Below are 57,671 nucleotides of genomic sequence, written 5' to 3'. Positions count from 1 at the left end.
AGGTTGCTGAAGGGAAGGCTGTTCAACAAAGTGATAAGCAAGCACCAAAGAAGAAGACGCCAATTAGGAAAGGGATTACGGTCAAACGTAATGACCCGTGTCCGTGTGGCAGTGGAAAGAAATATAAGCAATGTTGCGGATCGTGATTTACCTTTGAAAAATGAGAAGAGGAAGGGTAGTCCAGTACGAAAATGATCGTGCTGGACTATTACAGGTGACTATATGGAATTAGTAGAAGTGAAACAAGAATTAACGTTGATTGCAAAACGACTAACTGAATTTAGGGGGTCTCTTTGACCTCGAACAAAAACAAGAGCGAATTGCAGAGCTCGAGGATAAAATGGCTGATCCTAGTTTTTGGGATAATCAAGATACCGCACAAGGTGTCATTAATGAAAGCAATGGCTTGAAAGAACAGGTTAATACGTTTTTGGACCTTGAAAGTCAATATGAAGATTTAGAGGTTTCTTATGAACTAGTTAAGGAAGAAGCGGATGCTGAATTACAAAAGGAGCTTGAGCAAGGGGTTGAGTCGCTATCACAAGCTGTGAGTGACTATGAATTGCAGTTGCTTCTAAGTGAAGAGTATGATAAAAATAACGCTATTCTCGAGCTTCATCCGGGAGCTGGTGGAACAGAATCACAAGATTGGGCCTCTATGCTTCTTCGTATGTATACACGGTGGGCAGAGAAAAAAGGGTTTAAAGTTGAGACAATGGACTATTTACCAGGTGATGAAGCAGGAGTGAAAAGTGTAACGCTCTTAATAAAAGGCCATAATGCTTACGGTTATTTAAAAGCTGAAAAAGGTGTTCACCGTCTTGTACGTATTTCTCCGTTTGATTCTTCTGGTCGTAGACATACGTCGTTTGTCTCGTGCGAAGTAATGCCTGAGCTTGATGATAGTGTGGATATCGAGCTTTCAACAGAAGACTTAAAAATTGACACGTACCGAGCGAGCGGTGCAGGAGGTCAGCACATCAATACAACTGATTCAGCTGTTCGAATTACCCATCTACCGACAAATACGGTTGTGACTTGTCAGAGCGAGCGTTCACAAATCAAAAACCGTGAACAAGCGATGAAAATGATGAAGGCAAAGCTCTACCAGTTGAAAATTGAGGAACAGCAACGTGAATTAGCGGAAATACGTGGTGAGCAGAAGGAAATTGGTTGGGGAAGTCAAATACGATCATATGTGTTCCATCCATACAGTATGGTTAAGGATCATCGTACAAATTATGAAATCGGAAATACAAACGGTGTTATGGATGGTGAAATTGACGGATTTATCGATGCTATTTACGTCAAGCATTAGGTCACGAAATGAATGAAAATGTGTGATTGAAGCACTTTAAAGGGGAATGCTCCTTTAAAGTGTTTTTTTGGGATGTCAGTGAACTTCTCGCTTTAACGTTGCACCGTATCTACATTTACAAAAAAAACTACGGTGCTATACTACGCTAGAATTTTCTTTATATGAGGAGAAGAGTGCAATGAAGATAGGAAGAAATAGAGGCCCCCGTAACCAACTACATCAAACGATCATTAATTATACATATATTTTATTTGGAGCAGCAATTGTGGCGATTGCTTTTAACTTGTTTTTATTACCAAATAGAATTGCCTCTGGCGGGGTGAGTGGACTTAGTACGATTTTTGCTTATTCATTTGGATTCGAACCAGCTTTTACACAATGGGCGTTTAATATTCCGTTATTTATTTTAGGGATTGTGTTATTAGGTGGATTAAAATATGGGATAAAAACATTTGTTGGTACAGCGTTTCTACCGCTGGTTGTTTTTTTAACGAGAGATTGGTCAGTAGGGATTGAGGATGCCCTACTTGGAGCTTTATTTGGCGGAATCGGTGTTGGAATTGGGTTAGGACTAGTATTTCGTGCGTTTGCAAGTACAGGGGGGACTGATTTAGTTGCCCAAATCATCCATAAATATTCCGGGCTGTCATTAGGTGTTGCGGTGTTTATAATGGATGGCTTTATTGTTTTAACATCTGCAATTGTTTTTGATATTGAGTTAGCACTTTACGCTCTTATTAGTTTATATATAACAGGTAAAACAATTGACGTCGTTCAAATGGGAGTTGGCTATGCTAAGGTAGCTTATATTATTTCCGATCAACACGAAGCAGTACGTCAAAGTATCTTAACAGAAGTTGATCGCGGTGTTACAAGGTTACAAGGTTACGGTGGCTACACGGCACAAGAGCGAGATGTGTTAATGTGTGTTGTTCATCAAAATGAAGTCACGAAGCTGAAACATGTCGTACAACAAGTTGATCCAAAAGCTTTCGTCATTGTGTCAAATGCAACAGAAGTGCTTGGCGAGGGATTTAAGCAATAACTAGGAGGTTTACCTTATTACGTGATAGATCTTTCCGTATAAATCAAAACAATTAATGACTTTCTTATGAAAAAATTGTGACGTGTAATGAAAAGGGAAACGTTTAGGCTATACTACATACTGAAGGAAGGAGTGATAAAATGAAAAAGTTCTTAACAGCAATCGGCTTTATGCTCGTAGCAACGTTAGCAGCGTGCGGAGCTGGTGGCGATGAAGCACCTATTGAAGATGAGCCAATAGAAGAAGCACCAGCAGAGGAAACAGCCTCAGGGGATATTGATGCTGCAGCAGCGGAAGAAATTTATAATCGTAGTTGCATTGGCTGTCATGGGCAGAACCTGCAAGGAGGAGGGGGACCGAATTTAATCGATATCGATCTTTCTGTAGACGAGATTGTCCATGTTTTGGAGCATGGGCAAAATACGATGCCACCTCAAGGCTTAGAGCAAGACGAGGCAGAAAATTTAGCTAGATGGATTCTTGAACAATAATGTATAGAAGAATGAGTATTTTTGAACATTTATGTCAAAAGTACTCATTTTTTGTCGATATAAAAGAAAATGGTGCTCATGTAGGGTGTCAAAAGAACGTCAATTTAAAGGGGAGGGACTGGTTAATGATGGAAAATAAAAAATCTGAAATAAAAATGTAACATAAATTTAGACACTATTTTTGCTGATTGATGGTATAATTATTTCAGTATCCGACATAATCTGTGTTGGTCTATAATCATTCAACACCTTTTAACGTTAAAACAGGTGTTTTTCTACGGGTTTAGTATTTTCATAGAGAGATGTTAGCTGGTTCGAGAAGAGCACAGTCTAAACTCGTTACGCTAAATGTGAGAGACTTCAATTGTCGCGATATGGAAAAGAACTTAAACATACTGTGCTACTAAGAAAGACGCAAAGCGCCTTTCAAATAGACAAGCCAGACATAACAACAAGAGAAAGCTATTCAGAAACAAGGAAGTGATAAAGTGATCGAAATGAAAGACGTCTGGAAGTCTTACCCGAATAATGTCAGGGCTATTAATGGGATTAATTTACATATTAAAAAAGGTGAATTTGTTTATGTAGTTGGCCCAAGTGGTGCTGGTAAGTCAACGTTTATTAAGATGATTTATCGTGAGGAATCACCATCTAAAGGTGAAATTCTTATAGATGGTGTTAACATAAGTAAACTTAAACATAAGCAAATCCCACATCTAAGACGAAAGATAGGTGTCGTCTTTCAAGATTTTAAATTGTTACCATCATTAACTGTTTTTGAAAATGTTGCATTTGCACTAGAAGTGATAGAGGAAAGCCCCTCGGTAATAAAAAGGCGTGTAATGGATGTGCTAGATGTTGTTAAATTAAAAAACAATGCTAGGTTTCTTCCAGGCGAGCTTTCTGGAGGAGAACAGCAACGTGTAGCGATAGCACGAGCGATTGTAAACGATCCAGAAGTTCTTATTGCGGACGAGCCTACAGGGAACCTGGACCCAGATACTTCCTGGGGCATCATGGACACCTTAGATGAAATCAATCATAGTGGAACAACCGTTATTATGGCTACACATAATAAAGAGATCGTCAATACGATTAAAAAACGAGTAATCGCTATTGAAAATGGACGAGTTGTTCGTGATGAAGTGAGGGGGAACTACGGTTATGAAGGCTAGAACCGTTGGACGCCACTTACGTGAAGGCTCAAAAAGTCTCATTCGCAATGGCTGGATGACATTTGCTTCAATTAGTGCTGTTGCAATCATGCTTTTTATCGTCGGTGTGTTCCTTTTGCTTATTATGAACGTTAATCATATCGCGTCAGGTGTTGAAGATGATGTTGAAATTAGAGTATTTATTGAACTTACCGCATCTGAAGAGCAGCAAGAAGAATTGTTGGCAGACATTGAAGAAATTCGTGATATTGAAAGCGTCGTGTACGTTGACCGTGAGGAAGGCCTCGAGCAGTTTATTGATAGCCTTGATGAAGCAGGGAAAATTTTTGAATCGATGCGAGGCGATGAGAATCCATTAAATGATGTATTTATTGTACGTGCTGTTGAACCACATTTAACGGAACATGTTGCAAATCAAATTGATGAGCTTACGTACGTCGAGAATGTTGATTTTGGTAAGGAAACGGTCGATCGGTTATTTGCGATTACAAATTTAGTACGTACCGTTGGTATTGTGCTTGTACTCGGAATGATGTTTACGGCTATGTTTTTAATAGCTAATACGATTAAAATTACGATTGTTGCCCGTAAACGAGAAATCCAAATTATGAAGCTAGTAGGAGCAACAAATGGATTTATTCGCTGGCCTTTCTTTGTGGAAGGGGTCTTACTAGGAGTTATTGGAGCAATCATTCCAATTGCATTAATTGGAGTGGGTTATTACTACTTAGTTGAGCAATTTGGTGGACAAGTTGAATTGTTATTTTCTCTTTTGCCAGTTTTTCCGATTGTTTGGCAAATTGGGTTGTTACTCCTGTTGATCGGAGTGTTTATAGGAATTTGGGGTAGTATGATGTCAGTTCGAAAATTCTTAAAAGTTTAATTAGGAGGAGCAATTGGGATGAGGAGAAAATTAGGTTTTATTGGTTTAGCGATTTTAATTGCAGCAAGTTCAAATAGTTTTGGTTTTATATCTGAAAAAGCATTTGCTAATAGTGAATTGCGTGATCAAATTTCTGAAGTAGAAAAGGAACGTCAGGAAACTCAAAAAGAAGCTAAAAAGACTAAAGAAGAAATTGAACAAAATAGAAGAAGAAATGCAAGAATTAAATAGTGAGATTGAACGTATTGATCATGAAACGGCTGAAACGAATCAAAAAATTCGTGAAAAACGTGCAGAAATTGAAGACGTCCAAGAAGAAATTGAACGTCTTCAAGAAGAAATTGAAATATTAGAAGAACGGATTGCAGAAAGAGACGAGTTACTGCGCGAGCGTGCAAAAACGATGTACCAATCTGGTGGAAGCGTGAATTACTTAGAAGTTATTCTCGGCTCACAATCGTTTAGTGATTTTCTAAGCCGAGTCAATGCAGTAACATTAATTGCTCAACAAGACCGCAATATTCTCGACGCACATATTGCTGATCACGAACAGCTAGAAGAGGCCAAGGCTGAAGTAGAAGAACAACTTATGAAGCTAGAAGCTCATTTAGATGAATTAGAAACGTTAATGGCTCAATTAGAGGAACAGCGTGAAGAGAAAGATGCATTAATGAATCAACTTCAACAAAAAGAAGAGGAGCTACATACAGACCTTGGAGAATTAGAAAACGCCGATGAGATTTTAAAGGCACAGGAAGAAGCATTGAAGCAAGAACTAGCAGCTTATGAAGAACGTAAACGTCAAGAAGAAGAAGAGCGTAAGCGTCAAGAAGAGGAACGTAAGCGTCAAGAAGAAGCTGCTGCAGCGAGTTCAAACTCAAGTTCATCAGGTTCATCAAGCTCATCAGGATCTTCAAATTCATCTTCATCACAACCATCTAGAAGTGGTCAAACACATTCCACGCCAGAAGTTGTCGATTCAGGCTTTATGCGTCCTGCAACTGGAAGAATTACGTCAGGATATGGGTATCGAAGCTTTAACGGAGGTAGTTTCCACCATGGTATTGATATCGGTAAAAACGGGCGATCGGGTGATGTACCAATCGTAGCAGTAGAAGAGGGAACTGTTGTTGATTCATATTATTCTTCGAGCTATGGTAATGTCATTTTAATTGCTCACTATGTAAATGGTGATTTGATTACAACTTTATATGCTCACCTTGAAAATCGTGAGGTAAGTAAGGGAGATCGAGTTTCAAAAGGTCAGCAAATCGGCTTAATGGGTAATACAGGTCGTTCGTTTGGTGCACATTTACACTTTGAAGTTCACAAAGGCGGTTGGAACGGGTCGAAGTCAAATTCTGTTGATCCAATGAAATATATACCGAATTAAAGGTTTTCTTAAAACATTGAGGGCCACTGGAAGGGGAAATTCCCTTTTTCAGTGGTCTTTATCACTATTTTGTCTTAGGAACTACCTTTTGACTTTGACTCTTTGTTTGTCTACAATGACATTTAGTAAGGTGTGGAATCATATCTTGTCTACATAGGGCATAAATTATGTTCATATAACAAAGCGGAATGTCCGTATAGTAAATAAATGAAAAGTAAATTCTCTCTAGTTTTTTTACAATATCTTAGGAGTGGTTCATGAATGAATAAAAGGCAAATAATCTTGATTTTGGCTGTAGTTATCGGATTAGGGGTTTACATCGTTTTCCTTCAGCCTAATCAAACTTCTGTAAGTACACCTGATCTAGAAGAACAAGTAGAAGAGATTGCTTCTGGAAATCAAGAGTTTTTAGAAAAGTTCGAAGCCGCTCGCTTAATAATTGAAGAACATTATGTTGACGAAATCGACGAAGATGAGCTCATGCAAGGTGCTATTGCTGGTATGCTAGAAGCTTTAGATGATCCGTACTCTGTTTATATGGACGAAGAGGAAGCGAGTCAATTTTCAGAATCGCTAGGATCTCACTTTGAAGGGATTGGAGCAGAAGTGATGATGTCAGATGGCCATGTCACGATTGTAACACCGATGAGAGACTCTCCAGCGGAGCGAGCTGGTTTATTGCCTAACGACAAAATTTTAGAAATAGATGGGGAGTCGGTTGAGGGCTTATCATTGCAAGAAGCAGTTATGCAAATTCGTGGAGAAAAAGGAACAACTGTTGAATTAACAATTGAACGAGAAACAGCAAATGATCAAATAAAAATACCAGTTGTTCGTGATGAAATTCCAATTGAAAATGTTCGTCATGAAGTAATTGAAAGAGATGGTCAATCACTCGGGTTAATTGAAATTATCTCATTTTCAATTGATACAGCAGAACGCTTTGAAGAAGCACTTAATGATTTGGAAGCCGATTCAATCGATGGATTAATTATTGATGTTCGTGGAAATCCAGGAGGTTATTTAGACCAAGTTGAGGAGATAGGGAAACTAATTATTCCTCATCAGAAGCCAATCGTACAGACAGAAAGTCGTTCAGGTGAACGGATGCGCTTTTTATCGTCATTAGATGAACCAAAGCCATATCCAATTGTCGGAATCACAGATCGTGCCTCAGCTTCAGCTTCAGAAATCTTGGCAGCCGCTTTAATTGAAGCTGGAGAATATGATGTTGTTGGGGAAACGACGTTTGGTAAAGGGACGGTTCAACAAACGATTCCATTAGGAGATGGAAGTCAATTAAAGCTGTCAGTATTTAAATGGCTTACGTCTGCTGGAAACGACATTAATGGAAAAGGAGTAGAACCGACCATTGAGGTCATGCAGCCTGATTATTTCTATACAATACCAGTTTCGGTTGAAGAGGAACCATTAGCTGAAGATATGTTAAGTGAGCAAATTCGTAGTGCTCAATTGATGTTAGAAGGCCTTGGATATGAACCGGGCCGTGAAGATGGGTATTATAGTGCAGAGACAGTTGAAGCAGTACGGTCATTTCAGGCAGATTATGATTTAGACGTTACAGGTGAAATTGATCAAGAAACAGCGTCAATGCTTCACGAAGAGATAGTAGAATCAGTTCGAGAGCGAGAAAACGATCATCAGCTTAATAAAGCGATTGAAGTATTAATTGAACAAATTAATGAATAGAGGTAAGTAAACTCGTTAGTTGCTGAAAGAAAAAGGAATAGGGCTTACCGTTGTCGAATGTAGAAGGTAGTGGATGGGGGATGCCCTGTTTACTACCTCTTTTTATGCTTAATGTTGGAGGGAAATGATCTATCTCCACAAAACCTTAAATAGAATATCATCTTCCTTTAGTGATTTAGGGAGTAAGTATTACATACGTAAGCTGCTTCGGGGTAGGGTCGTGATGTACTATCAAACGATCATAACGTCTCCGCACGACGCTTTTCAGAAAGTGATGTAACGTTTTTTCTTATTTAACTTATTATTGAAGGAGTAAGTGCAAATGATTATTGACATCATACAAACAATTGGAATATTTCTAGCTTATTTCTTTGCCAATCCGCTATTATATATTGGTCTATTAATGATCCTTTTTATATCGTTCTTTCGTGTGAAAGCTGAACGACAATCGTTTCATACCCGTGTATATGGAAAACGCTGATTTGTTAATTCAGTTTTTTCCTGCACTATTGATGGGTCTGTACATATCAATTATAACTATTTTACTTGGAATTACATTTTCAAATAATTGGTTTTTACTCGTCAGTGCTCTATATTTCCTTTTTGTGTTAACTCTACGGACGCGATTTGTATCACCAACTTACGTGCTAGGTCTAGTCGTACTGCTTTATTTTATCGCCCCAATTTTAAGAGAATATGAATGGTTTAGCCTAGTGGATGTAGTTCTTCAACAAATGGATATTAGAGCGGTTTCGCTGTTACTCGCATTATCTTTAATTGTAGAAGGCTGTTTAATTCGTTTAAATGGTCCTGTTTATACGTCTCCACGATTAGAAAAGAGTAAACGGGGGAAATGGGTTGGGTATCATGAAGCAAATCGATTATGGATTTTGCCTGTAATAGCTTTTGTTCCTGCTGGAATTATTCCAACTTTTGAATACTGGCCTGTCTTTTCTGTAAATGAAATTTCCTTGCAGCCAGTTTTATTTCCATTATTAATCGGCTTCCAGCTCCAAGTACGGGGGAGCCATCCAACAAATGCAATACGTCGATATGGTCAATCTATTTTGCTGGTAGGTTTAGCTGCTATTCTTTTAGTCATTGCTATTTATTATGTTCCATGGCTTGCAATTATTTTAGCAATTGGCACTGTTATCGCACGTGAAGTCCTAACATTTATGCATAAAAAACGCGATGAAGTTCAATCTCCTTATTTTTCTTCCAGTCCAAAAGGCTGCGTAATTGTAGGAGTATTGCCGGGGAGTCCAGCAGAAAAGATGAAGCTTACTGTTGGAGAAACGATTCAAAAAGTAAATGGAATGCATGTATCAAATGAACATGAATTTTATGAACGACTGCAATTAAATAGTGCTTTTTGTAAATTAGAAGTGCTTGATTTTGATGGTGAAGTCCGCTTTGCACAAACGCCACTATACGATGGGCAACATCACCAAATAGGTATTTTGTTCGTAAAAGAAGAGCATGTGTGGCAAGATACCATTTAATTGTAAAGATCTAAACCATTGTGGAGAAGGAATTTCCTCCACAATGGTTTTTTTCAATTGCTGAATCAAGTGAATAGAGACTGTGCTGTATGAAATGTACTCATCTAGTAAACATTGATATAGAAGGGGGAATTTCATGGTACGTTCTATTAAGTGTACAATCGTCGCATTATTAATAGTACTTTCATTTGAACAGAGTCAAGCTGCTTCACACGTATCGTTTTTTGCTCATCGCGGTGCTTCTACGTTTGCACCAGAAAATACAATAGAAGCATTTCAACAGGCCCTTGAGCACGGCACTGACTATATTGAATTAGATGTTCAATTAACGAAAGACGAGCAGCTCGTAGTGATTCATGATGAAACAGTTGATCGGACGACAAATGGAGTTGGTAATGTAAACGACTATACTCTTGCAGAATTAAAGGAACTAGATGCAGGTTCATGGTTCAATGAACGTTATGCTAACGAGAAGATACCTGCACTTAAAGAAATCTTTGAATTGTTTGGCAGTCAAGTTCATTATTGTATTGAGATTAAAGGGGATGCCCATTCATTAGATACAGTAACAAATTTACATCAAATGATAAAGGATTATCAATTATCCGATTATGTAATGATTCAATCATTTGATGAAAATATTCTTCGTCTTTTTCATAATCAACGTGTTCAATACCCACTCATTCAAATTATTAGTAGACCAAAAAACGGAGTAGGCAGCAAAAAGCAACTTGACCAAATTCTCGAGTATGCTGATGGTGTTTGTTTAAACGGGCGATATACAACAAACTCTTTTGTGAAACAAGCAAGAAAAAGAGGGCTTATGGTACATATATATACGCTCAATGAAAAGCAAGAGATTGAAAGATGGATGAACGCAGGAGCTACTGGTATTATTACAGATAATCCGAGATTGATGTCATATTTTAAATGAAGGAATCCTTTTCCCTAGAGGTTTAATGAAGAAAGCTCTATAATAATAAAGGTGAAAGAAGTTAAAGAGAGAAAGAGGAGTAAACACTTTGGACGTTTTTCTAGCATTAGTTGTCCCATTAGTTGTAATGGTTATTGTGACACGTGTAACCTTTAGTTTAATTGGGGCATCAATTGTAACTGCTATGCTATTATTTGTAATGGGAACTCATGAGCAACCAGTTTGGATTATATTGCTTACTGTTAGTTCGTTTTATGCTGGTTTTCTTGTTGCCAAAAAAAAGTTAAAGCAAAAAGCAAGGGATGTAAAGAGTATCCACATAGTATGTAGGATACTCTTTTTTGTCAGATAAAAGTAATTCATTTTCTTTTGCATATGAAGAACGCCTGTTCTATAATGGTGAGGTATAGTAACTTAAAAATCGGTTCAATAAAGATAAAATGGAAAAGATGATTGTGATGCTCGGAAGGAGGAAGTTCGATATGAGTCAATCATTTGAATTAGTTTCACCTTATCAGCTGAAGGTGATCAGCCTCAGGCAATTGAGAAAATTGTCGCTGGAATTAAACGTAATGAAAAGCATCAAACATTATTAGGGGCAACGGGAACAGGAAAGACGTTTACGATGTCTAATGTTATTCAACAAGTAAATAAACCAACGTTGGTGATGGCACATAATAAAACGTTAGCTGGTCAGCTTTATAGTGAGTTTAAAGAGTTTTTCCCGAACAATGCAGTCGAGTATTTTGTAAGTTATTATGATTATTATCAACCTGAAGCATATGTTCCAAGCTCAGATACGTATATCGAAAAGGATGCGAGTATAAATGATGAAATTGATAAGCTAAGACACTCTGCAACTAGTGCCTTATTTGAGCGTAATGATGTCATTATTATTGCCAGTGTATCTTGTATTTATGGTTTAGGTTCACCGGAAGAATATCGTGATTTAGTTGTTTCACTTCGCGTTGGTATGGAAATTGAGCGAAATGAATTGCTACGTCAGCTTGTGGATATTCAATATGATCGCAATGATATCAATTTTATTCGCGGAACATTTCGCGTTAGAGGAGATGTTGTAGAAATTTTTCCAGCATCTAGAGATGAACAATGTATACGTATTGAATTCTTCGGTGATGAAATCGATCGAATTACAGAAGTGGACGGTTTAACAGGCGAAATAAAAGGGGAGAGAACTCATGTAGCCATTTTCCCAGCTTCTCACTTTGTTACGCGTGAAGAGAAGATGAAGAAAGCAATAGCTAATATTGAAATTGAATTAAAAGAGCAGCTTGATTTATTACAGAAAGAAGGGAAGCTTTTAGAAGCACAGCGCCTAGAACAACGCACTCGTTACGATATTGAGATGATGAGTGAGATGGGGTTTTGTTCTGGAATTGAAAACTATTCCCGTCATTTAACGTTACGTGAAGCTGGAGCAACCCCGTATACGTTGTTAGATTTCTTTCCTGATGATTTCTTGTTAATTATTGATGAATCACATGTGACATTGCCACAAGTTCGCGGAATGTACAATGGTGACCGAGCACGTAAAGAGGTGTTAGTGAACCATGCTTCCGCCTTCCGTCTGCACTTGATAACCGCCCGCTGAAATTTGAGGAATTTGAAAAGAAAGTACATCAAGCCGTCTATGTGTCGGCAACTCCAGGCCCTTATGAAATAGAGCATACACCTGAAATGGTCGAGCAAATTATTCGTCCTACAGGTTTGCTTGATCCAACGATTGATGTACGACCAATTGAAGGTCAGATTGATGATTTGATTGGTGAAATCCATGAACGCGTCAATAGCAACGAACGAGTACTCATCACGACATTGACGAAGAAAATGTCAGAGGATTTAACTGACTATTTAAAGGAAATCGGCATTCGAGTTCGGTACTTACATTCAGAAATAAAAACACTTGAACGAATTGAGATCATTCGACAGCTACGGAAGGGAACGTTCGATGTATTAGTTGGAATTAACTTATTGCGTGAAGGACTTGATATTCCTGAAGTTTCTTTAGTAGCGATTCTTGATGCAGATAAGGAAGGGTTCTTACGGTCAGAACGATCACTTATTCAAACAATTGGACGTGCGGCTAGAAACGCTAACGGTCACGTTATCATGTATGCCGATAAGATTACACACTCGATGAAATTGGCCCTTGATGAAACGAAACGTCGTCGTACAATGCAAGAGGAACATAATAAACAATATGGAATTACACCGAAAACAATCCAGAAGAAAATCCCTGAAGTAATTCAAGCTACGAATGTTGCAGAATCAACTGATGAAAATTATAGTGCACCGAAAACGAAACTTAATAAGAAGGAAAAAGCAGCGATGCTTGAACGTATGGAACAAGAAATGAAACATGCCGCACGTGAGCTAAACTTTGAACGTGCAGCGGAGCTTCGTGATCTAATATTAGAATTAAAGGCAGAAGGGTGATGTGTAGTGGCTTTAGAGGAAATCGTTGTTAAAGGTGCACGTTCACACAATTTGAAAAATATAGACGTTACAATTCCACGCGATAAACTTGTTGTCTTAACCGGGTTATCTGGTTCAGGTAAGTCATCATTAGCATTTGATACAATTTATGCTGAAGGACAAAGACGGTATGTCGAATCGCTATCGGCTTATGCTCGGCAATTTTTAGGACAAATGGATAAGCCTGATGTTGACGCAATTGAAGGATTGTCTCCTGCGATATCAATTGATCAAAAGACAACAAGCCGTAACCCACGTTCAACAGTTGGAACGGTTACTGAAATTTTTGACTATTTGCGTTTGCTTTATGCTCGGATTGGTAAGCCAGTATGTCCAAAGCATGGGATTGAAATTACATCACAAACTATTCAACAAATGGTTGATCGTTTAAAAGAATACCCAGAACGTACGAAAATGCAAATACTTTCCCCACTAGTTTCAGGTCGAAAAGGATCCCATGCTAAAGTGTTTGAAGATATTAAAAAGCAAGGCTTTGTACGGATGCGGATTAATGGTGAGATGTATGAAGTCTCAGAAGATGTGAAGCTCGAAAAGAATAAAAAACATAACATTGAAGTCGTAATTGATCGGGTAGTCATGAAGGAAGGAATTGAAACAAGGTTAGCTGATTCTATTGAAACAGCCCTTTCATTAGCGGATGGCCGGGTACTTGTTGATGTTATTGGTGAGGAAGAATTATTATTCAGCCAACATCACGCTTGTCCTGAGTGTGGTTTTTCGATACCGGAGCTAGAGCCTCGAATGTTTTCGTTCAATAGTCCATATGGTGCTTGTCCAACTTGTGATGGTTTGGGTTCTAAATTAGAGGTTGATATGGATCTCGTTATACCTGATCGTTCGAAATCATTACGAGAAGGGGCCATTGTTGCTTGGGAACCGACGAGTTCGCAATATTATCCGAAGCTTTTAGAAGCGGTTTGTACACATTATCAAGTTGATATGGATACACCTATTGATCAGCTTCCACAAGCTCAACTCGATAAAATATTATACGGAAGTGGTTCCGAACGTATCTATTTTCGTTATGAAAATGAGTTTGGACAAGTTCGGGAAAATGAGATTTTCTTTGAAGGTGTTATTCATAACATTAGTCGACGCTATCATGAAACAAGCTCAGATTATGTTCGTGAACAAATGGAAGCGTATATGGCACAGAAGAAATGCCCTACATGTAAAGGCTACAGGCTTAAAAAAGAAGCACGTGCTGTTTTTGTAGGTGGATCCCATCTCGGAGAAATAGCAGCATTATCGGTTAAGGATGCGAAAGTATTCTTTGAGGATTTGCAGTTAAGTGAAAAGGATTATGCGATTGCTCGTTTAATTTTAAAGGAAATCAATGATCGTTTAGGCTTTTTGATAAATGTAGGCTTAGATTATCTTTCCTTAGATCGTGCTGCAGGTACGTTATCCGGCGGAGAAGCACAGCGTATACGGCTGGCAACGCAAATTGGTTCATCGTTAATGGGTGTCCTCTATATATTAGATGAGCCTTCCATTGGTTTGCATCAGCGAGATAATGACCGCTTAATTCAAACGCTTGAGCATATGCGGAATTTAGGAAATACATTAATTGTTGTTGAGCATGATGAAGACACGATGCTTGCTGCTGATTACTTAATTGATATTGGTCCTGGTGCGGGGATACATGGCGGCCATATTACCGCTCAAGGTACTCCGAAAGAAATTATGGCGAACGAACAGTCGCTAACAGGACAATATTTGTCAGGCAAGAAGTTTATTGCAGTTCCTCATGAACGCCGAAAAAGTGAAGGGCGTTCCTTCACCGTGAAAAAAGCGAGTGAAAATAATTTAAAAAACGTAACTGTGACTTTTCCACTTGGTGTGTTTACAGCTGTTACGGGAGTTTCTGGGTCTGGTAAAAGTACGCTTATCAATGGTATTGTTCATAAGGCATTAGCACAGAAACTTCACCGGGCGAAAGAAAAGCCTGGTGCACATAAGGAAATAACAGGCTTAGAGGAAATTGATAAAGTAATAGATATCGACCAATCGCCAATTGGCAGAACTCCACGATCAAATCCTGCGACATATACTGGTGTTTTTGATGATATTCGTGATGTGTACGCAATGACAAATGAAGCGAAAGTTAGAGGCTATAAAAAAGGTCGATTTAGCTTTAACGTGAAAGGTGGGCGTTGTGAAGCTTGTCGTGGAGATGGAATTATTAAAATCGAAATGCATTTCTTACCGGATGTGTATGTTCCTTGTGAAGTCTGTGAGGGAAAAAGGTATAATCGTGAAACACTAGAAATAACGTATAAAGGGAAGACAATTGCCGATGTCCTTGATATGACAGTAGAAGAAAGCTTAGTCTTTTTTGAGAATATACCTAAAATCAATCGAAAAATTCAAACGCTGCTTGATGTTGGATTAGGGTATATTAAGCTAGGACAGGCTGCCACAACATTATCGGGTGGGGAAGCACAACGAGTGAAGCTAGCTTCTCAACTGCATAAACGTGCTACAGGTAAAACACTCTATATTCTTGATGAACCGACAACTGGTTTACATGTTGATGATATCGACCGCTTATTAAATGTCTTGCAACGACTTGTGGGAAATGGTGACACAGTCCTAGTAATTGAACATAATTTAGATGTTATTAAGACGGTAGATCATATTATAGACCTCGGTCCTGAAGGTGGGGATAAAGGTGGCCAAATTGTAGCAGAAGGAACACCAGAAGAGGTAGCTGAAGTAAAAGAGTCTTATACGGGGAAATATTTGAAACCTATCCTAGAACGAGATCGTAAAAGAATGGAAGAGAGAATTATGGAGAATGTGTAAAAGGTAAAACCCGAACATAAAGTCTTTTGGAAACGAAACGATTCGGGACGTTTTGCTAGATGCATGTATTTCTTACTAACTAGTTTTAGGAGGGATAGGTAATGGAAGAGCGTAAAATGATCTTGAAGATGATTGAGGATGGAAAGATTACTGCTGAAGAAGGTGTGAGGCTACTAGAGGTAATCGAGAAAAACGAGCATCATCAGGAGACAGACCATAAAGAAAAGCATCATGAAATCTCAACGAAGGTGAACTGGGATGAAGGCGACTCGTATAGAGAACGGGCTCGACATACAAGAACGTCAACTACGAATTTATTTACAACATTTATCGATAGTGCGATTCAAAAAATTAAAGATGTTGACCTTGATTTCAACTTCGGTTCTTCGTTTGATGTCGATCATATTTTTCAGCATCGCGATCACTCTCCAACAGCGATTGATGTTTCATTAGAAAATGGCTCGATAACGTTTAAACCATGGGATGAACAAGATATTCGTGTTGAATGTACTGCAAAAGTATATCGTGCCAAGGATTTAGAAGAGGCGCGTCGAATCTTCTTAGATGAATGCTCGTTCCGCCTATCTGACCAACGTATGCTATTCCATACGAAAACAAAATCAATGAAAGTACATGCGACGATTTATGTGCCAAAACAATCTTTCTCACATGTTAAGCTTTATACGTTTAACGGTCAAATTAATGGGGAAAAGATAAACGTCGATACGTTTGATGTGAATGCAATGAATGGATCGTTAAAGCTGACAGAAGTAAAAGCGAAAAAAGTCATTGCTGAAACGGTTAACGGTGCAATTGAATTAGTTCAAGCAAATGCAGAGCTTATTGATGTTAAGACATTAAATGGTGCGATTACAGTTGATGGGAACGTACAAGATTTAGATGCAGAATCGGTAAATGGTTCTATCACGTATGATGTTCAGGAACTAAGTGAATCTAGCTATGCTGATTTAAAAGCAGCTACAGGAAGCATTCATATTGCAGTTCCGAAAAGCCTGCGTATCGAAGGGAAACTCAAAACAAACGTTGGGGGTTTTTCTGTTAGTATGTATGATCATGATAAGTTGGAGGAAAAGAAAGAATTTGCTCAAAAACAGTTAACGTTTGTTGGGAATCAACAATCATCCCCTCGTATTAAAATAAATGCTCTAACAAATACTGGTTCTATTATCGTAAAAGATAAGTAAGCAGAGGTGTTAAAAATGACAAAAACAAAAAAATTATATCGTTCACAGTATGATCGTAAGCTAGCAGGTATTTGCGGAGGTCTCGCTGATTATTTTAATGTAGATGCAACGATTGTACGTATTATTATGGTTGTATTGTTTTTTATTTCTACTGGTTTTCCTTTATTGTTAGCGTACATTATCGGAACCTTTATTATTCCTAATGAAGAGGATGTGTCATAAAAAGTGATACGGTGGATAGTTGGGTTAATACTAAATGCCCTAGTTTTAATGGGAATTGCTTATCTATTTTCAGGTTTCGAAATAGCGAGCTTCGGAGCAGCTGTATTAGCAAGCTTACTATTATCAATTGTTAATATGATAGTACGTCCCATTTTAATTGTTTTAACACTACCGATAACGATCCTCTCTTTAGGTCTATTTCTATTTATTATAAGTGCCTTAACACTTATGCTTACAGCTTCGTTAATGGGAGACGCTTTTATCATTGATGGATTTTTCACAGCTGTTCTTGCAGCGATCCTGATCGCACTAGCTCAAACCGTTATTGTGAAGCCAATAAAGAAAAAAAGAAAATAATATAATGTTAAAGAGGGTACTGGAAAAGGTTCATTTCTTTTTCAGTACCCTCTAAACTATTATCACTTACATAAATTGAAACGATGATCAGAAGTATCAGCCATAGCGATAAGAGATTGAACATGCTAGAATGTAAAAAGAGTAGATGGAATAAAACGATGGCATAAATGTTAGTAAGTCTATAAGCTTGAAGCAAAATCGAGGCATTTGCTGACAACTTGACTAGAAACATAAAGGTGGGATTGCGTAATGGATAAGGTAACAATTAAAGATATTGTTGAAGAATTTAATTTAGAGATATTGGCCGGTGAAGAAGGGATTCATCGAAAAATTACAACAAGTGACCTATCACGCCCAGGAATTGAAATTGCTGGTTATTTTAATTTTTACCCTGTTAAACGGTTACAGTTACTCGGACGTACTGAGCTAACGTTTCTTGAACATATGGATTCTACAGTCAAGAAAGAGCGGATGGACAAGCTTTGTACATATGATACACCTGGTATTATCATCTCGCGTGGATTGGAACCACCTCAAGAGTTAATTGATGAAGCAGAAAAGGTTGGTATGCCCCTTCTTCGTTCGGCACTATCGACGACACGATTAAGTAGTACATTGACTACATATCTTGAAAGCTGCTTAGCTCCAACTACGGCTATTCACGGTGTATTGGTCGATATTTATGGTGTTGGTGTATTAATTACTGGTAACAGTGGCGTAGGTAAAAGTGAAGCTGCATTAGACCTTGTCCGTCGAGGCCATCGTTTAGTAGCAGATGATTCTGTGGAAATCCGTCAAAATACGGAAGGTACATTGATTGGAAGCTCTCCAGATTTAATTCAACATTTGTTGGAAATCCGTGGGCTAGGGATTATTAATGTCATGACACTATTTGGTGCAGGAGCTGTCAGACCGCATAAACGAATTGTTCTTTGTGTTAATCTAGAACTTTGGGATCAAAAGAAAGCCTATGACCGACTAGGATTAGATGAAGAAAAAATGAAAATAATTGATACAGAAATTACAAAATTAACGATTCCGGTTAGACCTGGACGAAACTTAGCGGTTATTATTGAAGTAGCTGCAATGAACTTCAGATTAAAGCGTTTAGGGTATGATGCAGCGAAGGAATTTACACAACGATTATCAAATGTCATTGAAGATGGAGAATATGACGATTTCAATTAAAGGGGAGTGAGTTAGGTGGAGGAACAGATTGAACCGTTAAACCGTGTCTTTTTGGAATTAGGGCCATTTACAATCTACTGGTATGGTGTGATTATTGGGCTTGGCGTCTTATTTGGCTATATTATAGCTTCTAGGGAAGCGGTAAGACGTGGAATGCCAAAAGATACGTTTGCGGATTTGCTCTTGTTTGCTATTCCGATTGCGATCATATCGGCACGAGCTTACTATGTTATTTTTCGCTGGGAACAATTTGCAGACAATCCTGTTGATGTCTTCAAAATTTGGGAAGGTGGCATTGCGATTCATGGAGCGTTAATCGGGGCGGTTTTGACTGGGTATTGGTTTGCGAAGCGACATAATCTTTCTTTTTGGCAATTAACGGACGTCGCTGCTCCAAGTATTCTATTAGGCCAAGCAATCGGTCGCTGGGGAAACTTTATGAATCAAGAAGTATACGGTGCCGAAGTAACTAGGGAATTTTTAGAAGGACTTTTTCTACCTGAATTTATTATTAATCAAATGTACATTGGTGGAACATACTATCATCCAGCATTTCTATATGAATCGATCTGGAATCTTATAGGGGTAATTCTTCTACTTTCATTAAGGCGTTTCAATTTAAGGCAAGGGGAAATCTTCTTTACATACGTTATCTGGTACTCAGTTGGCCGTTTCTTCATTGAAGGGATTCGTCTTGATTACCTTCTAGTAGGAGGACTAAAAACAGCACAAATTATATCGGTCATTCTTGTTATTGGGGCAATTGCGATGTTGATTTATCGTCGGATAACGCCTAATACGCCCCGTTATCATGATCCTGCGTTGCCAGAGCCTGAAAAGAAAAGAAAGAAAAAGAAGAAAAAATAATGGATTCACCTGATGAAAGGAATATATCATGAAAACGATTGATACGATATTGTTTGATTTAGATGGAACATTAATAAATACAAATGAATTAATCATTGAATCTTTCTTGCACACACTAGAACACTTTCGACCTGGACAATTTAATCGTGAAAAGGTAATTGAATTTATCGGTCCTCCGTTAGTAGATAGTTTTCGCTCAGTTGATTCAGATCTGGTTGAAGAAATGGTTACTCATTATCGTACGTTTAACCATGAAATGCATGATCAGCTTGTTACGGAGTATGAAGGCGTTTTTGAGACGATTCAAACGTTGCATGAGCAAGGCTACAAGCTTGCGATCGTTACAACAAAAATTCGTAAAACAGCGATGATGGGATTAAAGCTGACAGGGCTTGATGCATTTTTTGAACCTGTTATCGGACTAGATGATGTCAAAAGAGCAAAGCCAGATCCTGAACCACTAGAAATAGCACTTGAGCAATTACGTTCTAAAAAGGAATCAGCACTTATGGTTGGCGATAGTCACTCTGACATTCTTGCAGGCAAAAATCTCGGTATCCCTACAGCTGCTGTTGCTTGGTCCATAAAAGGGATTGAGAAAGTAAAAAGCTTTCAGGCAGATTATATAATCGATGACATGTCTGAGCTATTATCAATTGTTGGAGCTGAGCGTGGGTGAGTCGCAAAACAGAACGTTATCCAGTAAAATCGGCAAATTCACTTTGGCATGTGTATAAAACGGTTCCGTTTTTGAAAGTGGTTAAAAATTTTATCGTAATCCAAATTGCACGCTATACGCCAATATTGACATTGAAAAATTGGATGTATCGTCATTTGCTGAGGATGAAAATCGGAGATGAGACGTCAGTAGCACTAATGGTCATGATGGATGTGATGTTTCCTGAACGAATAAAAATCGGGAGCAATTCCATTATCGGATATAATACGACGATTCTTGCTCATGAATATTTAATTGAAGAATATCGTTTGGGTGATGTGATCATCGGTGATCGTGTGATGATTGGTGCAAATACAACGATTCTTCCTGGTGTTACAATTGGTGACGGTGCAATCGTTTCAGCAGGGACGCTTGTTCATAAAGATGTTCCGGCAAATACATTTGTTGGTGGGAATCCGATGCAAATGATTCAAGAAATAAAAAAGGATGAAAAAAGTTAATAGAAAATTACTTAAAGCCGCGAAAACAAGTTTAACTATGTTTTGGCGGTTTTTTGGCATCAAAAAGAAAATTCAGAATGTTTTTCATTGTTTCATGTTGACGCTATTGAATAGAGAGTGTAAACTAACTAATATCTTTAACTTGTTAGCACATTAGTGAACTAAAGGATTTTGTGAAAATAAATTAAAATTTGTAGGGAGTGTGTAGGAAAATCATGTCTAAACTATTTATGTTTGAAAAGCCGATTGGAATGCGAGATACGCTACCACACATGTACGCTACGAAAAAAAACGTGCGTGAGCAGCTAGAGCAGGAGATGACGAGCTGGGGCTATCAAATGATTGAAACGCCGACGTTAGAATATTATGAAACAGTCGGTATTGAATCAGCAATACTTGATCAACAATTATTTAAATTATTAGATCAACAAGGAAATACACTCGTGCTTCGTCCTGATATGACCGCTCCAATCGCACGTCTTGTTGCTTCTAGTTTAAAAGGGGAGCCCTACCCGCAGCGTTTAGCATATGAATCAACTGTCTTTCGTGCACAGCAGTATGAAGGGGGGAAGCCTGCTGAATTTGATCAAGTAGGTATTGAATTAGTTGGCGATGGAACGGTAAGTGCCGATGGTGAAGTGATTTCATTAATGATTGCCGCATTAAAGAGAGCTGGACTTACTCGTTTTAAAGTTGCCGTAGGACATGTTGGCTTTGTTAATGCCTTTTTAATTGAGGTTGTTGGAAATGAGCAGCGTGCCGATACGTTGCGGCGTTATTTATATGAAAAAATTATGTCGGTTATCGTGAACATGTAAAAGGCTTATCACTTTCATCGATTGACGAACGTCGTTTGCTAAGTTTATTAAAGTTACGAGGCAATGAAACAACCTTAACACAAGCAAAAGAGCTTGTCTCAAGTAATGGAGGGTTTAAGGCAGTTGAACAACTTGAAGAATTGTTAACTGTTTTAGAAGGCTATGGTTATGCTGATTATGTGAAATTCGATTTTAATCTTGTCTTGCATATGAGCTATTATACAGGTGTTGTGTTTGAAGGTTATGGTAATAACCTTGGTGTACCGCTTTGCAGTGGTGGTCGTTATGATGAGTTGTTGGCTAAGTTTGATCGACCGGGGCCTGCGACAGGTTTTGGAATTCGCCTTGACTTGTTAATTGAGGCAATTGGTGAGACAACGAAGCTAAACCAAACATGTATTTTATTTAGCAAAGAACGGAGAGCAGAAGCGTTTACTAATGCTGCTTCATTAAGAAAAGAAGGAAAAGCAGTTGTACTGCAAGATATTGCTGGGGTCGGTGATGTAGACGCGATGTCTGGCCAATATGAAGAGGTGTTGTACTTTATTGGTGCAAAGAAAGGAGAGGTGTAAAATGGAGGATTGGTTAACGGTAGCAATGCCAAAAGGACGAATCTTTGAAGAAGCAGTAGAGCTCTTACGAAAGGCAGGTTATCAGCTTCCATCTGAATTTGATGACTCTCGAAAACTAATTATCGATGTTCCCGAAGAGAAAATGCGATTTATTTTAGCGAAACCTATGGACGTACCGACATATGTTGAGCATGGCGTTGCTGATGTTGGGGTTGCTGGAAAAGATGTCATGATTGAAGAGGAGCGTGTTGTGTACGAAGTGCTTGATTTAAAAATTAGTGCGTGCTATTTAGCTGTCGCGGGTCTTCCTAATTATGAGAAATCAGAGATTAATCCAAAGGTTGCCTCTAAATACCCGAATTTGGCCACTCAATATTTTAAAGGGCAAGGAGAACAGGTTGAAATCATTAAGCTGAATGGTTCGATCGAACTTGCACCACTGATCGGTTTAGCTGATCGAATTGTTGATATCGTATCAACTGGACAGACGTTAAAAGAAAACGGACTTGTCGAATTAGAAACAATGGTCAATATCACATCACGTTTAATTGTCAATCCGGTCAGTTATAGGATGAAGGATGAACGAATTGACCAAATGGTTGAACGCCTATCAGTGGTTATTGAGGAGGAAAACGAATGAAAATCATTCGAGTTGATGGCGAGGTTAGTATAAAGCGTGACATTGATGCAGGGACTGAAGAACAACTCAAAGCGGTAGAGGGAATAATTAATCAGGTGAAAAAAGAAGGAGATCAAGCTTTATTCGCATTAACAAAACAATTCGATCGAGCTGACATAACGGAGCTTCGTGTACAAAAAGAAGAAATGCGATTAGCATATGAACAGATGGATGACGAAGTGCTTGAAGCACTTCGAGCAGCGATTGCTAACGTCCAGGATTTTCATGAACGGCAAAAACGACAATCATGGATGACAACGAAAGAGGATGGGACGATCCTAGGCCAAAAAGTAACGGCACTTGATTCTGTCGGTGTTTATGTACCAGGAGGAAAAGCCGCCTATCCGTCGTCTATAATCATGAATGTCGTGCCAGCTCAAGTAGCCGGTGTGAAAAGAATCGTAATGGTTTCACCAGCACAAGCCGACGGCACACTACCTGCAAGTGTATTGGCTACATCCTATGAGCTTGGTGTTGAAGAACTATACAAAGTAGGTGGAGCCCAAGCGATTGCGGCACTTGCTTATGGAACAGAAACGATTGAACGGGTTGATAAAATTACCGGGCCTGGCAATATCTATGTCGCTTTAGCGAAGCGTGCCGTATTTGGTTCTGTTGATATTGATATGATAGCAGGTCCGAGTGAAATCGTTGTACTGGCTGATGAAAAAGCAAATCCACGCTATATTGCTGCAGATCTTTTATCACAAGCGGAGCATGATGAACGTGCGTCCGCTGTGCTCGTAACTCCTTCACAGTCATTGGCCGAAAAAGTAGCCAATGAAGTGGAAAAGCAGCTTGAATCGTTACCAAAAAAAGCGATAGCTGCAAGCTCAATTCGTGATTTTGGAGCGATTTATCTCACATCTCATATAGATGAAGCAGTTGCTATTGTCAACGAGTTAGCACCTGAGCACTTAGAGCTACTAACAGACGATCCAATGTCATTAATTGGACAAATTCGTCATGCTGGAGCGATTTTTGTTGGACCATATAGCACTGAGCCTGTTGGTGATTATTTTGCTGGACCGAATCACGTTTTACCCACTAATGGAACAGCACGTTTTTCAAGTCCACTTAATGTCGATGATTTCATGAAAAAGTCAAGCATCATTGTTTACAGTGCCAAGGCGCTACAACAAAATGGTGCTCATATTGCTAAGCTTGCCCGTCTTGAAGGGTTAGAAGCTCATGCGAGAGCAATTGATATTCGTTTGGAGGGGAAATAAATGAGAGAAGCAACGATTGATCGTCAAACAGGTGAAACACAAATAAAGCTAGCATATGGAATTGATGGAGAAGGTGTATCAAAGCAAGATTCAGGAGTTCCTTTCTTGGATCATATGCTTGATTTATTTACGAAGCACGGTCATTTTAATTTAGAGGTTTCTGCAAATGGCGATACCGAGGTGGATGATCACCATACGACAGAGGATATTGGTATTTGTCTCGGACTTGCCATTAAAGATGCTCTAGGAGATAAAAAAGGGATACGCCGATACGGTAATGCGTTTGTTCCGATGGATGAAACTCTTGCCCAAGTCGTTGTTGATTTGAGCAATCGTCCACATTTGGAATTTCGTGCAGAGTTTCCGAGTCAAAAGGTTGGTACATTTGATACAGAGCTCGTTCATGAATTTATGTGGAAGCTAGCCCTTGAAGCGAGAATGAACTTGCATATTATCGTTCACTATGGTCAAAATACGCATCATATCATTGAAGCGATTTTCAAAGCTTTAGCGAGAGCATTAGATGAGGCAACTAGTATCGATGAACGAGTTAAAGGAGTTCCATCGACGAAAGGAATGTTGTAAATGATCGGCATTATTGATTATGGGATGGGGAATTTGCATAGTGTCAGCAAAGCATTAGAACGTCTTGGATTAAACTATATCATTAGTGATCAAATTGATGAATTAAACAAGGTTGATGGCTTGCTTTTACCAGGTGTTGGTGCATTTCCAGATGCAATGAAAACATTAAATGCAATGAAAATGACTGAATTCATTCGGCAGTGGGCAGAAGCTGGTAAGCCACTACTAGGAATTTGTTTAGGGATGCAGCTATTATTTAATGAAAGTAGTGAGCATGGCAGTACAGAAGGCTTACAATTATTACCTGGTCGTATTGAGCGATTTACTGGTATCGATGAAAGTGGAGAGTTATATAAAGTACCGCATATGGGTTGGAATCAGCTCCGCTTTCAGCAAAAAGATCACGCTCTATTGCAAAACGTAGAAGAAGGACATGTTTATTTTGTTCATTCCTATGTCGTTAAGCATGATGAAGACGACGTTCTCATTGCCTCAAGTGAATATGGTGGAGTTGTTCCGGCTGTTGTAGGGAGAAACAATGTGCTTGGAACACAATTTCACCCTGAAAAAAGCAGTGATGTTGGGATGGCAATTTTACGAAATTTCGGCAAGTTAGTTAAGCAAGGGGGAGAAGCACGTGAGCACGTTTAATATTTATCCGGCGATCGATATGCGTGACGGTAAATGCGTTCGTTTAGTACAAGGGGATTATGATCAAGAAACGGTTTATGGTGATTCTCCTTTCGACATGGCTGAGCAATTTGTTCGTGATGGAGCGAATTGGATTCATATGGTCGATCTTGACGGGGCGAAGGCAAAAAAACGAGTGAATCATGAGTATGTTATTCGTGTAGCAAAAGAGCTTGATGTGAAAGTGCAGGTTGGTGGTGGAATTCGTACAGCAGAGGATATCGCTTTTTATTTAGATCAAGGGGTAGATCGAATTATATTAGGCAGTGTTGCTGTTAATAATCCAGAATTCACGAAAGAAATGCTTCAATTGTACGGCGGTCAACGAATTGTGATCGGACTTGACGCTCGAGATGGTTATGTTGCGACAGAAGGCTGGCTTGAAACATCTTCAGTAAAAGCAGAAACATTAGCTCAAGAGCTTGCACGTCACGGTGCTGAAATCTTTATTTTTACTGATATTTCACGAGATGGAATGCTATCAGGCCCGAATACTGCAGCGATTACAGCACTTGCTGAAGCAACAGGAAAAGAAGTGATTGCTTCTGGTGGTGTTAGCTCACTTGCTGATCTGCAAGAGTTAAGAGCAGAGGCAGATCGAGGAGTTGGTGGTGCGATTGTCGGAAAAGCGTTGTATACGAACCAATTTACGCTGCAAGAAGCTCTTAAAGGAGGCAGCTAAATGCTTACGAAACGTATAATCCGTGCTTAGATGTAAAGGAAGGTCGTGTCGTCAAAGGAGTTCAATTCGTTGATTTAAAAGATGCAGGAGACCAGTAGAGCTAGCAGCTTTTTATGATGAGCAAGGGCAGATGAGCTTGTTTTTCTTGATATATCAGCATCTCATGAAGGTCGAGCAACGATGGTTGACGTAGTTGAACAAGTAGCAGGTACCCTCGCTATTCCTTTTACAGTTGGCGGAGGTATTAATAAGCTTGAGGATATGAAGCGAATTTTACGTGCAGGTGCTGATAAAGTATCATTAAACACAGCTGCTGTATTACGTCCCGAATTAATTAAAGAGGGAGCTGACTTCTTCGGTTCGCAATGTATTGTTGTTGCAATTGATGCGAAATATGATAAGGAACTTAACTCATGGCGTATTTATACTCATGGTGCCGTAAGCCAACTGATTGGGAAGTGACAAAATGGGCTAAGGAAGCGGTTCGTTTAGGTGCTGGTGAGATTTTATTAACGAGTATGGATCAGGATGGAGCGAAAACAGGCTTTGATGTTCAATTAACAAAAAGAGTAAGTGAAGCTGTATCGGTTCCAGTAATTGCTTCAGGTGGAGCAGGCGGGAAAGAAGATTTCAAAGAAGTATTTAACGAAGCAAACGCAGATGCAGCTTTAGCAGCGTCCATTTTTCATTACAAGGAAACGTCTGTTGCCGAAGTGAAAGAGTATTTAAAGAAAGAGGGGGTGGCCGTAAGATGAGTATCGAAGCGATTAAATTTGATGAAAAAGGGTTTGTTCCTGCGATCGTCCAAGACGCGGCTAGTAAAGAAGTATTAACGCTTGCTTATATGAATGAAGAATCGTTGCAAAAATCGTTAGAAACGAAAGAAACGTGGTTCTACTCTCGCTCACGCCAGGAATTATGGCATAAAGGTGAAACATCAGGGAATATACAAACGATCGTTGATATCCGTTATGACTGTGATGCTGATGCACTAGTTGTATTAGTAAATCCTGCGGGACCGGCTTGTCATAAAGGAAATTATACGTGCTTTGCTGATTCATTAATAAAGGAAGAGGTTCATGTAAATCCTTCACGTTATGAGATATTAGACGAGCTTGAGCGTGTGATTGCCAAGCGGGAAGCAGAACGTCCAGAGGGAGCCTATACGACATATTTATTTGAAAAAGGTGTCGATAAAATTTTGAAAAAGATTGGTGAGGAAGCAGGCGAAGTCATTATTGCAGCAAAAAATCGTGACCATGAAGAATTAAAATGGGAAGTTGCTGACTTACTATATCATACACTAGTCTTATTGCGTGAACAAAAACTACCATTTGATGAAGTGTTACGAGTATTAGAGGAACGTCATAAGAAATAGCTTCGTTAGGAATTGGTCTGCACCCCGATTGTGCATCTAACAATTGGAGGTGCAGTTTTTATACTGAATTTTCGTTTTAGCTTTAATACAGTTTGGAAGGGCTGTGTAATAGTATAATCTTAGAATCTTGCATTTCATATTAATAGTCTCTTTTTACCTCCCAAACTCTAACCTTTAGTTTTTATACCACTCTTACGTCTAGCACTCTGTTGTTATGAGCCTTTTACCGTTTCCATTGTCATCTTCGGTTCTATGTGTTGTAAATGTGACAGTTTTGAGTTTTTTACCATTACGTTCATTTATAAAACCCCCCAAAACCATATTGTTTATCTTTATATACATACTACTCCGTATTCAAAGTAGCTAATTTCGTTTTTCCCACAAATAATGGTGGTAATTATTTTCTTGAACAACTTAAATGAAAGTATGTCACTGACAGTAATTCATATCTCCAATGGAGTTAAAACTTCCAATTAAAAGAAAAAGATCATTCTTAATATTCGGAGGGACTGTGCGAACCTATAAATTTTGTGTATACTGAGGAGATAGGAAATAGAGATAAGAACTGTGGAGGAATAGGCTGCATGAGAGAAACCGAGCATGATCAAGGAAAGCAAAATATAGTCCCTTTTTATCAGACTGGTGACTATTTCTTTCATCGTGGAATTGAAGCGTTTAAGAAGAAAAAACATCAAAAAGCGATCAAATTATTAGAGAGAGCCATTCAATTAACGTCGCAAGAGCCCGTATTTCATGTTCAGTTAGCTGCCATCCTTTCTGAAGTTGGGGATTATGAGCGTTCGAATGATATATTATTAAATGTATTAAGAGAACATGAAGGTAACGTTGCTGAATGTTACTTTTTCATGGCAAATAATTATGCCTATCTAGGCTTTTTTCATGAAGCGGAGCAAGCTACTAAGAAATATTTAGAGCTGAGCGAAGATCAGCGATTTGCTGAGGATGCACGAAATTTATTAGAGCTCCTCCATTTTGAAGAAGAGGATTCAGATTGGGAAAATGATGTCGTTGTTGAAGAAGAGTACGAGTTGCTGATGCAGCATGATCGTGCACTGCGTTTATTGCGTTCAGGTCGAATTGAAGAATCAATTCCTCTTCTTGAAGAAATTATTGTGGAACATCCAACATATTGGATTGCTTATATACAAGCGGCAGAAGCGTATTTTCATCAAGGAGATAAGCAAACTGCATATGATTTATGCCAGTCGGTTTTAGATAATGAAACTGGGAATATCTTGCTCTTTGCCAACTAGCGATGTTTTACTGGTTAGATGGGTATACTAAAGAGGCGAGTCCATACGTAAATGCACTTCGTCAACTATATCCAATAGAGGTTGAGCAAACAGTAAAAGTAGCTGAGGCTCTTTGCCAAGTTGGGGATTATGAGCAAGCATACCAACGCTTAAAAGGAATCAAAAGAAGCGTACTAGAAACGAAGCCGTCTGCTTTGTGTTGTTTAGGTATTGCTGCCTATTATATGAGTGATCCGAATACGAATCGTATTTTTAAAAGAGCTGCTAAATTAGGTGATGAGCAAGCAGAACAAATTGTAAATGGCGAATTAGCAATTCAAGATGCTCGGAGCTGGAAAGGTTCGTTTTAGAAATGCTAATAATTTAGATACATTTTGGGATGGAAAATAAAATAATATTAACGGAAATCGAGGTGAAACTTGTATCAAGAAAAGAAAATAGGTGCAAGTTTGACTGGGAATAGCTAGAACTCTAACAGATAAGAGATAAATGGAGACATAAACTCGATCTGGAATAGATGTAGAATCCACTTGTTACGTATTTTTTAAGCAATTCATTAGACATGGTGCTTTCTTTTGATTACGATTAAAGTACTAGAGAAAAAAGGAGTGTTGGGACATGTCAGAAGAAAATGTTTACGATGTGGTTATTGCTGGTGCAGGTCCTGCTGGAATGACTGCTGCTGTATATACATCGCGTGCTAATTTATCAACAATTATGCTTGAACGCGGTATGCCTGGTGGACAAATGGCAAATACGGAGGACGTTGAAAACTATCCGGGTTTTGATCATATTCTTGGACCTGATTTATCGACGAAAATGTTTGAGCATGCAAAAAAATTTGGTGCAGAGTATGGCTATGGTGATGTAAAGGAAATTATCGATGAAGGTGATTTCAAAATTGTTAAGGCCGGGTCCAAAGAATATAAAGCACGTGCTGTGATCGTAGCAACTGGTGCAGAGTATAAAAAAATGGGGATTCCAGGTGAAAAAGAATTTAGCGGACGTGGTGTCTCTTATTGTGCAGTATGTGATGGAGCTTTCTTTAAAGGGAAAGAGCTTGTCGTTGTTGGTGGAGGCGATTCAGCAGTTGAAGAGGCGGTTTACTTAACTCGGTTCGCTTCGAAAGTTACTGTTATTCACCGTCGTGATGAATTACGTGCTCAAAAAATTTTACAGCAACGTGCATTTGATAATGAGAAGGTTGAGTTTATTTGGAACCATGTCGTGAAAGAAATTCACGGTGAAGAAGGTAAAGTTAACCGAATAACGATTGAAGATACGAAAACTAGCGAACAACGTGACTTCAAGACAGACGGTGTTTTCATTTACATCGGAATGTTACCGTTAAATGACAGTGTCAAGAATTTAGGAATTACAAACGAAGAAGGCTACATTGTTACAAATGAAGAAATGGAAACAAAGGTTCCTGGTATTTTTGCTGCAGGTGATATCCGTGAGAAGTCATTACGTCAAATCGTTACAGCAACAGGGGACGGTAGCGTTGCAGCCCAAAACGTGCAACATTACATTGAAAGCTTAGAGGATAAAGCAAAGGTTTGACATCAATTCGCAATCAAACGTCATTCGTTTTTAATCGCACTGTAACAGTGGTGAAATATAAAAAGGATACTATAGAGATAAGTAATTGACCCCCTTTTTTATATACTTTATTGCACGGACTACGGTTCGTGCCCTTTTTTTATCACCATAATGGAATAATGTGTAAATTGCATGTAATACTTGTTTCATCTCCACTCATGATTCACTACTTCATGTCTATCATAGATTGTAGGATGTTTCAGTTGAGGGTATAATATAGTCATAGTGAGGTGGAAATGTTGCAGCGTGTTACAAATACAGTTTTACAAAAAGATGGAAAAGTCTTACTTCTACAAAAGCCTCGTCGTCATTGGTGGGTAGCTCCTGGTGGGAAAATGGAGCTAGGGGAATCAATTATTGAGTCTGCAATTCGAGAGTATCGAGAAGAAACAGGCTTACATATTATTGATCCGCAGCTAAAGGCAGTTTTTACAATGGTGATGATGAACGAAAATCAAGTCGTTCGTGAATGGATGATGTTTACTTTTCATGCGACCGATTATACTGGTCAGCTATTAAGTGAGTCACCAGAAGGAAAACTCGCATGGAAGCAGCAGGAAGAAATTCATCATTTGATGATGGCTGAAGGTGATAAATATATGTTTGAGCATGTTTTACAATATAAAGGGTTATTATATGGTACCTTTTATTATACGGAAGATTTTGAGCTGATCTCATATCGGTTAAATCCAGCTCAATCATAAAAGTGTGTGGAAAGAGGGGAAACGAAATGAACAGCAGCCGTGAAGAAATTGAAATTGTTATTATTACGGGAATGTCCGGGGCAGGGAAAACGGTCGCTGTCCAAAGCTTTGAGGATCTAGGCTATTTTTGTGTCGATAATTTACCACCTGCCTTAATTCCGAAATTTATTGAGCTAATTGAAGGATCAAATGGAAAGATGTCCAAGGTTGCACTTGTGATGGACTTACGTGGACGAAAGTTTTTTGACCATTTGTTTGAGGCTATTGATTCAATTAGTCTAGCACCACACTTACATTTCAAATTTCAAATATTATTTTTGGACTCTAAAGATGCAAAGCTCGTACAACGCTATAAAGAGACGCGTCGCTCTCATCCACTAGCACCTGATGGGTTACCTTTAGAGGGAATAAAGCTTGAACGGCAAATGCTTGAAGAAATGAAAGGAAGAGCACAGCAAATTATTGATACGACGGATTTAAAACCAATCCAATTACGTGAGCGAATCACGCAACAGTTTGCATTAAATGAACGCCACCCTTTCACTGTCAATGTCATGTCATTTGGTTTTAAATATGGAATGCCTATTGATGCTGACCTCGTCTTTGACGTTCGTTTTTTGCCGAACCCTCATTATATTGACCATATGCGTCCAAAAACAGGGCTTGAAGAAGAGGTTTCTTCTTATGTTTTGAAATGGACCGAGACTCAACAATTTATCGAGAAATTAACCGATTTGTTACAATTTATGCTGCCGCAGTATAAGCGTGAAGGAAAAAGCCAAGTTGTAATTGGTATTGGTTGTACAGGTGGGAAGCATCGTTCTGTGACTTTAGCAGAATATTTCGGTAAGGAATTTGAGGAAGAATACAAGGTTCGTATTCGCCATCGAGATATTGAAAAAGGGAAGGAAACGAAATAGGTGAAAAAGAGAGATCAAGTGGTTGTTATCGGGGGAGGCACCGGGTTATCAGTTTTATTAAGGGGCCTAAAAACGTTTCCAATTGATATTACGGCAATTGTCACAGTCGCTGATGATGGGGGCAGCTCAGGAAGACTTCGTAAAGAGCTTGATATTCCTCCACCTGGTGATGTTCGCAATGTGTTAATTGCACTTGCGGAAGTTGAGCCGTTAGTTGAAGAATTGTTTCAGCATCGTTTTAGAAACGGAAATGGTTTATCAGGCCATTCATTGGGAAACTTATTGCTAGCAGGTATGACATCAGTTACAGGTGATTTCGCTCGTGGCATTTCAGAGCTTAGTAAAGTTTTAAACGTTCGTGGGAATGTATATCCTGCCGCGAATCGTAGTATTGTACTCCATGCAGAAATGATGGATGGTACAATTGTCACAGGAGAATCGCTAATTCCTTTGGCAAAAAAGCAAATCAAACGAGTGTTTCTAACGCCTTCTAAAGTTGAACCTTTAGTAGAGTCGGTTCAAGCGATTGATGAAGCTGATATCATTTTATTAGGGCCGGGAAGTCTTTACACAAGTGTTCTGCCTAATGTCCTTGTTCCTGGTATTCAAGAGGCTATTAAACGATCAAATGCTAGAAAAGTTTATATTTGTAACGTGATGACCCAAAGCGGGGAGACGGACGGCTTTACGGCCGCTGATCATGTTCAAGCGATTATAGATCATGGTGGCTCTGACCTTGTTAAAGAAATACTTGCTCACCGTGCACCTATATCAGGTTCCTTACGTAAGCGTTATGCAAAGGAAGGAGCCATCCCAGTAGAGGTTGATCAAGATCGGCTAGAGGCAATGGGGATAAAGGTGATTCACGATGAAATCGTGTTAGAAGCAAATGGCGTTTTACGCCATGATGCTGTAAAAGTGTCAAAAGCGTTATTACGTTCTACTAATGGTCATTTATAAGCTATAAAGGAGGGGATGGCATTTGTCCTTTGCAGCTAAAACTAAGAAGGAATTAACGCAATTAGAGCAAGAGGATTGTTGTGCAAAGGCGGAGCTTGCGGCACTTGTCCGAATAAACGGTACGTTGTCATTTAACCGCATGAAAATAAGCTTAGATGTCACAACGGAAAATGCCGCTATTGCTAGAAGGATGTATACATTAATTAAACGTGTATTTCCTTCAATGTTTGTCGAACTACTTGTTCAAAAGAAGATGCGATTAAAGAAAAATAATGTTTATCTTGTACGAATGAAGCATGGGGCTAAGGAATTACTTGAAGATTTAGGAATATTAGCAGAAGGGTTTCATTTTATTCGTACAATTTCTAAATCATTAATAAATAAGCCTTGCTGTAAACGTGCCTATTTACGGGGAGCTTTTTTAGCAGGCGGATCTATCAATCACCCTGAAACGTCCTCTTATCATTTAGAAATTTACTCGATATATGAGGAACAGAATCAGTCGTTATGTGAATTAATGAACGAATATGAATTAAATGCAAAAATGTTGGAACGTAAAAAGGGGTTCATTACGTATATTAAGGATAGTGAGAAAATAACAGAGTTTTTAAATATTGTGGGTGCACATCAAGCTCTCCTTTATTTTGAAGACGTCCGTATCATGAAGGATATGCGAAACTCTGTCAATCGCTTAGTGAATTGCGAAACAGCTAACCTCAATAAAACAGTTGGTGCAGCCTTAAGACAAGTCGAAAATATTCGTTATGTTGACCGCGAAATCGGCTTAGCTGAATTACCACCTAAACTCCGTGAAATTGCCGAACTGCGTATTCGTCATCAAGATGTCACATTAAAAGAGCTCGGTGAAATGGTTGAAAGTGGTAAAGTAAGTAAGTCAGGGGTTAATCATCGTCTAAGGAAAATTGACGAAATTGCCAATAAGTTACGTAATGGGGAAGCGTTTGATGTGTCAACGTAAACTAGTAGGTTATTGAAGGGAGGAGAACATAATGATTGAAAAAAAAGTCGTTGTTAACCGCAAAACAGGGTTACAAGCTAGACCAGCAGCTTTATTTGTTCAGGAAGCGAACCGCTTTTCTTCAGATGTGTTCATCATTAAAGATACAAAAAAGGTGAGTGCGAAAAGTATTATGGGTCTTATGAGCTTAGCGATTAGCCCGGAAACAGAGCTCACTCTTCATGTTGATGGTCAAGATGAGGAAGAGGCGTTAGAAGCGTTAGTGAAATTTATTGAAACTGAATAAATAAAGTAGAGAAAAAGACGACTTCATCAAGAAGCCGTCTTTATTCATTACTGGCTATAGATCAGTACCGCATGTTTAACGCACTTCTGATCTGGAGAATTTCATTTATTTTGCAGGAATCACACTGTCAATTAGACCGTAATCTTTGGCTTTTCAGCAGTCATGAAGTTATCACGATCTGTATCACGTTCAATCACTTCTAACGGTTGACCTGTACGTTCAGCTAAAATTTTGTTTAAGTTTTCACGCATTTCAAGAATTCGTTTTGCGTGAATTTGAATATCAGATGCTTGACCTTGAGTTCCACCAAGTGGTTGGTGAATCATCACTTCACTGTTAGGAAGGGCATGACGTTTGCCTTTTTCACCAGCAGCAAGTAGAAATGCACCCATAGATGCTGCCATACCGATACAAATGGTAGATACCTTTGGCTTAATGAATTGCATTGTGTCATAAATAGCCATTCCTGCTGTGATAGAACCACCAGGACTGTTAATGTAAATGGAAATATCTTTTTCTGGATCTTCTGCTTGTAAAAATAAAAGTTGAGCAACAATTGAGTTCGCGACATTGTCATCAATCGCACTACCTAACATAATAATTCGATCTTTTAATAAGCGTGAGTAAATGTCATATGCACGTTCACCACGGTTTGTTTGTTCAATAACTGTAGGGATTAAATTCATCGTTCCATTCCTCCTTGAATTTCTTTATTTCTTCTTTATAAAGCAACAAATGAGTTCGTCACTTTATCCTTATGTACTAATCATACCCAAAAGGTCAAAGAAGGTCAAATGATAAGCCTTCTATAATATATATTCCCTATTTATATATTTAAACCCTGCTTTCATGATAACCGAATTTTGCTTAATGTAAACAGAAAAACGCTCTACTTTAATCTTAAGATGGCAAAATTCTTAAACAGACGTGATCAGGCTTGAGGAAGCATCGGTATCGCACGTTACAAGCTATTCTAAAAAAAAAGCAACTCACATGATTCGAATTTAGCTTAAATCATTGTAATTGTATTGTCTTTTCTAATGAATTATTATATACTACATTACAACAGTAATGCACTATAATAGTGGTGAAGAGAGGTGGGGTAGATGATCCTTGACCATGAAACGGGAAACCGTTGTACATCCAAATTTCAGAATGGCTTGAAACGGAAATTTTAAATGGGAATCTAGTTACGCATGACAAAGTTTATTCACAGTATCAGTTAGCTGACATGTTTACGATTAACCCAGCAACTGCGGCAAAAGGGTTAAATCGATTAGCGGATGAAGAAATTTTATACAAAAAGCGGGGGCTAGGAATGTTTGTTTCAGTAAAGGCAGAGGAGATCATTCTTAATCGAAGAAAGTCATTACGCTTGCAGCAATTAATAGATGACTTAGTAATTGAAGCAAAGCATGTTCATGTTGAATTAGAAGAACTTATTGAAATGATTAAAGAGGCGGATCAAAAGCTAAAGGGGTGAATGGAATGGATGTTATTTCTTGTGAAGCTGTGACAAAAACATTTCGTAAAACACAAGCGTTACAGGGGCTCTCTTTCTCTATTAAAGAACATACGATTACAGGAGTGATTGGCTTAAATGGTGCGGGAAAAACGACTTTGTTAAAGCTATTAGTTGGACTAACAAGGCCGACAAGTGTCAGATTAACGTTTTCTCAAAAAGAGCTTATGATAACTTATTTGTTTCGGCGAATTCGATATTTGTTGATGATCAAATGAGTTTCCTAATTTGTTAACGATTAAAGAAATTCTAGTGTTTGCAGCAAAATTCTATCCGAATTGGGATCGTGAGCTGGCAGAGCGTTTATTTGATTATTTTCAATTTCAACCAAGTCAAAGTCATCACAAACTATCGAAAGGGAAACGTAGTACATTTAATGCGATTATTGGCTTATGTGCTCGTTGTCCGTTAACGATCTTTGATGAACCAACTACAGGAATGGATGCATCTGTACGGACAGATTTTTACCGTGCATTAATGAAAGAATACTTAGCACACCCAAGAACGATTCTATTGTCTAGCCATCATCTTGAAGAAATTGAAGATATACTTGAAGATGTCTTACTAATTCATGAAGGAAAGAAGTTATTACACGTTCCGATCGATGAGCTGAGAGAAATGGCAATTCAAATTTCTGGTCAAAAAGACACACTTAAAAAGTGGCTAATAGGAAAAAACGTCTACAGTGAAAATACAGTCGGTCGTGGCTGGACGTCGGTAACGATTGAAAATAGCTTTACGAAAGAAGAACTTGGGCAAATGAAGAATGAAGGGCTCGACATATCGGCAGTACCGGCAAACGAAATGTGTGTTTATATCACGAAAACGTCGGAAGGAGGTATTGATGATGTCTTTAGTGAACGTTCATTTTCTTGATGTTGTCAAAAAACAATATGCCTTTAAAATACGCTCTTATATGGGGTCAATTCTGACTTTGATCATATTGCAAATATTTGCAATCTTGTTAGCTGTCAGTACGACAAATTATTATCATTCTATGGATTCTATAGGGATTTCTATTAAAGCACAAATATATAGTAGTGATATCGTTGTTATTTTTACGATTTTATGGTCGTTTATTACGGCGATTTTGATGACAACGAAAGCGTATCGCTATGATGATTATACCTTTATTGCTACTCGCATGAGTAGTCATCTTGCGAATATATATTATCTGATTACGGTCAGTTTATTTGCTAGTATGACAACCATGTTAGCTGGCATATTCATAAAATCAATTACCTATTTTACAAGTGAAGCCGAGATCTATTATCGTGCTACGGTTAGCTTAACGGAATATGCAATTGGTTTTGGAGCAAGCTTTTTATATATGTTTGTTGTTGCAATGATTGGGTATACGATTGGTTTATTCGTCCAATGGAATCGGCTATTTGCGATTTTTATTCCGGTGCTTTTTGTTGGGGGATTATTTTATTTAACTGAGCATCCACAATCGCCGATTTTTAAAACGTTGATTAAATTTTACTTTCAAGAATCATCGTTCAACCAATTTTTCATTAAGTCAGTCACTATTATTCTCGCCTTGTTTTTACTAACATCGTTGATTTCAAAACGATTGGAGGTTAGACAATAATGGTGTTCCTCAGTTTACTTCCGATAATTATGATTCTTGTCTTGCTTATTGGTTTTACGAAAATCCCTACCTATGTTGGTGGTAAGGTGATGAAATGGCTCATTGCGGTATACGTAGTCATATTGCTCGGTTCAGTTGTAACGTATAGTTTGATTCCGGATACGACAGCAGATTTTGAACGGGTGGAGGAGATGTACCTATAGAGAATATGTCGGTATATGAAGCTCTTTTCAAACGGCAGTTAGATAAATTAGAACCATATATACAGGAGCAGTGGTCGTTTGACTATCATTCCGGTCATGAATTTATCATAAGGTCAGACAATGAAAATATGGTTGATAACATTTATATTTATGAAAAAGAGAAGGAAGATGGTGTGATTGATGTCACGTTCTATTCAACTGATTTTAATTTAAATGGTAATATAATTGATGATGATCGGTTTACTCCTTCCATTGAATTAATTGAAAATGAATTAGTGATTATAAGATCAGCAGAAATTGAATTTACGATTGCTGGAGAAGAACAAGAGTTGATTATAAGTCAATTTTCTGAACACCCTCGAAATTTAATGAGTGGGGATTCGGTACTTCGTATAATTATCAAAATGCAATCGTTATTGAAGTACCTCTAAATACAGAGATAAGTGCGGATTCCAATTTTCATATGATGGTTGATGAAGAGTAAGTTGACTCGTGAAAAAATAGAAGTAAAATAGAAAAAAAGGATGTCTCATCATGTTGTACGAGACATCCTTTTATGAAATAAGGTGGGTACGATATGCTAGAAATTATTATCTATTCCAAACAACATTGCCCGTTATGCGATAAAGCGATTGCTCAAATAGAACGTTTAAAGGAGCAATATGATTTCAATATAAAGCTAATTGATATTTATCATGATGAGGAGTTGCTGGAAAAATATCAATTAATGATACCTGTTGTTGAAATCGACGGTGAAGAGGTTGATTTTGGACAAATTTCAGAAAATAGAATATTAAAGCGATTACAATCGAAAATTAGCGAAATTTAACTTGTGTAATAGCTTCATCCTTGTTACTATAAGGATGGGCTTTAGGTTCTCTTTTTATACAGTAATCGGGACATCAAACGTCTATGCGGGACAATTTTAGTCCATATATGAAAGGATGCTTGACTCGTGATCAAACGAATACTAGACATTCAACGGAAATTAATGCCCGATTTGCTTGATGTGTTGATCAAGCGCTATAGAATTATTCGATACATAAAATTGATGCAACCGATTGGGCGAAGAAGTTTAGCACAAAACCTACAGCTTTCTGAACGAGTTTTAAGGAAAGAAGTAACGTTCTTAAAAGATCAAGGTCTTGTTCATTTTGCATCTGCTGGGATGAGTATTACTTCGGAAGGAGAACAGCTTTTTTTAACGCTAGAAGAAGTAATGAAGGAACTTCTTGGATTGCGGGATCTTGAAAAAAGCTTGGAAAGACGTTATGGAGTAAAACGAGTGTTCATCGTGGCAGGTAATAGTGATGAGGATGAGTGGGTAAAAAAAGAACTTGGACGTGCTTGTATCCATTTGCTAAAGTTACGTTTAAATCCCAATGATGTTGTAGCAGTCATGGTGGGACAACACTAGCTGCTGTCGCTGATATGATGACACCAGATCCGAAAATGGAAAATGTGACGTTTATCCCGGCACGAGGTGGACTAGGTGAACAAGTTGAAAATCAAGCGAATACGATTAGTGCTAAACTAGCAAGTCGTGCAGGTGCTAAGTACCGTTTACTACACGTCCCTGAACAAATTAGTGAAGAAGCCTATGCCTCTCTTGTATTAGAACCTTCTTTACAGGATATCCTAAATCTGATTAAATCAGCTTCAACCGTTATTCACGGAATTGGAGATGCAAAGACAATGGCCCTTCGCCGCCAATCACAACATTCATTTGTTGATAAGCTTGTGGATGAGAATGCTGTCGGAGAAGCGTTTGGTTTTTATTTTGATCGTTTCGGGAAGCCGATTCATAAACAAAGAACGATCGGATTGCAGCTTGATGATTTAGAAAATGATGAAAAGTATGTCATTTCCATTGCTGGTGGACATTCAAAGGCTGAAGCAATATCTGCCTTTATGAATTATCGTCCTAGTGATGTATTAATTACCGACGAAGCTGCAGCTGTTTCTCTTTTGGCTTTACCACATGAATAGGAAGAAAAAACGACGTTGTCGTTTTTCTTAATAAATTTAATAGTAATTCATAGGAGGAGATTGAACATGGCAACAAAAATTGGTATTAATGGTTTTGGTCGTATCGGACGTAACGTTTTCCGTGCAGCACTAAACAATTCTAACGTAGAGGTTGTTGCAATTAACGATTTAACAGATGCGAATATGCTTGCACATCTTTTAAAGTACGATACTGTACATGGTAAATTAGATGCTGAAGTTTCTGTAAACGGTGATGCTTTAGTTGTTAATGGTAAAGAAATCAATATTTCTGCTGAGCGTGACCCAGCTAAGCTTGAGTGGGATAAGCGTGGCGTAGAAGTTGTTGTTGAATCAACTGGTTTCTTCACAAAGCGTGCAGATGCTGCTAAGCACTTAGAAGCTGGTGCTAAGAAGGTTATCATTTCTGCTCCTGCATCTGATGAAGATATTACAATTGTAATGGGTGTTAACGAAGATAAGTATGATGCTGCAAATCATAGCGTTATTTCTAACGCTTCTTGTACAACAAACTGTCTAGCTCCATTTGCGAAAGTTCTTAATGATACATTCGGTCTAAAGCGTGGTATGATGACAACTGTACACTCATATACAAATGACCAACAAATTCTTGACTTACCACACAAAGATTACCGTCGTGCTCGTGCAGCTGCTGAGAACATCATCCCAACAACAACTGGTGCTGCGAAGGCTGTTGCTCTAGTTCTTCCTGAGCTTAAAGGTAAATTAAATGGTGGTGCTATGCGTGTACCAACACCAAACGTTTCTCTTGTTGACTTAGTTGCTGAGCTTGATAAGGAAGTAACAGTTGAAGAAGTAAATGGTGCGTTTAAAGCTGCTGCAGAAGGCCCACTAAAAGGAATCCTTAACTACAGCGAAGAGCCACTTGTTTCAACTGACTACAACGGTAACCCACACTCTTCTTCAATCGACGCTCTATCAACAATGGTTATGGAAGGTAACATGGTTAAAGTTATCTCTTGGTATGATAACGAGTCTGGTTATTCAAACCGTGTTGTAGACCTTGTTGAATACATTGCAAGCAAGGGACTATAATAGATAGAAGTAGTAGGTAGAGGAGGTGGAAGGATATTTCTCCTCCTCTTTCCGTTGTTTTCTAACGTAAGCATATTGAAGGGGGTAATCACTATGAATAAAAAGTCTATACTTGATCTTGACCTTAAAGGAAAGAAAGTATTTTGCCGTGTTGACTTCAACGTTCCAATGAATGAAGGCGAAGTAACTGATGAAACACGTATCCGTGCTGCCTTACCAACTATTCAACATTTAATTGAGCAAGGTGCTCGTGTGATTTTAGCATCTCATTTAGGACGTCCAAAAGGTGAGGTTGTTGAAGAACTACGTTTAACAGCTGTTGCAAAGCGTTTAAGTGACTTGCTTGGTAAAGATGTTAAGAAGGTAGATGAGGCACACGGACCTGTGGCAGAATCAGCAGCGAATCAGCTAGCTGACGGTGATGTGCTTTTATTAGAAAACGTACGTTTTTATCCGGGAGAAGAGAAAAATGATCCTGAGCTTGCAAAGGCATTTGCCGCTTTAGCAGATGTGTACGTAAATGATGCTTTCGGTGCCGCACACCGTGCACATGCTTCTACTGAAGGAATTGCACATCATTTACCATCGGCAGCAGGCTTGCTTATGCAAAAGGAATTAGAAGTACTAGGGAAAGCACTTTCTAATCCTGAACGTCCATTCACTGCAATCATTGGTGGAGCTAAAGTTAAGGATAAAATTGGTGTTATCGAAAACTTATTAGATAAGGTTGATAACTTAATCATTGGTGGCGGTCTCGCTTATACATTTGTAAAATCTTTAGGACATGAAATTGGGCTTTCATTGCTTGAGGAAGACAAAATTGAGTTAGCGAAATCATTTATGGAAAAGGCGAAGCGAAACGGTGTAAATTTCTACTTACCAGAAGATGTCACGGTTGCCGATGACTTTTCAAATGATGCTAATATTAAGACAGTTGATATCGATTCAATTCCTTCAGATTGGGAAGCATTAGATATCGGACCAAAAACACGTGCTACATATGAAAAAGTCATTAAAGATTCAAAGCTAGTCATTTGGAATGGGCCTATGGGAGTGTTTGAGCTAGAGGCATTCTCAAAAGGTACAAGAGCTGTTGGACAAGCTTTAGCAGATAGCGATGCTTATACGGTTATCGGTGGTGGAGACTCAGCTGCAGCAGTTGAAAAGTTTGACTTAGCAGTACAAATGAGCCATATTTCTACTGGCGGCGGTGCGTCATTAGAATTTATGGAAGGAAAAGTGCTCCCTGGTGTCGTAGCTTTATCTGACAAGTAAATTGATCATATTAAAACGAGGTGAAGAAATGCGTAAACCAATTATTGCGGGTAACTGGAAGATGAACAAAACGCTAGGCGAAGCTAAGCAGTTTGTTCAAGAAGTGAAAAATAACGTTCCAGCAAACAGCGAAGTGGATGCTGTTGTTTGTTCACCAGCGTTATTTTTAGAAAGTTTAGTCAATGAAACGAAAGGCACTGATTTAAAAGTTGGTGCACAAAACGTACACTTCGAAGAGAACGGTGCATTCACTGGTGAAATTAGTCCAGTTGCACTTTCTGACATGAACGTTGACTATGTCATCATCGGTCACTCGGAGCGTCGTGAAATGTTTGCTGAAACAGATGAAACAGTAAACAAAAAGGTACATGCTGCATTCAAGCATAATCTTGTACCGATTATGTGCTGTGGAGAAACAGATGAAGAGCGAGATGCAGGTAAGACGAATGATGTTGTAAAAGTTCAGGTTGAAGCTGGTCTTGCTGGGTTGAGTGAAGAGCAAGTGAAAAATGTGGTTATTGCTTATGAGCCAATTTGGGCGATTGGTACAGGAAAATCGTCTTCAGCTTCAGATGCAAATGAAGTTTGCTCATACATTCGCCAGGTGGTAGCTGAAAGCTTCTCATCTACAGTCGCAGAAGCAGTCCGCATCCAATATGGTGGTAGTGTAAAACCAGCTAACATTAAGGAATATATGGCTCAATCAGATATTGATGGTGCACTAGTTGGTGGAGCGAGTCTCGAGCCTGCTTCATTCTTAGCTTTATTGGAGGAAGGAAAATGAGTAAGAAACCAGTAGCTCTCATCATTCTTGATGGATTTGCGATGAGAGAGGAAGATAAAGGGAATGCTGTATCACAAGCGAACAAGCCAAACTTCGATCGTTATTGGAATCAATACCCCCATGCAACTCTCGAAGCACAAGGTGAGGCAGTAGGTTTACCAGAAGGGCAAATGGGGAACTCTGAAGTAGGGCACTTAAACATTGGTGCAGGACGTATCGTTTATCAAAGTTTAACTCGAGTCAATTTATCGATTCGTGAAGGTGACTTCTTTGAAAATGAGACATTCCTTAATGCAATGGATCATGTGAAGAAGAAAGGGAGTGCTTTGCACATTTACGGTCTTCTTTCAGATGGTGGAATTCATAGTCACATTAACCATTTGTTTGCTTTACTTGAACTTGCTAAAAGAGAGCAAGTGGAGAAAGTGTATGTTCACGGCTTTTTAGATGGACGTGACGTTGGTCAAACTTCTGCACAAACGTATGTGAGCAACTTGCAAGAAAAGCTTAAAGAGCTTGGTCTAGGTGAGATAGCGTCTCTTCATGGTCGTTATTATGCAATGGACCGTGATAAGCGTTGGGATCGTGTTGAAAAGTCATATCGTGCCATGGTGTATGGCGAGGGTCCGACTTACACAGATCCAAACGAAGTGATTCAAGATAACTATAAAAATGAAATCTTTGATGAGTTTGTGATCCCTTCTGTTATTACAGCAGAAGATGGCTCACCTGTCGGAACGATTCAAGACGATGATGCGGTCATTTTCTTTAATTTCCGTCCTGATCGTGCGATTCAAATGTCGCAAGTGTTCACAAATGAAGATTTCCGTGGCTTTGATCGTGGTGATGCACATCCTAGAAACCTTCATTATGTTTGCTTAACTCATTTTAGTGAATCAGTTGATGGTTATGTTGCCTTTAAACCAACTAACCTAGATAATACGCTTGGTGAAGTTTTAGCACAGCAAAATTATAAACAGCTCCGCATTGCAGAAACTGAAAAATACCCTCACGTTACGTTTTTCTTTAGTGGCGGACGTGAAGAGCCGTTTCCAAATGAAGAGCGGGTTTTAATTAATTCGCCAAAAGTAGCGACGTATGACCTAAAACCTGAAATGAGTGCATATGAAGTAACGGATGCGTTAGTAAAAGAGATCGAAGCTGAAAAGCATGACGCGATCATTTTAAATTTTGCTAATCCAGATATGGTTGGTCACTCAGGCATGCTAGAACCGACAATTAAAGCAGTAGAGACTGTCGACGAGTGTTTAGGACGAGTTGTTGATGCAATTTTGGCTAAAGGTGGAGCTGCTGTTATTACCGCTGATCATGGTAATGCAGATGAAGTTGTTAGCTTAGATGGGAAACCAATGACAGCTCATACAACGAATCGTGTTCCAGTTATTGTAACTGAAGAGGGAGTAACATTACGTGAAGATGGTATCCTTGCCGATTTAGCACCAACTGTTTTATCGCTATTAGGTGGAACTCAGCCGCAAGAAATGACAGGAAAAACGTTAATTAAATAAAAATAATATAATAAACAAATTTAAGGAGTGAATGAATGATGACAATGATTACAGATGTTTATGCTCGTGAAGTATTAGATTCTCGTGGTAATCCTACAGTAGAAGTAGAAGTATATCTTGAGTCAGGTGCAATGGGTCGTGCTCTTGTACCAAGTGGTGCGTCAACTGGTGAATATGAAGCAGTTGAGTTACGTGATGGTGGAGAGCGCTACATGGGGAAAGGTGTTCTAAAAGCAGTTGAAAATGTAAATGAAATCATTGCTCCAGAATTAATCGGTATTGATGCTCTTGACCAAGTTGGTATCGACCAATTAATGATTGAGCTTGATGGAACAGAGAACAAAGGAAAATTAGGTGCGAACGCTATTTTAGGTGTATCAATGGCTGTTGCTCATGCAGCTGCTGACGCTTTAGGTGTTCCTTTATACGTATACCTTGGCGGATTCAACTCTAAGCAGCTTCCAGTACCAATGATGAACATCATCAATGGTGGAGAGCATGCAGATAATAACGTTGACATTCAAGAATTTATGGTTATGCCTGTAGGTGCTGAAAACTTCCGCGAAGCTCTTCGTATGGGAGCGGAAATTTTCCATAACCTTAAAGCTGTACTTAAAGGAAAAGGCTATAACACAGCAGTAGGTGACGAAGGTGGTTTCGCACCAAACTTATCTTCAAATGAAGAGGCTCTTTCAACAATCATCGAAGCGATTGAAAAAGCAGGCTTTAAGCCTGGCGAAGAAGTAAAGCTTGCTATGGACGTTGCTGCTTCTGAAATTTACAACAAAGAAGATGGGAAATACCATTTAGCAGGAGAAGGTAAGAGCTTGACTGCAGAAGAAATGGTAAACTTCTACGAAGAGCTTGTTTCAAAATATCCAATTATCTCAATCGAAGATGGTCTTGACGAAAACGATTGGGAGGGCTTTAAGCTTCTAACTGAACGTCTAGGTGACAAAGTTCAGCTTGTTGGTGATGACTTATTCGTTACAAACACGAAGAAGCTTGCTGAAGGTATCGAAAAAGGAATTGGTAACTCCATTTTAATTAAAGTAAACCAAATCGGTACATTAACAGAAACATTTGAAGCAATTGAAATGGCGAAGCGTGCAGGTTACACTGCTGTTATCTCTCACCGTTCTGGTGAAACAGAAGATGCAACAATCGCTGATATCGCTGTTGCTACTAACGCTGGTCAAATCAAGACTGGTGCTCCTTCACGAACTGACCGTGTAGCGAAGTATAACCAACTTCTTCGCATTGAAGACGAGCTTGCAAGTGTGGCAACATATGGCGGTCTGACGTCATTCTATAACTTAAAAAATAAATAATTAGATGTTGCTAAAGCCTTAAGAGGGATGAATGATCTCTCTTAAGGCTTTTTTGAATGGTGAGGTATCAGGTGCGAATTCGGTAAGAAATCAAGAGGAACCCTGCATTAATGAGAGAGAAGGAAACTTCATTATTGTAGTTCTAAATGCATCTATTCATTGATACAAATAAATAATGAGCCATTTCAGAAGAGGTGACAAACGATGCGTTTTCGTTATAATGGAAATCGCTTATCTGAGACTGAACCAGCCCCACCAGGTATTCAACTTTACTCTGTTCGAAAAGAATTTGAATCACAGCCACTACAAACGTTAAGAGAACTATCTTCAATGGGGTATAAAACAGTGGAGTTTGCTGGATTTTATAATATACCTGCTGAAATAATGAATAGATACTTGCAAGATGCAGTTTTGAAAGCTCCTTCCGCACATATTCCCTATGAGGATTTAATCAACGATTTACACGGTCAAATTAATTATGCAAAAGTGATCGGATTACAATATATCGTTATCCCCTGGATGGATCCTAGTCATCTCCAAAATGAAGCAAGGCTCCATCAATTGAGCAAATCGTTAAAGGAAATAGCTAAAAACATCATAGATGCTGGTTTACAATTGGCTTATCACAATCATCTAGAAGAATTTGAACGCTTGCCAACAGGTGAACTTATTATTGATCGTCTTCTTGATGAGGTAGGCAATAACATGAAGTTAGAAATTGATTTGTATTGGACGTATAAAGCAGGTTTCTCCCTGTTAGAAATATTAGAAAAATACAAAGGTCAAGTTCCGCTCGTCCATATAAAAGAAATGAATGAAGAAGGAGAAACAACTGAGTTAAATCATGGTGTCATTGACTATCGATTTGTATTGAAGCAACTTGAACGCTTCGGAGTTGATTATTATTTTGTAGAACAGGAGCATTTCAGCCGTCCGCCATTAGAGAGTGCTAAGCAAAATAGTGACTTTATTAAAAAGTGGAGGGGGAGGAATCGTTACAAATGAATCAAAACTCTTTTTCTCAGTTTGAAGAATGGCAAATAAACAACATTCCAACATGTCCGCAAGATCGACCTGATGAGCCATTACATACGTGGGTATCCTTAACTCCGATTGAAGAAATGGCCGAACAGGAATATGATCTAATCATTGTTGGAACGGGTGCTGGTGGGAGTGCGGTAACATGGAAAATTGCCCAAGAAGAAGGGTTAGCAGATAAAAAAGTAGCGATCGTTGAAGCGGGGGGACTATATATCCCCACACATGTTAATAATATTCCAACGCTAGAAGGAAGACAGGATGCATATCGTTTTAATGATGATATAAGTCGTCCAATTGGTGAACCAGATTTACCAGCAACGAAAGAGTTAATCGGTTTTGGTGGTAAAGCTATCATTTGGGGTGGTGTCTCTGTCCGCTTTCAACCGTTTGAGTTTACATTTTGGCCAATATCATATGACGATATTGAACCATATTACGAACTTGCTGAACAGCTTTTATATGTACAAGAACCATCAACAACTGCGGAAACAAATTTGTTTCTACAGCAATTATGGCAAGCGAACTATCCAGCTCATATTATGCCTTTTGCGGCAAGACTAGAATGGCAGGAGGAAGAGCTCTTCCGGATGTGTTTTCTAGTTCTTTAACGCTAATTGGAGCTGCTTTAGGTGAAAGAGAGTTTGATATTGCTATCCACTCTCCTGTTCAAAAGGTGTTAATGAATGGTGATCAAGTTCAAGGTGTTGAGGTAGTCGATCGTTATAAACGTAGCCATCAAATTAGATCAAAAAGAGTAGTATTAGCTGCAAATACCTTTCAAACTCCTCGTATATTGCTACAATCATCGCTTACCCATGTACCCGTCGGTCATTATTTAACGAAACATACATTTTTCAAAATGAAAGCTTTCACCTCAGAAGAAGTTGGAGATCTATTCTCTGAAATGACACCGTGCTTTATACGTCAGCGGCCTGAGGCTCCGTATTTCGTTCAAGTTTTTCCTGAAGCTGATAGACAAGTAGGGTTTTACGGATTTTCAAAGGTACTCTCACGTTTTAGAAATAGAGTGACAATAAAAAATAATAAAATAGTAACCTTTTATCAAAGTAGCCCGCTAGATAAGCAAATTCTTAAGAAAGCATTAACTGACACAGAAAAAATGATTCAAACAATTGGAGCGGAAATTGGGGTAGACGTCGAGAAGGATGAACCTCTTTGTTTAACGGTTCCTGGTAGTGATTATCATGAATCTGGAACGTGTCGAATGGGAATCGATCCAGCTCATTCGGTTGTCGATTCAACATGTGCTGTTCACGGAGTTAAAGGGCTATGGATAGCAGATAATAGTGTATTACCTAGTCTAGGTGCGAACCCAACTTTAACAACGATATCTTTGAGTTTGCGTACAGGAGATACCATTATTAAAGATTTATTAAATCATACCTAATAAAGGTGCTTCGCATTTTTATTAGGTATGTTTTGCATGAATTTTACATAAGATGCTCATGCTAACATTAAGAAAAGAAGTACAAACGAGGAGTAGACGGCATGAGTCCACGTCGAAACGGTTGGCGAATTAAGCAAAAAAAAGGTGTAACGAAAAAAGAACAGCTTATTGATGATTCTGTAAAACAGTTAAAAAGGATCGACAGTGATTTAACGGAAAGTCGAGCCAGGCTGGATAAAACGTTTAAAGATAGTGCAGATATAAATTTTAATGATTACCAATTTGGGCCACAATTAAAAATTAAGGCGTTCATTGTACATTGTCAGACACTTGTCCAACAAGAAACGGTGAATTATGTTAAGTCAATATTACAAGATGTTGTCAAACATGAAGTTGGTCCAGCGAATCAAATTACTCTGGAACAACTTAAACACTTCATTAAAAATAATGGGGTTACGAATGAAACGCCTGAACTTATTAATGACTATGAAGAAGCTACAACAAAGGTTTTGGCTGGTTATTTTGTTCTCTTTATAAATGGCTGGGATCAAGCCTTAGCATTTGAAGCGTTATCGATTGAAGGTAGATCTGTTGGTGAACCTTCATCAGAATCAGTTGTTAGAGGTCCGCATACAGGAACGGTCGAAGATTTAAAAGTAAATATTGGGCTTATTCGCTCAAGAATGCAATCCAAACATTTAAAGCTAAAGACTTTACACGTCGGCGAAGTGACTAGAACAGAAATAGCATATATGTATGTAGAAGGGGCAGTGGATCGAGAGGTTTTAGAAGAGTTTCAAAGACGGATAGAAAAGGTGAAGGATTTAGATATATTAGAGACTTCATTTTAGAGGAGTTAATAGAAGACTCTACATTTTCTCCTTTTCCTCAATATCGATATACAGAACGTCCCGATACGGCAACAGCTGCACTATTAGATGGAAAAATCATTGTGCTCGTTCATGGGACAGGTGCGATGTTAATATGTCCAGCTCTTTACTTAGAGTTGTTCCAATCTGTAGAAGATTATTACCAGCGTTCGTTTGTATCAACAGCTATTCGATTAATGAGGTTTATTGCTGTAATTATCGCGTTAACGTTACCAAGTGTATACATAGCATTGTCGACTTTTCACCCTGAAATGATCCCATCAATATTACTTCTGGCGATTATTAATACGCGAGAAGGAATTCCATTTCCCGCACTAATTGAAGCGATAATTATGCTTTTCTTCTTTGAATTAATGCGTGAAGCGGGAGTTCGTATGCCCAAGCCTGTTGGACAAGCAGTGAGCATCGTAGGGGCTTTGATCATTGGAGAGGCAGCTATCCAGGCGGGGATTGCTTCACCAATTATGGTCGTAGTTGTTGCCTTAACAGGGATTTCCTCATTTGCAATCCCTCAGTATAACTTAGCTACCGCTTACCGTATTTTACAGTTTCCCCTTATGTTCTTAGCTGCAACGCTAGGGGGATTTGGTATTATGGTTGGTTTGCTTTTAATTTTATTACATTTAAGCTCTTTAAGATCATTAGGGGTACCTTATTTGGCACCATTTGCTCCTTTAAGGCCACAAAAGCTTAGAGATGCATTTATTCGTGTGCCAATAAGATACCTGTTGGAATCACCTCGTAACCGTAAAAAGCACCAGTTTCCACATACATCGGATGAGAAATGAGGGTATGTTATGAAACGGATTATGATCATGATTGTTCTTCTCCTACTCGCAGGATGTTGGGATCAAAGAGAGTTAATGGAGAGAGCATTTATTTTAGGTGCAGCGATTGATGAAACTGAAGAACAGCTTGAACTAACCGTTCAACTTTATCGACCGACAAAGGTTGGCCCAGAAGGTGGTGAATCGGATAGAGAACCTGCCACTTTTACAGTTGAAAGTAAATCAATATCAGAAGGGGCCAGAAATCTTGTCAATTATTTCGGTCGTAGGGGAAATTGGAGCCATATGCAAATCATTGTTATTGGAGAAGAAACGGCAAGAGATCGCCATTTTAATGATATACTTGCTTTCTTTTATCGTGAGCAAGAACCACGTGCAACAACGAATTTAGTCATTGGAAAAGGTAAAGGTCGTGATTATTTAGAAATTGAGCCGTTGTTTGACTTTTCCTCTAGCAGACAGCTTAGAGAGTTACAAAAAATTTCCCATGACGAAGCTGGTAACACTTTAGATACAACGTTGCATGAATTAAGTTTACAACTACAAAGTCAGCTAGAGGTTGCACTAGTTCCATTAGTAAAAAAAGAGGTAGAAGAAACAATCGAGACTGCTTCCTTAATCGGGGTGGCAGTTCTACAAAATGGATTGATGGTCGATGAATTAAATGGAACACAAACTCAGCACGTATTAGTACTTCGTGAGCAATTTGAACGTGGAGTTTGGAAAATACCGTGCAAACATGAGGAACAAGAAGCTATGATTGAATCCGATAACATTGATCTAATTAAAACAAATACACGTGTTTCACCAACAATTGAAGGTGAGCAATTATTAGTAGACGTGGTCATTGAGTTGGATGCAATGATACGTGAACTTATGTGTGAAACCGTTTTAGAAACAGATGAAGAAATCAATGCATATTCCAGAAAAATTGAAGAAACAGTTAAAACAGACTTGGAAAAAACGATAAAAGAACTGAAAGAGAAAAAAATTGATGTTCTTAATTTAGGGAATGAAATTTATAAAAACAACCCTGATCAGTGGGATGAGGTTAAGGGTGATTGGGATGAGTATTTTGGAAATGCTCAATTTTCCTTTAACATAAATGTCCGAGTAGTTGGCTCAGGGCTCGTAGACTTTAAACCATTTATGGAAGCAGATTAGGTGATGATTCATGACAACTAAATTGATTTTAGTGTTTATATTATTTCTAATCTTATTAATGCATGACGGTCCGAAGCTAAAAACAAAAAGTCGTAAAATAAAAAATGATCTATACCATGATCATACTAGTCTCATTCTATTTAAGTATTGATTTTATCATGATCTTAGATTTATACAATGTCGTTGATTTACTACATGATGTGATGTTTCAGCCTGCAAATCAAATTGTAAATTGGTTGAAAGCTGAATAGGAGGGAAGGATGAAGCGTTCAAAGGAAATAGTTAGTGACCATCAGATGTCGTTTATATTTCTTTGCTATATGATTGGCTCTGCATTAGTGAATATTCCTTCCCCTCTTATCGGAAATGCGGGGAATGCAGCTTGGATTTCTTTGATTCTCGCATCTGTCATTAGCCTTGGTTTGTTATATGTTATATTCTATTTAAATAAAGTATATAAAGGTAAGACGTTTGTAGAGTATTCAAGAGAGATTTATGGAAAATGGCTATCTCATATCTTTCATATTTTATTATTCTTTTTGTTACTTATTATGATCTCGAATATTATTTTAGACGTTGGTATGTTTTTACACAATACAGTTATGCGGGAAACACCTTTATACATTTTCCAAGTTTTTATCTTATTTGTGGCAGCGTTAACGGTATTTTGTGGCTTTGAAGTAATAGGACGTATGTTTACGATGCTGCTTCTGTTTGTATTGTTAGTGTTAGGGTTATTTCTTGTCACAATTATTCCAGCGATTGAGCCGGAATATGTATTACCTCTCATACCCGAAGGTTGGGGGGCTGTTTTCCAGGGTGTTTACTTCGTATATGGGTTTCCCTATAGTGAGGTGATTTTTGTTTGCTATTTTGCTCCCTTTTTCTCGACAAAAAGAAGCAGGTACGCTAAAACGGGGTATGATCATTGCTCACATCGTTACGACGGGGCTTCTACTCACAACAGTAATCATTTCGATCATGGTATTAGGCCCTATTGGAGCTAAAATTAAATATTCCTTGTTTTATATTTCAACTTTAATTGATGTTCACGATATCCTTACACGGATCGAAGCGGTTATGGCAATGAGCTGGATCATCGGCTCCTATATGAAGGCATCGATTGTGCTTTACATGATTTATGTCCTTTTTAACGGAATGGTTGGTGAAAAGGAGACGAAAATATTTGTCTTTCCTTTATCGATTTTATGCTTTTTTATGTCCGTTACGTTATATAGACATGAGTTAGAATTCGTGGAGAATGTGGGGATTATTTGGCCATTATTTATAACAATTGTAGCAGTTATCCCAATTGTCTTAATGGCATGTATAACAATGATTAAAAAAAGGTGGAAAAAGAAAACTGATAATGGCACTATGAAGAAAGACCAATATACGACAACTTGATCGTTACAAAATTCAATCATCGCACACGTCTGTCATGCTTCAAGACTGAAAATAATTATTTTTCCTGTTGTAGAATAGACGTGCTTTATGCTACATTATAAATAGTGTGTATTTGTCGTGGAGGTGTAAGATTGTGCAACTATTATCAATTGTTCTACTTATCATTGTATCGATTTTATTAATTGGGGTTGTATTGCTACAATCTGGAAGAAGTGCTGGGCTGTCAGGTTCAATCTCTGGTGGAGCGGAACAGTTAGTTGGAAAGCAGAAAGCACGCGGACTAGATGCCGTGTTAATTCGGGCAACAGTTGTGCTTTCAGTTTTATTCTTTGTTCTAACGGTAACAGTAGCATTTTTCCTTTAATGAATGAAGCGGTAGGTGATTAAACACCTGCCGTTTTTCTGTATAAAAGTTCGATATTTTCTAAGTATAGCTAATTAAAAATCTTTCTTACATAAAGAGTGAAGTAAGCAAAATAGGAGACAGCGTTGCTAATAAACGCATGAAGCGTATAAGGAAAAATGCTAACGCTTTTCTCTTATACGGTTAGATTGAGTGATTATGGGGAAAAGTTATAGTGAGGAACGATGGAATGAAGGTGTTAGGATGAGGACTGTAGTGCCAAAATCATTTATGTTTGAGGGTGGCGAACGTGCTGTATTGCTTTTACATGGATTTACTGGGACAACTGCTGATGTAAGGATGTTAGGTCGTTTTTTGCAGAAAAAAGGCTATACAGCACATGCCCCGCTTTATAAGGGACACGGTGTTGCTCCAGAATTCCTTCTAGAGGTAGAACCCAATGATTGGTGGCAAAATGCCCAACAAGGATATACGTATTTACAAGAACAAGGATATAAAAAAATAGCCGTAGCAGGCTTATCGCTTGGTGGACTTTTAAGTTTAAAGCTTGCTCAATCATATTCAGTTGTCGGTGTTATTCCGATGTGTGCTCCAATGAAACAAAGAACGGAGCGTTCTATTTATGATGGAATGATACATTATGCAAAGCAATATAAAGAGCGGGAAAATAAATCAGGTGACCAAATTAAAGGAGAACTAGAGAGGTTTCGCGAAGGTTCATTAAATCTAATTTCCACTTTACGGTTGGAAATGGATCGTGTGAAACGTTCGCTTGAGATGGTAACGAGCCCGGCTTTAGTCATTCAAGCGCGTCATGATGAAATGATTGATGTAAATAGTGCCAATGTTATTTTTGAACAGATTGGCTCGAAGATTAAAGAAATCAAATGGTATGAAGAATCTACCCATGTCATTACATTAGGAAAAGAAAAAGATCAACTCCATGAAGATATTTATCATTTTTTAGAGCGATTACAGTGGGGTTGATTTCAATAAGAGGTGAAAAACATGAATGAAGAAAAAATCCAGGAACTGACGGCTTTTTTCCAAGAGGCGGAAAAACCGTTACTGATGAATGAAATTGAAGAAGCGTTAAACGTTAATGGTAGTGAAGAGTTTAAAGAATTGGTGAAAGTGTTAAATGAAATGGAAGAACGTGGCTTGCTCGTGCGAACGAGAACAAATCGCTATGGAGTTCCCGAAAAGATGAATTTAATACGAGGAAAAGTCCAAAGTCATGCTAAGGCTTTGCCTTTATTATCCCTGAACAACCAGGAGAAGATGATGTATACGTATCGCAAGCTGATTTAAAAAGTGCGATGAACCGTGATACGGTACTCGTTCGACTTCATCAGCAATCATCAGGTTCACGTCCAGAAGGACAAGTTGTGCGAATTTTGGAAAGAGGAGTGACAACGACGGTTGGAACGTTCGTTGATCAAAAGTCATATGGTTTTGTTGTTGCTGATGATAAGCGGATTACAAATGATATTTTTATTCCAAAAGAAGAGAAAAATGGGGCAATTGATGGCCATAAAGTTGTCGTAGAAATTACGAAATATCCTGAAGGTCGAATGAGTGCTGAAGGTAGTGTTATAAAGGTTCTAGGACATAAAAACGACCCAGGGATGGATATTTTATCGATCATTTATAAATATGGTATTCCTACAGAATTTCCAGATGAAGTGCTTGAGCAAGCAAATGCTGTACCAGATGAAATTGATCCAGCTGATTTACATGGTCGACGCGATTTGCGTAATGAGACGATTGTGACTATTGATGGGGCAGACGCGAAAGATTTAGATGACGCCGTACAAGTGAAATTGCTTGATAATGGCCATTATTTGCTTGGTGTTCATATTGCCGATGTGTCTCATTATGTGAAGGAAGGTTCACCAATTGATGTAGAAGCAAGTGAACGAGCAACGAGTGTTTATCTTGTTGATCGTGTCATTCCAATGATTCCTCATCGTTTATCAAATGGGATTTGTAGTTTAAATCCGAAAGTAGATCGTTTAACATTGTCTTGTGAAATGGAAATCACTCCGCAAGGTCAAGTAGTGAAGCATGATATTTTCCAAAGTGTGATCAAAACAACTGAGCGAATGACATATGCAGATGTAAATAAAATATTAGTTGATAAAGATGAGGAAACGAGAGCTCACTACAAGGAGCTTGTGCCATTTTTCGAATTAATGGAAGAGCTTGCTGCCATTTTACGAAAAAAACGCTTTGATCGTGGTGCGATTGATTTTGATTTTAATGAGTCAAAAGTACTTGTAAATGAGGAAGGTGAACCGACAGATGTTGTCATACGAACACGTTCGGTCGCTGAAAAATTAATTGAGGAGTTTATGCTAGCAGCAAACGAATCAATTGCTGAACATTTCCACTGGTTAAAGCTTCCGTTCGTCTACAGAATTCATGAAGACCCGGATGCGGAAAAGCTAACAAAATTTCTTGAGTTTATTACGAACTTTGGCTATGTCGTTCGTGGTAATGCAAATACCGTTCATCCTCGTGCCTTACAAATGCTTCTTGAAGAAGTGAGAGGAGAACCGGAAGAGACGGTTATAAGTACTGTTATGCTAAGGTCGATGAAGCAAGCAAAATATGATGTAAACAGTATAGGACATTTCGGCTTGTCGACAGAATTTTATACGCACTTTACTTCACCGATTCGCCGTTATCCAGATTTGCTCGTCCATCGACTTATACGTGAGTATTTAATAAAAGGCAATGTCGATGATAAAACACAGGAAAAAATGCGTGAAATCTTACCAGATCTAACGAGACACGCCTCAGAAATGGAACGTCGTGCTGTAGAAGCAGAACGTGACACAGATAATGTGAAAAAAGCACAGTTTATGAGTAACAAAATCGGTGAGACGTTCACCGGAATTATTAGCAGTGTAACGAATTTTGGCTTATTCGTGGAATTGGAAAATACAATTGAAGGACTAGTTCATGTTAGCTATTTAACCGACGATTATTACCGCTTTGATGAGCGGCAGTACGCGATGATCGGTGAACGTACTGGACAAGTGTTCCGAATTGGTGATGAAATTGAAGTGCGTGTCGCAACTGTAAATGTTGATGAAGCGTCCATTGATTTCGAAATCGTTGGTATGAAGCCACGAGCTCGTCGTGAAGGGCGTGATCGACCGAAAGTGATCGTCGGTGGAAAACGTGAGAGCAAAAACGGTTTGAAGCTAAATGAAAAGAGTAAGCAAGAAAACGGAGTTAAAAAGAATAAGAAGAAAAAGTTTTTTGAAAATGCACCAAGCTTTAAGCGGAAGAAAAAGAAACGGCGGAAATAAGAGAGGGCTACATTTTCTGTGCCTTTAATAAACGTTTTGGAAATTGACGCCTTTTCATCTGCTTGCTATCATATAAGCATGTCGCATGAAAAAAGGGTGTTTGAAAATGGCAATGAACGATAAGGACGCAAATGTGATTGCTCAAAATAAACGGGCGAGACATGATTATTTTATAGAAGAAACATTTGAAGCTGGAATCGTGTTAAAGGGGACGGAAATTAAATCAATTCGTGCAGGGCGTATGAATTTAAAAGATTCTTTCGCCCGAGTTTCAAACGGAGAAGCATACTTGCACAATGCCCATATTAGTGAATATGAGCAAGGAAACCGCTATAACCACGACCCAGTTAGAGCACGGAAGCTCTTGCTGCATAAAAAAGAAATTAGCCAGCTCATCGGTCAAACGCAGCAAAAAGGTTATTCACTCGTTCCGTTAAAAGTTTATTTAAAAAACGGGTTCGCGAAAGTGTTAATCGGGCTGGCAAAAGGGAAAAAGAATTACGATAAACGAGAAACTCTTAAACGCAAAGATGCCAAACGCGAAGTAGAGCGTGCACTAAAAGATCGGATCAATGGATAATAATTACCAGTTGAAACGTGAGCTAGCTATGTTATAATTAGAAGTCCAGAGCGAAATGAGGTTCTGGATTTCTTAAAATACGGGGACGTTTTGGATTCGACAGGGATAGGTCGTGCTTACGTGGCGAGCCGAGGGGGTCGGCCTCGTTAAAACGCCAAAGCCAATTAACTGGCAAAGAAAACAATAACTTCGCAGTAGCTGCCTAATAGCACTCTGCGGTTCCGCCTCCATCGCCCATGTGGTAGGATACGGGACTCACTTTAAGTGGGCTACGCCGGTTACCCTCCGTCTGAGGGTGAAGGAAGAGATTAATCAGACTAGCCACAAGGAAGCCTGTTGCTGGGCCGAATTGTCGGCGAAATGCTAATACAGTGACTACGCTCGTAGAAGCGTAAGTGTCGTTATTTCTGGACGTGGGTTCGATTAGAAATGGTCGCCTTATGTGGTAACACATAAGTGATAACTTGGCTTTATCGATGAACTCTAAGTCATCTACTATGATGATATGACAACATCGAGCGGTATGTGGAGCGATCCAACAGCCGTGTATCGACTTATAGGCTACCCTCGTTGGTAGTACTAGGATGAAGCATCCTGCACTTAGCAAATACACATGCTTCATAACACGCCAAGGGACTTGAAATATCTCAAGTTCAAGATATAGTCAGTGCCACTTGCGAAAGCGTGGAAATACATGTCCCACCGTCTCCACCAAAATTAACTTGAACACCTAAAACGTATTTTGTGACTTGAAGCACAAGTTTGCCTAAGTGGCAACAATATGCTTTATAAAACTTTAGGTAAGTATATGCTTTATATCCTGTTAGTGTATTTAAAATCTTAACTTTAAAAATGTGTTTGTAAAATATAAAAGACTGATTTTAACTATTTCAAAGTTAAAATCAGTCTTTTATATTTATAAATTATTTCTCTGAAGCTGACCATTACTTGAATCATTTTTTTGTTTGGCTGTTTTCGTATAGATTGTTGCTAATAATGGTGTCATTAGCAATTGATTTAGTTTTAACTAACGAGGCAGTTTAATTTAATAAATTAAAACTAACGAAATATGGGTTTAAAGATAAAATATATGTATTAAATGCAGGCTAAGGGGATGATTTCATTTGTTTGAAACAGAAAGATGTTTCATAAATTCTTTTAAAAAAACGGATTATGCTGATGTTAAAAAACTATTTGTGAATCAAGATGTGAGAAAATTCCTAGGTGGTATACGGGATGAAGAATCAATTCAA

At 38.5% G+C, this 57,671-nt stretch carries 57 protein-coding genes, 1 other RNA gene and 7 pseudogenes (1 of these 65 running past the window's edge); 64 read left to right on the top strand and 1 reads right to left on the bottom strand.

Features of this window, described 5'->3' with window-relative positions:
- The 38 genes and pseudogenes from secA to JCM19034_RS12295 form a co-directional block, all read left to right on the top strand.
- Window positions 1-146 (top strand): annotated as a pseudogene (gene secA, locus JCM19034_RS12470) (preprotein translocase subunit SecA); it begins 2,364 nt to the left of the window's first position.
- A 76-nt stretch (window positions 147-222) separates the two neighbouring features.
- Window positions 223-1,318 (top strand): peptide chain release factor 2 gene (prfB, locus tag JCM19034_RS12465; protein ID WP_370621932.1). Its coding sequence is split into 2 segments (ribosomal slippage): window positions 223-285 and window positions 287-1,318, totalling 1,095 coding nucleotides; the frame shifts between segments, so codons are not numbered across the junction.
- Window positions 1,319-1,496: 178 nt separating this feature from the next.
- Window positions 1,497-2,363: a YitT family protein gene (locus JCM19034_RS12460; RefSeq protein WP_062050176.1), complete on the top strand. Its 867-nt coding sequence runs from the start codon at window positions 1,497-1,499 to the stop codon at window positions 2,361-2,363.
- Window positions 2,364-2,503: 140 nt separating this feature from the next.
- Window positions 2,504-2,854 carry a cytochrome c gene (locus JCM19034_RS12455; protein ID WP_062050175.1) on the top strand — a complete coding sequence of 117 codons (351 nt, stop codon included), beginning with the start codon at window positions 2,504-2,506 and terminating at the stop codon, window positions 2,852-2,854.
- Window positions 2,855-3,342: 488 nt separating this feature from the next.
- Window positions 3,343-4,029, top strand: coding sequence for a cell division ATP-binding protein FtsE (gene ftsE, locus JCM19034_RS12450; protein ID WP_062050173.1), 687 nt, complete (start codon window positions 3,343-3,345; stop codon window positions 4,027-4,029).
- Entirely contained in the window at window positions 4,019-4,912 is an 894-nt protein-coding gene (ftsX, locus tag JCM19034_RS12445) for a permease-like cell division protein FtsX (protein WP_062050171.1), read from the top strand. Before ftsE ends, ftsX begins: the two co-directional genes overlap by 11 nt.
- Window positions 4,913-4,930: 18 nt before the next feature.
- A complete protein-coding gene (locus JCM19034_RS23250; RefSeq protein WP_231686937.1) occupies window positions 4,931-5,143 on the top strand; it encodes a hypothetical protein in 213 nt (70 codons plus the stop codon).
- Window positions 5,106-6,305 (top strand): murein hydrolase activator EnvC, encoded by a 1,200-nt coding sequence (locus JCM19034_RS24130; RefSeq protein ID WP_269431699.1) that lies wholly within the window; start codon window positions 5,106-5,108, stop codon window positions 6,303-6,305. The genes JCM19034_RS23250 and JCM19034_RS24130 overlap by 38 nt, the downstream gene beginning before the upstream one ends.
- Before the next feature lie 261 nt (window positions 6,306-6,566).
- Window positions 6,567-8,015 (top strand): S41 family peptidase, encoded by a 1,449-nt coding sequence (locus JCM19034_RS12435; RefSeq protein ID WP_062050169.1) that lies wholly within the window; start codon window positions 6,567-6,569, stop codon window positions 8,013-8,015.
- 322 nt (window positions 8,016-8,337) lie between these two features.
- Entirely contained in the window at window positions 8,338-8,496 is a 159-nt protein-coding gene (locus JCM19034_RS21810) for a hypothetical protein (protein WP_156323974.1), read from the top strand.
- 1 nt (window position 8,497) lies between these two features.
- Entirely contained in the window at window positions 8,498-9,520 is a 1,023-nt protein-coding gene (locus tag JCM19034_RS12430) for a PDZ domain-containing protein (protein WP_062050168.1), read from the top strand.
- A 136-nt stretch (window positions 9,521-9,656) separates the two neighbouring features.
- A complete protein-coding gene (locus tag JCM19034_RS12425; protein WP_062050166.1) occupies window positions 9,657-10,454 on the top strand; it encodes a glycerophosphodiester phosphodiesterase family protein in 798 nt (265 codons plus the stop codon).
- An 88-nt stretch (window positions 10,455-10,542) separates the two neighbouring features.
- Window positions 10,543-10,806 (top strand): DUF2198 family protein, encoded by a 264-nt coding sequence (locus JCM19034_RS12420; protein ID WP_231686936.1) that lies wholly within the window; start codon window positions 10,543-10,545, stop codon window positions 10,804-10,806.
- A 130-nt stretch (window positions 10,807-10,936) separates the two neighbouring features.
- Window positions 10,937-12,911 (top strand): annotated as a pseudogene (gene uvrB / locus JCM19034_RS12415) (excinuclease ABC subunit UvrB).
- Between the two features lie 6 nt (window positions 12,912-12,917).
- Entirely contained in the window at window positions 12,918-15,779 is a 2,862-nt protein-coding gene (uvrA, locus tag JCM19034_RS12410) for an excinuclease ABC subunit UvrA (RefSeq protein WP_062050164.1), read from the top strand.
- Window positions 15,780-15,880: 101 nt separating this feature from the next.
- Complete coding sequence (locus JCM19034_RS12405) at window positions 15,881-16,984, top strand: DUF4097 domain-containing protein (protein ID WP_062050162.1); 1,104 nt, start codon at window positions 15,881-15,883, stop codon at window positions 16,982-16,984.
- 15 nt (window positions 16,985-16,999) lie between these two features.
- Window positions 17,000-17,206 (top strand): PspC domain-containing protein, encoded by a 207-nt coding sequence (locus JCM19034_RS12400; protein WP_062050160.1) that lies wholly within the window; start codon window positions 17,000-17,002, stop codon window positions 17,204-17,206.
- A gap of 6 nt (window positions 17,207-17,212) precedes the next feature.
- A complete protein-coding gene (locus JCM19034_RS12395) occupies window positions 17,213-17,563 on the top strand; it encodes a phage holin family protein (RefSeq protein WP_062050303.1) in 351 nt (116 codons plus the stop codon).
- A gap of 249 nt (window positions 17,564-17,812) precedes the next feature.
- Window positions 17,813-18,751 carry an HPr(Ser) kinase/phosphatase gene (hprK, locus tag JCM19034_RS12390; RefSeq protein ID WP_062050158.1) on the top strand — a complete coding sequence of 313 codons (939 nt, stop codon included), beginning with the start codon at window positions 17,813-17,815 and terminating at the stop codon, window positions 18,749-18,751.
- A 15-nt stretch (window positions 18,752-18,766) separates the two neighbouring features.
- On the top strand, window positions 18,767-19,618 hold the full coding sequence (lgt, locus tag JCM19034_RS12385) for a prolipoprotein diacylglyceryl transferase (protein WP_062050156.1): 852 nt from the start codon (window positions 18,767-18,769) through the stop codon (window positions 19,616-19,618).
- 28 nt (window positions 19,619-19,646) lie between these two features.
- Window positions 19,647-20,297 (top strand): pyrophosphatase PpaX, encoded by a 651-nt coding sequence (gene ppaX, locus JCM19034_RS12380; RefSeq protein WP_062050155.1) that lies wholly within the window; start codon window positions 19,647-19,649, stop codon window positions 20,295-20,297.
- Window positions 20,294-20,797 carry a DapH/DapD/GlmU-related protein gene (locus tag JCM19034_RS12375; RefSeq protein WP_062050153.1) on the top strand — a complete coding sequence of 168 codons (504 nt, stop codon included), beginning with the start codon at window positions 20,294-20,296 and terminating at the stop codon, window positions 20,795-20,797. Before ppaX ends, JCM19034_RS12375 begins: the two co-directional genes overlap by 4 nt.
- Window positions 20,798-21,012: 215 nt before the next feature.
- Window positions 21,013-22,187 (top strand): annotated as a pseudogene (locus tag JCM19034_RS12370) (ATP phosphoribosyltransferase regulatory subunit).
- A 1-nt stretch (window position 22,188) separates the two neighbouring features.
- Entirely contained in the window at window positions 22,189-22,827 is a 639-nt protein-coding gene (gene hisG / locus JCM19034_RS12365) for an ATP phosphoribosyltransferase (protein WP_062050151.1), read from the top strand.
- Window positions 22,824-24,095, top strand: a complete 1,272-nt coding sequence (hisD, locus tag JCM19034_RS12360; RefSeq protein WP_062050143.1) for a histidinol dehydrogenase — start codon at window positions 22,824-22,826, stop codon at window positions 24,093-24,095. The genes hisG and hisD overlap by 4 nt, the downstream gene beginning before the upstream one ends.
- Window positions 24,096-24,680, top strand: a complete 585-nt coding sequence (hisB, locus tag JCM19034_RS12355; protein WP_062050141.1) for an imidazoleglycerol-phosphate dehydratase HisB — start codon at window positions 24,096-24,098, stop codon at window positions 24,678-24,680.
- On the top strand, window positions 24,681-25,331 hold the full coding sequence (gene hisH, locus JCM19034_RS12350) for an imidazole glycerol phosphate synthase subunit HisH (protein WP_062050139.1): 651 nt from the start codon (window positions 24,681-24,683) through the stop codon (window positions 25,329-25,331).
- Window positions 25,318-26,052, top strand: coding sequence for a 1-(5-phosphoribosyl)-5-[(5-phosphoribosylamino)methylideneamino]imidazole-4-carboxamide isomerase (gene hisA / locus JCM19034_RS12345; protein ID WP_062050138.1), 735 nt, complete (start codon window positions 25,318-25,320; stop codon window positions 26,050-26,052). The genes hisH and hisA overlap by 14 nt, the downstream gene beginning before the upstream one ends.
- Window positions 26,053-26,807, top strand: a pseudogene (hisF, locus tag JCM19034_RS12340) (imidazole glycerol phosphate synthase subunit HisF).
- Window positions 26,804-27,430, top strand: a complete 627-nt coding sequence (gene hisIE, locus JCM19034_RS12335) for a bifunctional phosphoribosyl-AMP cyclohydrolase/phosphoribosyl-ATP diphosphatase HisIE (protein WP_062050136.1) — start codon at window positions 26,804-26,806, stop codon at window positions 27,428-27,430. Before hisF ends, hisIE begins: the two are co-directional and overlap by 4 nt.
- A 584-nt stretch (window positions 27,431-28,014) precedes the next feature.
- Window positions 28,015-28,704 (top strand): lipopolysaccharide assembly protein LapB, encoded by a 690-nt coding sequence (locus JCM19034_RS12330; protein WP_062050134.1) that lies wholly within the window; start codon window positions 28,015-28,017, stop codon window positions 28,702-28,704.
- 2 nt (window positions 28,705-28,706) lie between these two features.
- Complete coding sequence (locus JCM19034_RS12325) at window positions 28,707-29,054, top strand: hypothetical protein (protein WP_062050132.1); 348 nt, start codon at window positions 28,707-28,709, stop codon at window positions 29,052-29,054.
- A 268-nt stretch (window positions 29,055-29,322) separates the two neighbouring features.
- On the top strand, window positions 29,323-30,267 hold the full coding sequence (gene trxB / locus JCM19034_RS12320; protein WP_062050131.1) for a thioredoxin-disulfide reductase: 945 nt from the start codon (window positions 29,323-29,325) through the stop codon (window positions 30,265-30,267).
- 269 nt (window positions 30,268-30,536) lie between these two features.
- Window positions 30,537-31,010 (top strand): 8-oxo-dGTP diphosphatase, encoded by a 474-nt coding sequence (locus tag JCM19034_RS12315; protein ID WP_156323973.1) that lies wholly within the window; start codon window positions 30,537-30,539, stop codon window positions 31,008-31,010.
- Window positions 31,011-31,036: 26 nt separating this feature from the next.
- Window positions 31,037-31,930 carry an RNase adapter RapZ gene (gene rapZ, locus JCM19034_RS12310; RefSeq protein WP_062050127.1) on the top strand — a complete coding sequence of 298 codons (894 nt, stop codon included), beginning with the start codon at window positions 31,037-31,039 and terminating at the stop codon, window positions 31,928-31,930.
- Window positions 31,931-32,890: a YvcK family protein gene (gene yvcK / locus JCM19034_RS12305; protein ID WP_062050125.1), complete on the top strand. Its 960-nt coding sequence runs from the start codon at window positions 31,931-31,933 to the stop codon at window positions 32,888-32,890.
- A gap of 22 nt (window positions 32,891-32,912) precedes the next feature.
- Complete coding sequence (gene whiA, locus JCM19034_RS12300; RefSeq protein WP_062050123.1) at window positions 32,913-33,869, top strand: DNA-binding protein WhiA; 957 nt, start codon at window positions 32,913-32,915, stop codon at window positions 33,867-33,869.
- A 31-nt stretch (window positions 33,870-33,900) separates the two neighbouring features.
- On the top strand, window positions 33,901-34,155 hold the full coding sequence (locus JCM19034_RS12295) for an HPr family phosphocarrier protein (protein ID WP_062050121.1): 255 nt from the start codon (window positions 33,901-33,903) through the stop codon (window positions 34,153-34,155).
- A gap of 105 nt (window positions 34,156-34,260) precedes the next feature.
- On the opposite strand, the pseudogene clpP reads toward JCM19034_RS12295, so the two are convergent.
- Window positions 34,261-34,841: pseudogene (clpP, locus tag JCM19034_RS12290) on the bottom strand (ATP-dependent Clp endopeptidase proteolytic subunit ClpP).
- Window positions 34,842-35,290: 449 nt separating this feature from the next.
- Here clpP and JCM19034_RS12285 point away from each other — a divergent pair.
- The 26 genes and pseudogenes from JCM19034_RS12285 (at window position 35,291) to ssrA (ending at window position 56,844) form a co-directional block, all read left to right on the top strand.
- Window positions 35,291-35,638, top strand: coding sequence for a GntR family transcriptional regulator (locus tag JCM19034_RS12285; protein ID WP_062050119.1), 348 nt, complete (start codon window positions 35,291-35,293; stop codon window positions 35,636-35,638).
- A 5-nt stretch (window positions 35,639-35,643) separates the two neighbouring features.
- A complete protein-coding gene (locus JCM19034_RS25050) occupies window positions 35,644-35,895 on the top strand; it encodes an ATP-binding cassette domain-containing protein (protein WP_370621928.1) in 252 nt (83 codons plus the stop codon).
- Window positions 35,896-35,905: 10 nt separating this feature from the next.
- Window positions 35,906-36,553 carry an ABC transporter ATP-binding protein gene (locus JCM19034_RS12280; RefSeq protein WP_370621927.1) on the top strand — a complete coding sequence of 216 codons (648 nt, stop codon included), beginning with the start codon at window positions 35,906-35,908 and terminating at the stop codon, window positions 36,551-36,553.
- Window positions 36,525-37,271: a hypothetical protein gene (locus JCM19034_RS12275; protein ID WP_062050117.1), complete on the top strand. Its 747-nt coding sequence runs from the start codon at window positions 36,525-36,527 to the stop codon at window positions 37,269-37,271. The genes JCM19034_RS12280 and JCM19034_RS12275 overlap by 29 nt, the downstream gene beginning before the upstream one ends.
- Window positions 37,271-37,474 carry a hypothetical protein gene (locus JCM19034_RS12270; protein WP_062050115.1) on the top strand — a complete coding sequence of 68 codons (204 nt, stop codon included), beginning with the start codon at window positions 37,271-37,273 and terminating at the stop codon, window positions 37,472-37,474. Before JCM19034_RS12275 ends, JCM19034_RS12270 begins: the two co-directional genes overlap by 1 nt.
- 5 nt (window positions 37,475-37,479) lie before the next feature.
- Window positions 37,480-37,905, top strand: coding sequence for a hypothetical protein (locus tag JCM19034_RS12265; RefSeq protein WP_062050113.1), 426 nt, complete (start codon window positions 37,480-37,482; stop codon window positions 37,903-37,905).
- A 146-nt stretch (window positions 37,906-38,051) separates the two neighbouring features.
- Window positions 38,052-38,303, top strand: coding sequence for a glutaredoxin family protein (locus JCM19034_RS12260; protein ID WP_062050111.1), 252 nt, complete (start codon window positions 38,052-38,054; stop codon window positions 38,301-38,303).
- A gap of 129 nt (window positions 38,304-38,432) precedes the next feature.
- Window positions 38,433-39,463: pseudogene (locus tag JCM19034_RS12255) on the top strand (sugar-binding transcriptional regulator).
- 66 nt (window positions 39,464-39,529) lie between these two features.
- The gene (gene gap, locus JCM19034_RS12250; RefSeq protein WP_062050109.1) at window positions 39,530-40,537 is read left to right on the top strand and encodes a type I glyceraldehyde-3-phosphate dehydrogenase; all 1,008 of its coding nucleotides are present in this window, start codon (window positions 39,530-39,532) and stop codon (window positions 40,535-40,537) included.
- 93 nt (window positions 40,538-40,630) lie between these two features.
- Entirely contained in the window at window positions 40,631-41,812 is a 1,182-nt protein-coding gene (pgk, locus tag JCM19034_RS12245) for a phosphoglycerate kinase (protein WP_062050107.1), read from the top strand.
- A 28-nt stretch (window positions 41,813-41,840) separates the two neighbouring features.
- On the top strand, window positions 41,841-42,596 hold the full coding sequence (gene tpiA, locus JCM19034_RS12240; protein ID WP_062050105.1) for a triose-phosphate isomerase: 756 nt from the start codon (window positions 41,841-41,843) through the stop codon (window positions 42,594-42,596).
- The gene (gpmI, locus tag JCM19034_RS12235; RefSeq protein ID WP_062050104.1) at window positions 42,593-44,125 is read left to right on the top strand and encodes a 2,3-bisphosphoglycerate-independent phosphoglycerate mutase; all 1,533 of its coding nucleotides are present in this window, start codon (window positions 42,593-42,595) and stop codon (window positions 44,123-44,125) included. Before tpiA ends, gpmI begins: the two co-directional genes overlap by 4 nt.
- A gap of 38 nt (window positions 44,126-44,163) precedes the next feature.
- Window positions 44,164-45,456 (top strand): phosphopyruvate hydratase, encoded by a 1,293-nt coding sequence (gene eno / locus JCM19034_RS12230; RefSeq protein WP_062050301.1) that lies wholly within the window; start codon window positions 44,164-44,166, stop codon window positions 45,454-45,456.
- A 204-nt stretch (window positions 45,457-45,660) separates the two neighbouring features.
- Window positions 45,661-46,461: a sugar phosphate isomerase/epimerase gene (locus tag JCM19034_RS12225; protein ID WP_062050102.1), complete on the top strand. Its 801-nt coding sequence runs from the start codon at window positions 45,661-45,663 to the stop codon at window positions 46,459-46,461.
- Window positions 46,458-47,105 (top strand): GMC family oxidoreductase, encoded by a 648-nt coding sequence (locus JCM19034_RS12220; protein ID WP_062050100.1) that lies wholly within the window; start codon window positions 46,458-46,460, stop codon window positions 47,103-47,105. The genes JCM19034_RS12225 and JCM19034_RS12220 overlap by 4 nt, the downstream gene beginning before the upstream one ends.
- Window positions 47,060-47,905 (top strand): GMC oxidoreductase, encoded by an 846-nt coding sequence (locus JCM19034_RS12215; protein ID WP_197276401.1) that lies wholly within the window; start codon window positions 47,060-47,062, stop codon window positions 47,903-47,905. Before JCM19034_RS12220 ends, JCM19034_RS12215 begins: the two co-directional genes overlap by 46 nt.
- Before the next feature lie 101 nt (window positions 47,906-48,006).
- Complete coding sequence (locus JCM19034_RS24125) at window positions 48,007-48,756, top strand: spore germination protein (RefSeq protein ID WP_156323972.1); 750 nt, start codon at window positions 48,007-48,009, stop codon at window positions 48,754-48,756.
- Window positions 48,654-49,583: a spore germination protein gene (locus JCM19034_RS24120; protein ID WP_156323971.1), complete on the top strand. Its 930-nt coding sequence runs from the start codon at window positions 48,654-48,656 to the stop codon at window positions 49,581-49,583. Before JCM19034_RS24125 ends, JCM19034_RS24120 begins: the two co-directional genes overlap by 103 nt.
- Before the next feature lie 9 nt (window positions 49,584-49,592).
- On the top strand, window positions 49,593-50,747 hold the full coding sequence (locus tag JCM19034_RS12205) for a Ger(x)C family spore germination protein (protein ID WP_062050097.1): 1,155 nt from the start codon (window positions 49,593-49,595) through the stop codon (window positions 50,745-50,747).
- A 260-nt stretch (window positions 50,748-51,007) separates the two neighbouring features.
- Complete coding sequence (locus JCM19034_RS12200) at window positions 51,008-51,754, top strand: GerAB/ArcD/ProY family transporter (protein WP_062050095.1); 747 nt, start codon at window positions 51,008-51,010, stop codon at window positions 51,752-51,754.
- Window positions 51,669-52,154, top strand: a complete 486-nt coding sequence (locus JCM19034_RS22300; protein WP_231686935.1) for a GerAB/ArcD/ProY family transporter — start codon at window positions 51,669-51,671, stop codon at window positions 52,152-52,154. The genes JCM19034_RS12200 and JCM19034_RS22300 overlap by 86 nt, the downstream gene beginning before the upstream one ends.
- A gap of 133 nt (window positions 52,155-52,287) precedes the next feature.
- On the top strand, window positions 52,288-52,518 hold the full coding sequence (gene secG, locus JCM19034_RS12190) for a preprotein translocase subunit SecG (RefSeq protein ID WP_062050091.1): 231 nt from the start codon (window positions 52,288-52,290) through the stop codon (window positions 52,516-52,518).
- A 243-nt stretch (window positions 52,519-52,761) separates the two neighbouring features.
- Entirely contained in the window at window positions 52,762-53,505 is a 744-nt protein-coding gene (locus tag JCM19034_RS12185; RefSeq protein ID WP_062050294.1) for a carboxylesterase, read from the top strand.
- A 21-nt stretch (window positions 53,506-53,526) separates the two neighbouring features.
- Window positions 53,527-55,838: pseudogene (gene rnr, locus JCM19034_RS12180) on the top strand (ribonuclease R).
- Between the two features lie 112 nt (window positions 55,839-55,950).
- Window positions 55,951-56,418 carry an SsrA-binding protein SmpB gene (gene smpB / locus JCM19034_RS12175; RefSeq protein ID WP_062050292.1) on the top strand — a complete coding sequence of 156 codons (468 nt, stop codon included), beginning with the start codon at window positions 55,951-55,953 and terminating at the stop codon, window positions 56,416-56,418.
- Between the two features lie 89 nt (window positions 56,419-56,507).
- Window positions 56,508-56,844: a transfer-messenger RNA gene (gene ssrA, locus JCM19034_RS12170) on the top strand.
- Window positions 56,845-57,671: the final 827 nt, after the last annotated feature.

This window comes from Bacillus sp. JCM 19034, assembly GCF_001310635.1.
Taxonomy (GTDB): domain Bacteria; phylum Bacillota; class Bacilli; order Bacillales; family Bacillaceae_D; genus Halalkalibacter.
The sequence above is the reverse complement of the archived record's forward strand: the minus strand, read 5'-3'. Positions and strand labels throughout refer to the sequence as shown.

Excerpts from the sequence above, each read along its gene's own strand:
- gap (WP_062050109.1), top strand. The coding sequence starts at position 39,530 with ATGGCAACAAAAATTGGTATTAATGGTTTTGGTCGTATCGGACGTAAC.
- hisIE (WP_062050136.1), top strand. The coding sequence starts at position 26,804 with ATGAGTATCGAAGCGATTAAATTTGATGAAAAAGGGTTTGTTCCTGCG.
- eno (WP_062050301.1), top strand. The coding sequence starts at position 44,164 with ATGACAATGATTACAGATGTTTATGCTCGTGAAGTATTAGATTCTCGT.
- hisD (WP_062050143.1), top strand. The coding sequence starts at position 22,824 with ATGAAAATCATTCGAGTTGATGGCGAGGTTAGTATAAAGCGTGACATT.
- hisG (WP_062050151.1), top strand. The coding sequence starts at position 22,189 with ATGGAGGATTGGTTAACGGTAGCAATGCCAAAAGGACGAATCTTTGAA.
- hprK (WP_062050158.1), top strand. The coding sequence starts at position 17,813 with ATGGATAAGGTAACAATTAAAGATATTGTTGAAGAATTTAATTTAGAG.
- JCM19034_RS12205 (WP_062050097.1), top strand. The coding sequence starts at position 49,593 with ATGAAACGGATTATGATCATGATTGTTCTTCTCCTACTCGCAGGATGT.
- ftsX (WP_062050171.1), top strand. The coding sequence starts at position 4,019 with ATGAAGGCTAGAACCGTTGGACGCCACTTACGTGAAGGCTCAAAAAGT.
- JCM19034_RS25050 (WP_370621928.1), top strand. The coding sequence starts at position 35,644 with ATGGATGTTATTTCTTGTGAAGCTGTGACAAAAACATTTCGTAAAACA.
- JCM19034_RS12295 (WP_062050121.1), top strand. The coding sequence starts at position 33,901 with ATGATTGAAAAAAAAGTCGTTGTTAACCGCAAAACAGGGTTACAAGCT.
- JCM19034_RS12265 (WP_062050113.1), top strand. The coding sequence starts at position 37,480 with ATGTCGGTATATGAAGCTCTTTTCAAACGGCAGTTAGATAAATTAGAA.
- JCM19034_RS12405 (WP_062050162.1), top strand. The coding sequence starts at position 15,881 with ATGGAAGAGCGTAAAATGATCTTGAAGATGATTGAGGATGGAAAGATT.
- JCM19034_RS12435 (WP_062050169.1), top strand. The coding sequence starts at position 6,567 with ATGAATAAAAGGCAAATAATCTTGATTTTGGCTGTAGTTATCGGATTA.
- JCM19034_RS12275 (WP_062050117.1), top strand. The coding sequence starts at position 36,525 with ATGTCTTTAGTGAACGTTCATTTTCTTGATGTTGTCAAAAAACAATAT.
- JCM19034_RS12425 (WP_062050166.1), top strand. The coding sequence starts at position 9,657 with ATGGTACGTTCTATTAAGTGTACAATCGTCGCATTATTAATAGTACTT.
- ppaX (WP_062050155.1), top strand. The coding sequence starts at position 19,647 with ATGAAAACGATTGATACGATATTGTTTGATTTAGATGGAACATTAATA.
- JCM19034_RS12185 (WP_062050294.1), top strand. The coding sequence starts at position 52,762 with ATGAGGACTGTAGTGCCAAAATCATTTATGTTTGAGGGTGGCGAACGT.
- tpiA (WP_062050105.1), top strand. The coding sequence starts at position 41,841 with ATGCGTAAACCAATTATTGCGGGTAACTGGAAGATGAACAAAACGCTA.
- JCM19034_RS12270 (WP_062050115.1), top strand. The coding sequence starts at position 37,271 with ATGGTGTTCCTCAGTTTACTTCCGATAATTATGATTCTTGTCTTGCTT.
- JCM19034_RS12330 (WP_062050134.1), top strand. The coding sequence starts at position 28,015 with ATGAGAGAAACCGAGCATGATCAAGGAAAGCAAAATATAGTCCCTTTT.
- smpB (WP_062050292.1), top strand. The coding sequence starts at position 55,951 with ATGAACGATAAGGACGCAAATGTGATTGCTCAAAATAAACGGGCGAGA.
- JCM19034_RS23250 (WP_231686937.1), top strand. The coding sequence starts at position 4,931 with ATGAGGAGAAAATTAGGTTTTATTGGTTTAGCGATTTTAATTGCAGCA.
- JCM19034_RS12220 (WP_062050100.1), top strand. The coding sequence starts at position 46,458 with ATGAATCAAAACTCTTTTTCTCAGTTTGAAGAATGGCAAATAAACAAC.
- rapZ (WP_062050127.1), top strand. The coding sequence starts at position 31,037 with ATGAACAGCAGCCGTGAAGAAATTGAAATTGTTATTATTACGGGAATG.
- pgk (WP_062050107.1), top strand. The coding sequence starts at position 40,631 with ATGAATAAAAAGTCTATACTTGATCTTGACCTTAAAGGAAAGAAAGTA.
- JCM19034_RS21810 (WP_156323974.1), top strand. The coding sequence starts at position 8,338 with ATGATTATTGACATCATACAAACAATTGGAATATTTCTAGCTTATTTC.
- JCM19034_RS12215 (WP_197276401.1), top strand. The coding sequence starts at position 47,060 with ATGGCAGGAGGAAGAGCTCTTCCGGATGTGTTTTCTAGTTCTTTAACG.
- trxB (WP_062050131.1), top strand. The coding sequence starts at position 29,323 with ATGTCAGAAGAAAATGTTTACGATGTGGTTATTGCTGGTGCAGGTCCT.
- JCM19034_RS22300 (WP_231686935.1), top strand. The coding sequence starts at position 51,669 with ATGATCATTGCTCACATCGTTACGACGGGGCTTCTACTCACAACAGTA.
- JCM19034_RS12325 (WP_062050132.1), top strand. The coding sequence starts at position 28,707 with ATGTTTTACTGGTTAGATGGGTATACTAAAGAGGCGAGTCCATACGTA.
- JCM19034_RS12225 (WP_062050102.1), top strand. The coding sequence starts at position 45,661 with ATGCGTTTTCGTTATAATGGAAATCGCTTATCTGAGACTGAACCAGCC.
- JCM19034_RS12260 (WP_062050111.1), top strand. The coding sequence starts at position 38,052 with ATGCTAGAAATTATTATCTATTCCAAACAACATTGCCCGTTATGCGAT.
- JCM19034_RS12460 (WP_062050176.1), top strand. The coding sequence starts at position 1,497 with ATGAAGATAGGAAGAAATAGAGGCCCCCGTAACCAACTACATCAAACG.
- JCM19034_RS12455 (WP_062050175.1), top strand. The coding sequence starts at position 2,504 with ATGAAAAAGTTCTTAACAGCAATCGGCTTTATGCTCGTAGCAACGTTA.
- JCM19034_RS12200 (WP_062050095.1), top strand. The coding sequence starts at position 51,008 with ATGAAGCGTTCAAAGGAAATAGTTAGTGACCATCAGATGTCGTTTATA.
- JCM19034_RS24125 (WP_156323972.1), top strand. The coding sequence starts at position 48,007 with ATGAGTCCACGTCGAAACGGTTGGCGAATTAAGCAAAAAAAAGGTGTA.
- JCM19034_RS12400 (WP_062050160.1), top strand. The coding sequence starts at position 17,000 with ATGACAAAAACAAAAAAATTATATCGTTCACAGTATGATCGTAAGCTA.
- gpmI (WP_062050104.1), top strand. The coding sequence starts at position 42,593 with ATGAGTAAGAAACCAGTAGCTCTCATCATTCTTGATGGATTTGCGATG.
- hisH (WP_062050139.1), top strand. The coding sequence starts at position 24,681 with ATGATCGGCATTATTGATTATGGGATGGGGAATTTGCATAGTGTCAGC.
- hisB (WP_062050141.1), top strand. The coding sequence starts at position 24,096 with ATGAGAGAAGCAACGATTGATCGTCAAACAGGTGAAACACAAATAAAG.